This is a genomic window from Sporosarcina sp. YIM B06819, assembly GCF_033485175.1.
Classification (GTDB): domain Bacteria; phylum Bacillota; class Bacilli; order Bacillales_A; family Planococcaceae; genus Sporosarcina.
Map to the genome: position 1 here is coordinate 57,672 of NZ_JAWLIQ010000009.1, position 57,671 is coordinate 115,342.

General features: G+C 40.8%; 54 protein-coding genes (2 of these 54 cut by a window edge). 10 read left to right on the forward strand and 44 right to left on the reverse strand.

Features of this window, described 5'->3' with window-relative positions; all coding sequences use genetic code 11:
• From R2B72_RS07325 to R2B72_RS07390, 14 genes are all read right to left on the reverse strand, one after another.
• Window positions 1–304, reverse strand: partial view of a hypothetical protein gene (locus tag R2B72_RS07325; protein WP_318615791.1) — the 5' end (the start) only. Its footprint begins 446 nt before the window's first position; the window shows 304 of its 750 coding nt (coding positions 1–304); the start codon lies at window positions 302–304; the stop codon falls past the left edge of the window.
• A gap of 466 nt (window positions 305–770) precedes the next feature.
• A complete protein-coding gene (locus tag R2B72_RS07330; protein ID WP_412177805.1) occupies window positions 771–884 on the reverse strand; it encodes a flagellin in 114 nt (37 codons plus the stop codon).
• Window positions 885–1,228: 344 nt separating this feature from the next.
• On the reverse strand, window positions 1,229–3,880 hold the full coding sequence (locus tag R2B72_RS07335; RefSeq protein WP_318615792.1) for a flagellin: 2,652 nt from the start codon (window positions 3,878–3,880) through the stop codon (window positions 1,229–1,231).
• A 221-nt stretch (window positions 3,881–4,101) separates the two neighbouring features.
• Window positions 4,102–4,323, reverse strand: coding sequence for a carbon storage regulator CsrA (csrA, locus tag R2B72_RS07340; RefSeq protein ID WP_318615793.1), 222 nt, complete (start codon window positions 4,321–4,323; stop codon window positions 4,102–4,104).
• A gap of 4 nt (window positions 4,324–4,327) precedes the next feature.
• The gene (gene fliW, locus R2B72_RS07345) at window positions 4,328–4,771 is read right to left on the reverse strand and encodes a flagellar assembly protein FliW (RefSeq protein WP_318615794.1); all 444 of its coding nucleotides are present in this window, start codon (window positions 4,769–4,771) and stop codon (window positions 4,328–4,330) included.
• 27 nt (window positions 4,772–4,798) lie between these two features.
• Complete coding sequence (locus tag R2B72_RS07350) at window positions 4,799–5,353, reverse strand: DUF6470 family protein (RefSeq protein WP_318615795.1); 555 nt, start codon at window positions 5,351–5,353, stop codon at window positions 4,799–4,801.
• Between the two features lie 67 nt (window positions 5,354–5,420).
• Entirely contained in the window at window positions 5,421–6,275 is an 855-nt protein-coding gene (gene flgL / locus R2B72_RS07355) for a flagellar hook-associated protein FlgL (protein ID WP_318615796.1), read from the reverse strand.
• 15 nt (window positions 6,276–6,290) lie between these two features.
• Entirely contained in the window at window positions 6,291–7,883 is a 1,593-nt protein-coding gene (flgK, locus tag R2B72_RS07360; protein ID WP_318615797.1) for a flagellar hook-associated protein FlgK, read from the reverse strand.
• A gap of 16 nt (window positions 7,884–7,899) precedes the next feature.
• Window positions 7,900–8,397, reverse strand: a complete 498-nt coding sequence (locus R2B72_RS07365; protein WP_318615798.1) for a flagellar protein FlgN — start codon at window positions 8,395–8,397, stop codon at window positions 7,900–7,902.
• A gap of 25 nt (window positions 8,398–8,422) precedes the next feature.
• Window positions 8,423–8,686, reverse strand: coding sequence for a flagellar biosynthesis anti-sigma factor FlgM (flgM, locus tag R2B72_RS07370; RefSeq protein WP_318615799.1), 264 nt, complete (start codon window positions 8,684–8,686; stop codon window positions 8,423–8,425).
• 142 nt (window positions 8,687–8,828) lie between these two features.
• The gene (locus R2B72_RS07375) at window positions 8,829–9,245 is read right to left on the reverse strand and encodes a TIGR03826 family flagellar region protein (protein ID WP_318615800.1); all 417 of its coding nucleotides are present in this window, start codon (window positions 9,243–9,245) and stop codon (window positions 8,829–8,831) included.
• Between the two features lie 21 nt (window positions 9,246–9,266).
• A complete protein-coding gene (locus R2B72_RS07380; protein WP_318615801.1) occupies window positions 9,267–9,875 on the reverse strand; it encodes a ComF family protein in 609 nt (202 codons plus the stop codon).
• Window positions 9,872–11,236: a DEAD/DEAH box helicase gene (locus R2B72_RS07385; protein ID WP_318615802.1), complete on the reverse strand. Its 1,365-nt coding sequence runs from the start codon at window positions 11,234–11,236 to the stop codon at window positions 9,872–9,874. The genes R2B72_RS07380 and R2B72_RS07385 overlap by 4 nt, the downstream gene beginning before the upstream one ends.
• 20 nt (window positions 11,237–11,256) lie before the next feature.
• Window positions 11,257–12,102 carry a DegV family protein gene (locus tag R2B72_RS07390; protein ID WP_318615803.1) on the reverse strand — a complete coding sequence of 282 codons (846 nt, stop codon included), beginning with the start codon at window positions 12,100–12,102 and terminating at the stop codon, window positions 11,257–11,259.
• Between the two features lie 197 nt (window positions 12,103–12,299).
• Here R2B72_RS07390 and R2B72_RS07395 point away from each other — a divergent pair, with 197 nt between their 5' ends.
• Window positions 12,300–13,280, forward strand: coding sequence for a nuclease-related domain-containing protein (locus tag R2B72_RS07395; RefSeq protein WP_318615805.1), 981 nt, complete (start codon window positions 12,300–12,302; stop codon window positions 13,278–13,280).
• Between the two features lie 730 nt (window positions 13,281–14,010).
• Here the strand turns inward: R2B72_RS07395 and R2B72_RS07400 are convergent.
• Window positions 14,011–15,246 (reverse strand): EAL and HDOD domain-containing protein, encoded by a 1,236-nt coding sequence (locus R2B72_RS07400; protein WP_318615806.1) that lies wholly within the window; start codon window positions 15,244–15,246, stop codon window positions 14,011–14,013.
• Window positions 15,247–15,391: 145 nt separating this feature from the next.
• Here R2B72_RS07400 and R2B72_RS07405 point away from each other — a divergent pair, with 145 nt between their 5' ends.
• Window positions 15,392–16,168, forward strand: a complete 777-nt coding sequence (locus R2B72_RS07405) for an enoyl-CoA hydratase-related protein (protein ID WP_318615807.1) — start codon at window positions 15,392–15,394, stop codon at window positions 16,166–16,168.
• A gap of 53 nt (window positions 16,169–16,221) precedes the next feature.
• Here the strand turns inward: R2B72_RS07405 and R2B72_RS07410 are convergent, their stop codons facing one another.
• The 4 genes from R2B72_RS07410 to R2B72_RS07425 form a co-directional block, all read right to left on the reverse strand.
• A complete protein-coding gene (locus R2B72_RS07410) occupies window positions 16,222–16,509 on the reverse strand; it encodes a late competence development ComFB family protein (protein ID WP_318615808.1) in 288 nt (95 codons plus the stop codon).
• A gap of 64 nt (window positions 16,510–16,573) precedes the next feature.
• Window positions 16,574–16,894, reverse strand: a complete 321-nt coding sequence (locus tag R2B72_RS07415; RefSeq protein WP_318615809.1) for a hypothetical protein — start codon at window positions 16,892–16,894, stop codon at window positions 16,574–16,576.
• A 311-nt stretch (window positions 16,895–17,205) separates the two neighbouring features.
• Window positions 17,206–18,195: an ABC transporter substrate-binding protein gene (locus tag R2B72_RS07420; protein ID WP_318615810.1), complete on the reverse strand. Its 990-nt coding sequence runs from the start codon at window positions 18,193–18,195 to the stop codon at window positions 17,206–17,208.
• Between the two features lie 83 nt (window positions 18,196–18,278).
• A complete protein-coding gene (locus R2B72_RS07425; RefSeq protein WP_318615811.1) occupies window positions 18,279–19,337 on the reverse strand; it encodes an NAD(P)/FAD-dependent oxidoreductase in 1,059 nt (352 codons plus the stop codon).
• Between the two features lie 635 nt (window positions 19,338–19,972).
• Here R2B72_RS07425 and R2B72_RS07430 point away from each other — a divergent pair.
• Window positions 19,973–20,962: a YpdA family putative bacillithiol disulfide reductase gene (locus R2B72_RS07430; protein ID WP_318615812.1), complete on the forward strand. Its 990-nt coding sequence runs from the start codon at window positions 19,973–19,975 to the stop codon at window positions 20,960–20,962.
• A gap of 73 nt (window positions 20,963–21,035) precedes the next feature.
• Here the strand turns inward: R2B72_RS07430 and R2B72_RS07435 are convergent, their stop codons facing one another.
• The 9 genes from R2B72_RS07435 to ahpC form a co-directional block, all read right to left on the reverse strand.
• Window positions 21,036–21,812, reverse strand: a complete 777-nt coding sequence (locus tag R2B72_RS07435; protein ID WP_318615813.1) for a sulfite exporter TauE/SafE family protein — start codon at window positions 21,810–21,812, stop codon at window positions 21,036–21,038.
• 62 nt (window positions 21,813–21,874) lie between these two features.
• On the reverse strand, window positions 21,875–22,102 hold the full coding sequence (locus R2B72_RS07440; protein ID WP_318615814.1) for a sulfurtransferase TusA family protein: 228 nt from the start codon (window positions 22,100–22,102) through the stop codon (window positions 21,875–21,877).
• Between the two features lie 43 nt (window positions 22,103–22,145).
• The gene (locus R2B72_RS07445; RefSeq protein ID WP_318615815.1) at window positions 22,146–23,273 is read right to left on the reverse strand and encodes an MBL fold metallo-hydrolase; all 1,128 of its coding nucleotides are present in this window, start codon (window positions 23,271–23,273) and stop codon (window positions 22,146–22,148) included.
• An 83-nt stretch (window positions 23,274–23,356) separates the two neighbouring features.
• On the reverse strand, window positions 23,357–23,920 hold the full coding sequence (locus R2B72_RS07450; RefSeq protein ID WP_318615816.1) for a sulfurtransferase TusA family protein: 564 nt from the start codon (window positions 23,918–23,920) through the stop codon (window positions 23,357–23,359).
• Between the two features lie 25 nt (window positions 23,921–23,945).
• Window positions 23,946–24,248 (reverse strand): rhodanese-like domain-containing protein, encoded by a 303-nt coding sequence (locus R2B72_RS07455; protein ID WP_318615817.1) that lies wholly within the window; start codon window positions 24,246–24,248, stop codon window positions 23,946–23,948.
• 161 nt (window positions 24,249–24,409) lie between these two features.
• A complete protein-coding gene (locus R2B72_RS07460) occupies window positions 24,410–24,886 on the reverse strand; it encodes a DsrE/DsrF/DrsH-like family protein (RefSeq protein ID WP_318615818.1) in 477 nt (158 codons plus the stop codon).
• Between the two features lie 73 nt (window positions 24,887–24,959).
• The gene (locus R2B72_RS07465; protein ID WP_318615889.1) at window positions 24,960–25,220 is read right to left on the reverse strand and encodes a metal-sensitive transcriptional regulator; all 261 of its coding nucleotides are present in this window, start codon (window positions 25,218–25,220) and stop codon (window positions 24,960–24,962) included.
• 594 nt (window positions 25,221–25,814) lie between these two features.
• Window positions 25,815–27,344 carry an alkyl hydroperoxide reductase subunit F gene (ahpF, locus tag R2B72_RS07470; RefSeq protein ID WP_318615819.1) on the reverse strand — a complete coding sequence of 510 codons (1,530 nt, stop codon included), beginning with the start codon at window positions 27,342–27,344 and terminating at the stop codon, window positions 25,815–25,817.
• Window positions 27,345–27,356: 12 nt separating this feature from the next.
• Window positions 27,357–27,926: an alkyl hydroperoxide reductase subunit C gene (gene ahpC, locus R2B72_RS07475; protein ID WP_318615820.1), complete on the reverse strand. Its 570-nt coding sequence runs from the start codon at window positions 27,924–27,926 to the stop codon at window positions 27,357–27,359.
• 523 nt (window positions 27,927–28,449) lie between these two features.
• Between ahpC and chrA the strand changes: the two genes are divergently transcribed.
• Window positions 28,450–29,637 carry a chromate efflux transporter gene (gene chrA / locus R2B72_RS07480; RefSeq protein WP_318615821.1) on the forward strand — a complete coding sequence of 396 codons (1,188 nt, stop codon included), beginning with the start codon at window positions 28,450–28,452 and terminating at the stop codon, window positions 29,635–29,637.
• Window positions 29,638–29,694: 57 nt separating this feature from the next.
• On the opposite strand, the gene R2B72_RS07485 is transcribed toward chrA, so the two are convergent.
• The 6 genes from R2B72_RS07485 to R2B72_RS07510 form a co-directional block, all read right to left on the reverse strand.
• Window positions 29,695–30,618, reverse strand: a complete 924-nt coding sequence (locus R2B72_RS07485; protein WP_318615822.1) for a plastocyanin/azurin family copper-binding protein — start codon at window positions 30,616–30,618, stop codon at window positions 29,695–29,697.
• A gap of 236 nt (window positions 30,619–30,854) precedes the next feature.
• Window positions 30,855–31,664 carry a stage II sporulation protein P gene (gene spoIIP / locus R2B72_RS07490; protein ID WP_318615823.1) on the reverse strand — a complete coding sequence of 270 codons (810 nt, stop codon included), beginning with the start codon at window positions 31,662–31,664 and terminating at the stop codon, window positions 30,855–30,857.
• A gap of 62 nt (window positions 31,665–31,726) precedes the next feature.
• Window positions 31,727–32,281 (reverse strand): TVP38/TMEM64 family protein, encoded by a 555-nt coding sequence (locus R2B72_RS07495; RefSeq protein WP_318615824.1) that lies wholly within the window; start codon window positions 32,279–32,281, stop codon window positions 31,727–31,729.
• A 229-nt stretch (window positions 32,282–32,510) separates the two neighbouring features.
• Complete coding sequence (locus R2B72_RS07500; RefSeq protein WP_318615825.1) at window positions 32,511–32,669, reverse strand: hypothetical protein; 159 nt, start codon at window positions 32,667–32,669, stop codon at window positions 32,511–32,513.
• A gap of 154 nt (window positions 32,670–32,823) precedes the next feature.
• Window positions 32,824–33,642 carry an MBL fold metallo-hydrolase gene (locus tag R2B72_RS07505; RefSeq protein WP_318615826.1) on the reverse strand — a complete coding sequence of 273 codons (819 nt, stop codon included), beginning with the start codon at window positions 33,640–33,642 and terminating at the stop codon, window positions 32,824–32,826.
• Between the two features lie 251 nt (window positions 33,643–33,893).
• Window positions 33,894–34,706 (reverse strand): EcsC family protein, encoded by an 813-nt coding sequence (locus R2B72_RS07510; protein WP_318615827.1) that lies wholly within the window; start codon window positions 34,704–34,706, stop codon window positions 33,894–33,896.
• Window positions 34,707–34,909: 203 nt separating this feature from the next.
• Between R2B72_RS07510 and R2B72_RS07515 the strand changes: the two genes are divergently transcribed.
• Both R2B72_RS07515 and R2B72_RS07520 read left to right on the forward strand, forming a co-directional pair.
• The gene (locus tag R2B72_RS07515) at window positions 34,910–35,077 is read left to right on the forward strand and encodes a hypothetical protein (RefSeq protein ID WP_318615828.1); all 168 of its coding nucleotides are present in this window, start codon (window positions 34,910–34,912) and stop codon (window positions 35,075–35,077) included.
• Window positions 35,078–35,258: 181 nt separating this feature from the next.
• The gene (locus tag R2B72_RS07520; protein ID WP_318615829.1) at window positions 35,259–36,668 is read left to right on the forward strand and encodes a SulP family inorganic anion transporter; all 1,410 of its coding nucleotides are present in this window, start codon (window positions 35,259–35,261) and stop codon (window positions 36,666–36,668) included.
• Between the two features lie 266 nt (window positions 36,669–36,934).
• On the opposite strand, the gene sstT is transcribed toward R2B72_RS07520, so the two are convergent.
• Window positions 36,935–38,164 (reverse strand): serine/threonine transporter SstT, encoded by a 1,230-nt coding sequence (gene sstT, locus R2B72_RS07525; RefSeq protein WP_318615830.1) that lies wholly within the window; start codon window positions 38,162–38,164, stop codon window positions 36,935–36,937.
• Window positions 38,165–38,606: 442 nt separating this feature from the next.
• Here sstT and R2B72_RS07530 point away from each other — a divergent pair, with 442 nt between their 5' ends.
• Window positions 38,607–39,446, forward strand: a complete 840-nt coding sequence (locus R2B72_RS07530) for a YitT family protein (protein ID WP_318615890.1) — start codon at window positions 38,607–38,609, stop codon at window positions 39,444–39,446.
• 143 nt (window positions 39,447–39,589) lie between these two features.
• On the opposite strand, the gene rlmD is transcribed toward R2B72_RS07530, so the two are convergent.
• Complete coding sequence (gene rlmD, locus R2B72_RS07535) at window positions 39,590–40,987, reverse strand: 23S rRNA (uracil(1939)-C(5))-methyltransferase RlmD (protein WP_318615831.1); 1,398 nt, start codon at window positions 40,985–40,987, stop codon at window positions 39,590–39,592.
• A 253-nt stretch (window positions 40,988–41,240) separates the two neighbouring features.
• Here rlmD and R2B72_RS07540 point away from each other — a divergent pair, with 253 nt between their 5' ends.
• On the forward strand, window positions 41,241–42,218 hold the full coding sequence (locus R2B72_RS07540) for a tRNA-dihydrouridine synthase (RefSeq protein WP_318615832.1): 978 nt from the start codon (window positions 41,241–41,243) through the stop codon (window positions 42,216–42,218).
• Window positions 42,219–42,420: 202 nt separating this feature from the next.
• Here R2B72_RS07540 and R2B72_RS07545 read toward each other — a convergent pair whose 3' ends face one another.
• The 6 genes from R2B72_RS07545 to R2B72_RS07570 form a co-directional block, all read right to left on the reverse strand.
• Complete coding sequence (locus R2B72_RS07545) at window positions 42,421–43,221, reverse strand: hypothetical protein (protein WP_318615833.1); 801 nt, start codon at window positions 43,219–43,221, stop codon at window positions 42,421–42,423.
• Window positions 43,222–43,287: 66 nt separating this feature from the next.
• Window positions 43,288–44,598 carry a Na+/H+ antiporter family protein gene (locus R2B72_RS07550; RefSeq protein WP_318615834.1) on the reverse strand — a complete coding sequence of 437 codons (1,311 nt, stop codon included), beginning with the start codon at window positions 44,596–44,598 and terminating at the stop codon, window positions 43,288–43,290.
• Window positions 44,599–44,776: 178 nt separating this feature from the next.
• Window positions 44,777–46,267 (reverse strand): histidine ammonia-lyase, encoded by a 1,491-nt coding sequence (hutH, locus tag R2B72_RS07555; RefSeq protein WP_318615836.1) that lies wholly within the window; start codon window positions 46,265–46,267, stop codon window positions 44,777–44,779.
• 156 nt (window positions 46,268–46,423) lie between these two features.
• On the reverse strand, window positions 46,424–47,695 hold the full coding sequence (hutI, locus tag R2B72_RS07560; protein WP_318615837.1) for an imidazolonepropionase: 1,272 nt from the start codon (window positions 47,693–47,695) through the stop codon (window positions 46,424–46,426).
• Window positions 47,692–49,371: a urocanate hydratase gene (hutU, locus tag R2B72_RS07565; RefSeq protein WP_318615838.1), complete on the reverse strand. Its 1,680-nt coding sequence runs from the start codon at window positions 49,369–49,371 to the stop codon at window positions 47,692–47,694. The genes hutI and hutU overlap by 4 nt, the downstream gene beginning before the upstream one ends.
• Before the next feature lie 213 nt (window positions 49,372–49,584).
• Window positions 49,585–51,060, reverse strand: a complete 1,476-nt coding sequence (locus R2B72_RS07570; protein ID WP_318615839.1) for a helix-turn-helix domain-containing protein — start codon at window positions 51,058–51,060, stop codon at window positions 49,585–49,587.
• A 223-nt stretch (window positions 51,061–51,283) separates the two neighbouring features.
• Here R2B72_RS07570 and R2B72_RS07575 point away from each other — a divergent pair, with 223 nt between their 5' ends.
• Window positions 51,284–51,649: an SLAP domain-containing protein gene (locus R2B72_RS07575; RefSeq protein WP_318615840.1), complete on the forward strand. Its 366-nt coding sequence runs from the start codon at window positions 51,284–51,286 to the stop codon at window positions 51,647–51,649.
• A 677-nt stretch (window positions 51,650–52,326) separates the two neighbouring features.
• On the opposite strand, the gene R2B72_RS07580 is transcribed toward R2B72_RS07575, so the two are convergent.
• Both R2B72_RS07580 and R2B72_RS07585 read right to left on the reverse strand, forming a co-directional pair.
• Window positions 52,327–52,779: an SRPBCC family protein gene (locus R2B72_RS07580; RefSeq protein ID WP_318615841.1), complete on the reverse strand. Its 453-nt coding sequence runs from the start codon at window positions 52,777–52,779 to the stop codon at window positions 52,327–52,329.
• A gap of 299 nt (window positions 52,780–53,078) precedes the next feature.
• Complete coding sequence (locus R2B72_RS07585; protein ID WP_318615842.1) at window positions 53,079–56,852, reverse strand: polysaccharide lyase family 8 super-sandwich domain-containing protein; 3,774 nt, start codon at window positions 56,850–56,852, stop codon at window positions 53,079–53,081.
• Window positions 56,853–57,580: 728 nt separating this feature from the next.
• Between R2B72_RS07585 and R2B72_RS07590 the strand changes: the two genes are divergently transcribed.
• Window positions 57,581–57,671: the 5' end (the start) of a cell wall hydrolase gene (locus R2B72_RS07590; RefSeq protein WP_318615843.1), read on the forward strand. It continues 350 nt past the right edge of the window; only the first 91 of its 441 coding nucleotides appear in the window; its start codon is at window positions 57,581–57,583; its stop codon lies beyond the right edge, outside the window.

The following is a 57,671-nucleotide window of genomic DNA, read 5'->3' on the forward strand; positions in this document are numbered from 1 at the left end:
TAGTCATCTTATTCCACTTCCTTTTTCCATTGGGATCCTCATATAAGATAAAAGGCTCTCTTGAATCAAAAGGGACAGCCCCATCCTTGTAATCCAATTTTAATTTTTTATGAATGATAACGATTAGAGATTTTAAATAAAGCTCAATAGAATGTCTGTATAAGTAGAGGTTAGGTAATAAGCCAATTGTATTTCTGTCAGGATTATTTTCCCACAAGTAATTAGCTGTACTATGAAAGTTCGACGCATTCAATCCGAAACCAAAATCTATATGAGTATTTGGATCAGTAAACATATATTTCATTGAACAATCCCCCATCTTTTTTTGTATTATCTACAATTAAATAGAAAGGGACCCTAGCAAAACTAGAGTCCCTTTCAAATAATTTAATATTAACGAAGAAGTTGTAGAACCCCTTGTGGTTGTTGGTTGGCTTGCTATGCCTCCATGTCTTTCAATCATGGTATAGACTATATCTTCACCCACAGCATGATCTGTTTGGGGCTGGGCGCTTCGGACGGCGTTGCTTGTCCTACGGATTTCATCGTCATAGCAGTTGCCTTAGACGGTATATCCTAGTCGTTGAACCTTCTCCAGGGTTTCCCCACAGGAGCTTGGCTGCTGATTGTCCATTGTTTCATCCTCATCATTTTCAGACCATCACGCTGACCGTTTCCAGTTACGTTGTGGTTGATGGGGCTTTAGGAAGTTCCAGCAATTCACCCAGTTGTACTCTTATCCGTTACCCGATAAGACGCCCTTCGAATCATTATCTCAAGAGTTGTAAGACACCTTGAGGTATTTGATTGGATTGAGCCAACATTGCTTGTGCTGCTTGAGAAAGAATTGAATTCTTCGTTTGCTCCATCATTTCTTTCGCCATCGTGCGAACATTAGCTTTCACTAATGACTAGACTATATCTTCACCCTTCGATTTCTCGATAGGGGTCGGGCGCTTTGGATTCACAATGCTGATGGACATTGTTTCACCTATGGATTTCATCATCATAGCAATAGCCTTAGATGGTCTATCCTAGTCGTTGGACGTTCTCCACTCTTTCAAGACAGGAGCTTCGCTGCTGATTGCCCAATCTTTTCTTTTTTCGAACCGTCACGCCTGTCGTTTCCAACTACGTTGTGGCAAGAAAAGCTCTAAGGGTTTTCCAGCAATTCACCCGATCATACTCTCTAGCCGTTACCAGCTAGGACGACTGTGCTTGTTACTGCTTAGGCAGCTAAAGCATAATCAACGTCACGGATACGTGATTCCGCGGCTGTTAGGTTTTCTGAAGATGTACCTAGGTTATTGATTGTGTGATCTAATCTATTTTGGAAAGCACCTAATTTAGATCTTTCACCTGATACTGCAGCGATTGCATCATCTAAAACACTTAGTGCTGCTGTTGCCTTTTCGTGTGTAGAAATGTCTAATGCATATTCACTATTATTATTTTCAGTTCCATTTGTAACACTTGCAGTGCTAACATATGATGCAACTTTTCCGTCTTTTGCAGTTACATTTGCTCCTGACTCATTTGCATCACCACTGATTTTAAGTGCCGCACTTCTCATGTCATTAACATCAATGTTTATACTTTGGCCTGCATTTGCCCCAATTTGTAATTTTAACCCTTCATCAACAGCGTCTGAACCTACAACATTTTGTGCGCCTTGATCAGTTGTTAATTTAAGCGTCTTTGCCAAATCATCGGCAGTAATTGACACAGTTCCGTTTGAACCTTCAGAACCAGAGGATATTTCAAATTTCCCATCAACATAGCTAACACTAGCATTTGCAAGATCTGTATGCGACGCTCTGATTTGAGTTTGAAGATCAGACGCTAAGCCACCCGGCGTATAAGAACCCGCCGTTATATTGATGTTTACATTATGACCATCTATACTAATTGTCCCCGTATTATTTGCATTTTGTCCTTGTTCTAATGTTGCAGAACTCACACCTAATGATCCAGAAGCAGTTCCAGTAATTGCTCCCATAGTACTCTGATCACCTGTTAGACTATTTTTAATGACAAGCTTATCATTCTCAATAGTTGCAAGTACATTTCCCGTTCCGAATGCAGAATCTAGCTTTCCATTAAGATCTGTAAGGAACGTTGTTTTATCACCAGCATTCGTTAAATCATAGTCACCATTTGCTAAAGTAACTGACTTAGTTACACCACCAATGGTAAGCGTTAATTCATTATTTCCTGCACCTTCTGTTCCTGCAGTGAAGTTTGTACCTACCAATGCAGCAGCCCCACCGCCATCAATAGTGAACGTATCGGTATCATTTGCAGTGCTAAATTGAATCTTGTTATCGGCATCAAACTTAACATCTACTGTTGCAAAATCTCCACCTAGGGCCTGAATTTTAGCTTTGATATCGGCTAAAAAATCATCGGCTGAATCGTCGCCACCTGCACTATAATTTTTAACATCAAGGGACACTGTTTTTGTACTACCATTCAATGTAACCGTCAATTGATTATTCTCCGTACCTTGTGAATGTGTTGCGTTTCCTCCATCAAGCCCAAGAGCCGCAGCCGCGCTACCAGAAATGTCAGTAATCGTACTTGAAGTACCTTTAGAAGCATTCGTTAGCACTAACTTATCGTCTGCATCAAAACTTGCCGTCACATTCCCCGGTCCAAAAGCAGCATCAAGTTTAGTGTTAAGGTCCGTTAAGAATTCATCCTGATCATCCCCTGCACCCCCAGATTGCGTAAGATCATATGTGGCATTAGCTAATGTAATTGTTTTAGTTGTACCGCCAATATTTAATGTTAACTCGTTATTTGCTGTCTTTGTTGCATTTTGTAATGTATCGGTTGGGGCTGCAAGCAAATGTTCACTAACCAATCCTCCACCGTTAATCGCTAATGTACTACTATTTGCATCAGTAGCATTAATAGATATTTTACCATCTGAACCAAACGCTACAGTGATATCAGATGCATTTCCATCTGCAGCAGCTGCCGTTTGCATAGCAGTTTGTAAGTCCGCTGCAAATTTAGCAGCACCATTAGCTGCAGTACCATCATAATCATGTGCAGCAAGTGTTGCAGTATAAGTACTTCCGTTAAATGTAAATTGAATTTCATTATTACCAGCTGCTACATCGGGACCTTCAAACTCTCCAGGTGCACCTGCAGTCGTATAAGCTTTAGTTCCTGTGATGGAAGTACCCGAGAAAGAAGAAATTTCAGCAGCTGAATCTGTACGTTTAGCACCCGTTACGGTTGCAGCTGTCAACTCAATTTTAGGTCCTTTATCGGCTGTTGAATGATCAGCATAAGTAACATCCCCGGTTACAGTCTTACCACCTACCTCTGAAATGCTGACATTTGATAAAGCTGAACCTGTTGCCTTTGCATTCTTAGCTGTATCAATAATTTCGACATTACCAGCAACTGATCCACCACTAACTTTAGCTGTTGTAGAGTTTTTAACATTTAGCTCTCCACTAAGTAAGTTTTTAGTGTTAAATTGTGTAGTATTACCAATACGATTAATTTCAGACGTTAATTGGTTGACCTCTTTTTGAATTTCTCCACGATCTGAATCTGTATTCGTGTCGTTAGCTGCCTGGTTAGCAAGCTCACGCATACGTTGAAGAATATCATGTGTCTCGCTTAACGCGCCTTCAGCTGTTTGAATCATTGAGATACCATCCTGCGCATTCTTAGATGCCTGATCCAACCCACGAATTTGTCCACGCATTTTCTCGGAAATTGCAAGACCGGCTGCATCGTCACCCGCACGGTTAATACGAAGACCCGAAGCTAGTTTTTCCATTGACTTACCTTGTGCACTTGTTGCTGAGCCTAGTTGACGGTGCGTGTTAAGCGCCGCGATGTTGTGATTAATTCTCATTTTAATTTCCTCCTTGAATGTGTTGCTCACGTCCTTGTGAGCACATTTTTTATACCGAGGAGACCGGGCCGGCCGGACCCCGTTTTCCTCGCTACAATACTATTATCGGATTGTCTTTTAGAATGTTTAATAGAAATGTTTATTTTTTAAAATGGGTGCCAGTTGCTGCCACAATTCGAAGTTCGTGAATTGTGGCGGTAACTGGCACCCGGGATTGAAGTTTATTTTTTTTCGTGTTTGAGAAAATCTATGAAATTGTCTATTTTTACGGCTTCTGTGTTGGACTCTGATATTTCTTTTCTTAGTTCGCCACGTAAAATGGTGATGTTTTTGGGTGCTTTGATGGCAATTCTGACTTGGTCGCCTTTTATTTCACTAATGGTAATTTCAGTTTGATCATCAAGCCAAATGGATTCACCTTTTTTTCGAGATAGTACGAGCATTCCGTCACCCCTTGGCTTTCTGCAAGTTGGTTTCGATGGAATATCTGATTGGATAGTCCGCGTTTTCCAAAATGCATTGTTTTGCTTTTCTGGATTTTGTGTTGATGATGATAGGTGCTTTTAAATTTACGGTTGAAGTATTGAAGGGTTCTTTGACGGTAACGATTGTTAAGACGATTATATCTTTTTCGGATTCTATGTTGAGGGCTTCAACTGTTGATTCATCCAAATTGAAATTATATTCATCTGTGAATAAATAGGGATTGGCAGTTATAAAACCTACTTCTTTCGAATTTATGGACTGAAGGATCTGATAAACTTCATTTCCTTCTATTGGAAGTAAAATGAAGTTTTTTTCGTTTTCGAAGCCTGGCATTCCATTGTCGAATGTTAGGATTTCGGATTCGGATGCTTCTGTTTCTCCTAGGATTATGGATTGGATTTTCATGGTTTTTTCTCCTTTAGCGGGATGCAGTTAAATTTTCCAGTCTATTTGAGTGGATGGTTTTTGGAGTAACTCGATTGATACTTTTCCTGGTGTGTATGTATGCATCGTCTTGTTCGCTGAGCTTTTATTAATTACTTGTTGTGGCTCAACTCGGATATCCACATTACCTGGCTCAAAGGAAACTTTAACACTGCCATAGGATGGGATGAATTTGACGTTTAAGCTGCTATAGGGTTGCCTAAATGCTCTGTCAGCAAATGAATGCATTGGATTTCCGCCATTTTCAATCTTCATAAGTTCATTGCCGTCTTCTGCACGGCGCGCGATTCCATTGGAGGCTTCTGAACGGGCATACTGGGCAACTTCTTCTGTACGGCGGGCAGAACTCATTAAGTCCATATCTACTCGGGCTTCTGTTGTATCTATTGATAATCTTGATTTTGTTGTATTGATTGTCATGTCAGCTTGTGGTTGTTGGAGATCTAGTGTTGCTGTTGGTTGTTCGATTTGTTGTTTCGGTTGTTGTGTCGTCAATCCTAGAAGTGCTTTTGTTGTTGTTACTTGGAGTTGCGGGATGTTCATTATGGGTCACCTTCTAAAGAAAGCGTTTGGAGGTTGTCCAAACGCTTTCAGAGTTTTGTATTGGTGCTTATCGTAAGAAGTCTACTAAAGACGGCTGGATAATACGTGAACCAACGGAAAGTGCGGCACGATGGATTGATTCTTGTGTGATCATTTCAGTGATTACTTTTTCGTAATCGATATCTTCGTTTTCACTCATTTGTTTTTTTGCAGCGGCTTCTTGGGATTCTAGGCGGTTGCCCATCATTTCAACGCGGTTTTGACGTGCACCGATGTTGGCTCTTGTTGTTAGTACTTCGTCCATATTGGCATCGATTTTTGCAATTGCGGCGCTGAAGTCTGTGTCGGGGCCAAACTCGTTAAATACTTCATCAATGTCTTTAAAAAGCTTCGTTACATCCGTATTGACTATCATCATGACTCCATCAAACACTTCAATTTCTACTTTCTCCGAAAATGCAGCATCCGGTTCATAATCAGTGCCATTATGGAAAGGTTTTGCCGTTTTGGTACCGCTGAAAATATACTTATCCCCTACTTTTGTATTTGCCAAGTTTTGAATATGCTCGCGTAATTGATCGAGTTCACTTTGAACCTTTTTTTTATCTTCAGGTGTCATTGTTCCATTCGCCGCACTTGTAACAAGTTCTCTGGCACGATGCATCGCCTGTCCGACTTTGTCGAGCGCATCGTCTGAGCTATCAAGCCAGTTGTTTACCTCACCTAGATTTTCTTGGTACTGGGCAACTTTGTCGACAGTCATCCGATAGCCCATGCCTTTCATAGCGACAACGGGGTTATCGGATGGACGATTTACTTTTTTACCAGTTGTAATTTGATCTTGTAGCTTCCCCATTTTATTGTAGCTCGTAGAAACATTCCGGAGCATATTGTTAGAAAGCATCGATTGTGTAACGCGCATTTAAGTTCCTCCTTCTTACCTTCCGACAACTCCCATGCCGTTGATAATCTTCTCTAGTGTTTCATCGACAACGGTAATCATACGTGCCGATGCATTATAGGCTTGCTGGAATCGAATCATATCCGTCATTTCTTCGTCGAGTGAGACGGAGCTAATAGATGCACGGCGTTGTTCAACTGCTCCTAGTAATGTTGCTGTGTTGAAAGCAAGTCGCTCGGCTTGTTGGCCATCTACACCTAATTTTCCGACAAGACCTTGGAAGTGACTTTGGATTGTTGCGCCACCTGATAATATTTTAGAAAATTGCATATTTGAAAGATTTAATGCATTTTTACCATTCCCCTCTTCACCATCACCACTACCTATTCCGCCAAGTGGAGGGGTAACTGGCGTTGAGTCTGACGCTGCAATCAATCCCGGATTATCAATGATGTCCTTACTGACATAGATATTACTGGCATCAATAACAGTTCCGTCATTTGTTTTGATAACAAAGAATTCTTTCCCCAGATTCCCATCAAGATCTGTACCACCTGGATATTTAGTAGGATTTGCGGGATCACCAGCATGAATTCTATTGAACTCTGCTGCAAATTCTCTTGCCATCTCATTCAATTTTTCAATCATATCTGGATAGAGACCTTTTTCCCCTGCCCCCATTCCTTCGTCATAGCCATATGAATCAACAAGCGACCTCATCGTTCCGCTTCCTAACATATCTTTTATGTCGAGTGTTACTCCGCCAAATTTAAAACCAGTAACTGCACCGTCTGGGTTGCCGTCAGCATCTGGTGTTTTGACCGATGCAACAGACATTTTAGAAACACTAGTGCCATTGACAACTTCTACCGCTGTACCTTTTGTTTTAATCTTCACGATAACTGCACCTTCAGCAATGGCTAGTGCACGTCCGCCTGATTTTACATATTCCGTTTCGATTGGAACAATGGCTGATAGCTGATCCAATAATGCATCGCGCGCATCATACAAATCATTCGGCAAATAGCCGTTTGGTTCAACCTTTGTGATTTGCTCATTTAAGTTCGCAATTTGTTGTAGGATTGAATTGACATCTTTTGTTGTGATAGCAATTTCTTTGCCCAAGTTTGTTTGGATTTCCGTCAATGATTTATGCATATAGTTGAAGGAATCCGCTACTGCTATCCCACGCTGGACAGCAACTCCACGTGCACCACTGTTTTCTGGGTTGGCAGATAAAGTTTGTAGTGACGACCAGAATTCACTTAGTGATTTTTGCAAGCCATACTGGGAAGGTTCGTTTAAAACGTCTTCCATTTGCGTAATTGCCTTGGATGTTGTATCCCAATAACCCAGTTTCGTAGATTCTTGTCTATATTGGTGGTCGACGAAAGAGTCTCGGACTCGCTGGACAGAGTTAGCTTGGACACCTGTTCCGAGGAATCCGGGCATTGTGCCAGTGTTTAGCCCGACGCCGGGGAATCCCGCCGTTGCTTCCATATTAACGCGTTGGCGTGAGTAGCCGAGTGTGTTAGCGTTACTGATGTTATGTCCTGTTGTATAGAGTGCGGATTGTTGTGTGAACAGGCCGCGTTTACTTGTTTCTAATCCCATAAATGATGAGCGCATGGTAGGGTGTTCCTCCTTAAGCTTGTGAGTCGAAAGAGACTTGTTCTTTCGATACTTTTTGTCCGCTGATTTCTGTTTTTGAGTAGTTAGTCGAGTCTGGGCGCGGGCGGACCATGTCCAGCGATAGATTCACGAACTGAAGAGACTGGTAGGTCAGCTTCTGGTTCAAATCGTTTTGCCATTTCAAGTCATGAATCGCATGCAGGAGACGGTCCCTCGCCTCCACAAGGCTTTGCTTGTCCGCTTCTGGTGTGGTTTTCAGCAAATCAGCGATAGTTGGATTCGCTGGTACTGATCGTCCTTGATCAGTTAAATAGTGCGCTACTTCCCGCTGCCTCAGACCTTCCATTTGCAGGATGGCAGCCAAATGGGATTGCTCTTCTTTCAGCAATTGGTCGAGTCCTTCCATGTCCCCGCTTTTGATGACCGCTGTCTTGTCATGAGCAATCCGCAACAAGCTTCTATGCAGTTTTCCCAGATTGTCGAGTGACGTCAAGATCGTTGTAATGGACATGTTTTTGGCCTGCTTTCATTCTTTTTTACGGTTTATAATACTTCGCTAGTTTGGAAGCGAGCTGTTCGGCATCTACTTTGTATGTGCCTGATTCGACTGCTGCTTTTAGTTGCTCTACACGCTCTTTGCGTTCGATGGTAAAGGGTGAAACTTCGGATAGTTGTTTCGCTTCGGATGAAATTTCGAGTTTGTCCGTTAGCATCTTTGATTTTTTTTCTAGCTGTTCAGCTTTTACCTGATTTGTTTTGTATGGATTAATGGCAGGGATAGTAAACTTTTGGATTTTCATTTGATCTCGCTCCTTTCGTTGACACTTTATTGTATAGCTTATGCGGTTTGTATTACCTTATTCTTTATTTCGGCATAAGTTCGTGAAGGTTTAGGGTCTTTCGTATGAAAAACCGGTTAGTCCGAAAACTACCGGTTCATTATCATCTTGATCTGCGATCTGAAAAGTATGTTGCCCTGTCTTTTTCTACGATGGCTTCCCTGAATTCTGTCACAGCTTCAAATATTTTCAAATCGTTCTGGATATTCGTCGCACAGCTTTCACATAGCTTTCCTTTGCTCGTCAGTTTCCCACAGCCATCACATGGATAGCCAAGGTTAGGGAACATTGCAGGTTGCAGTCTTCCTTTACGCACCCATTTGTATAGCAATGATTCGATGACACCTGTTGCTTCGACAATCCGTTCGATTGTTGCCGCTCGATTTTCACGTTTTCTAAGGAAGCGATAAACTTCTTCATAGATTTTTTCTTCGCTCATTGCGCACTTCGAACATACATCACGCACACCTGTATAGTTAAAAAACTCGCCACATGTTGGGCAATTTCGTAGTTCTGCCATTATTTCCATCTCCTCATTAAGTTATCGTTCGGCACGGATTAGTGTAATTGCTTCGACGCGCGTTGCACCTGCTTCCTTTAAGACAGTTGCTGCATGGCAGAGCGTTGTGCCGGTTGTATAAATATCGTCTACTAGTATGTACGTACTTGGTAGAATGGTGGTTCCCTTTTTTACTGCAAATAAAGGTTTCATCGCAAGACGTTGTGCTTTCGATTTTTCGCCCATTGCCACTGTATCTAGTTTTTCGAGTAGATGCATATAGGGAATGCGCGCGCTTGTTAGCAGTTCATCTACATGGGCAAAGGTCCGTTGAATCTTTTTTTCGGGATGCATGGGAATCGGGACGATGATGGCATCTCCTATTAAAGAGGTGCGCAATTCATCGGCAAAGACTTCTGCCAATCGAATGTCTTGGAGAAATTTGAATTGGTGTAAGTACTCGCGCATCGCTTCGTTATAGCTGTATAGCGATGTAATTCGGTCGAGTATGTCACTCTCTTCTTTATTATCGGCACGCTGAAACTTTTTTGAACAATCTGGGCAAATGTTAGTTTGTTTTTCGAGTCCAAGCAGTGCTTGCCATGATGGTGTGGAGGCGATGGCTTGTTGACAGAGAAGGCATTCGTTCATATGCGGATTTCTCCTTTATTGAGCTGAATAATATCGTTTTTTGCTGCGTCCATGGCGTAGGTGATGCCGTGATGGAAGAGGACAAAGTCACCCGTTGGATAGTGCACTGAACGCCCAACACGACCGCCGATTTGGATGAGTGCGCCTTTGTTGAAAATTAGTTGCTCCGCCCCAACGACGGCGACTTGAACGTTAGGGATGGTGATGCCGCGTTCTAGAATTGTTGTGGTGAGCAGGCCTGGAATTTTATGATCGCGCAGCGCTTGGACATGTTCTTTACGGTCGGGATGCGCGGCATGGACTGCGTGAATGCGCGTATCGAGCTGTTGAAATAAAGGCTCAGCCGCCTCCATGAGTGCGATAGTATGGAAGAAAATTAGAAACGGTTTTTGTTGGGTTAGGCATTGGGTTGTCCAAGTGATGAGTTTTTTAGGTAGTATTCCTTTTTGAATATGCTTGGTGTAATTCCATAAGGTGCTATACCGAGGGACGGGTAGTGGATGGCCATGGTAGCGTCTGTTGATGGTAGAAACTTGGCCGCTACGTTTGATGTCTGCAAGTAGTTTGTCCGATGGTGTAGCTGTGACAAAATGAATGGGTGCACTGGGTTTTGCCGCTTTACGGACGGCCCTTTGCAGCGTTTCATCCGCTGTGTAAGGAAAGGCATCGGCTTCATCGACAAAAATGGCGTCGAATGCGTGCCGGAATCGATAGAGTTGGTGTGTTGTTGCGAGAATGAGTTGGGGGGCTGCTGTTGTAGACTCTGCGCCTCCGTATAATGCTTCGATTGCGGTTTGCGGGAATGCTGCGCGCAGGCGTGGTTCGAGTTCTAGGATGACATCGACGCGCGGAGCTGCCAGGCAAACGCGTTTGCCTTCTAGTAAGAGTTTGTGGATAGGTTGAAATAGAATTTCTGTTTTTCCAGATCCGCAGACTGCGTAAATGAGGTGTGGAGTGCCTTTGGCGGTACTATTCGTCAGTTCGTCGGATGCCTGCTGTTGGCGCGGGGTTAGTGTGCCTTGCCAGGCGAGTGAATGGTCTGTTGCGTATGTTGGCGGTTCCCCGTTCCAGCTGATGAGTTCGGTGCAAGATGAAACACGACCCATTTTGAGGCAATGTCTGCAATAGGTGCAGGGGCCTTGGCATTTGGCGCAGTTGAATGTTGTGAAGCGCGACGGGTTGTCATTTTCACAGCGATTGCAGAAATGACGCGCTTTGGTGGATGTAATGCCAGGGATAGTCTTAATGTGCTTGGATGAGATGTGGGCATCGATTGTTTCGGTTGGGAATGGTGTGTGCAGCCGGAGCCAAATACGGCCCGTCAGGAAATCCCTGACTGCCGGGTCGAATGTATGGGTCAACTGCAACACCTCCGTTGTATTTATGCTTGTCTTTTCACCCAGCCGAGTCCCATTGCGCCATCGCCTAAATGTGTACCGATGACAGGTCCGAAATGGCTAATGGTGAATTGAACGTCTGGTAATTGTTCGGTTAGTTCCGAAAGCAATGCTTCGGCTCCTTCGGGTTGATTTCCATGGATGATGACCGCTTCTAGCGGCATTTTTGCTGCGTCTTCTGCGAGTAAATCCACGATGCGCTTCATGGCCTTTTTGCGTGTCCGAATCTTTTCGAAGGGGACAATGACTTTTTCGCGGAAATGAAGTAGCGGCTTAACTTGGAGTAGTCCACCAATGAGTGCCTGTGCGCTGGATAATCTGCCGCCCCGCTGGAGGTGCGCAAGATCGTCTACCATGAAATAAGCGCGCAATGTTTGTTTCATTTCAGCGAGTTCCGCCATGATAGCATCTGGCGTTACACCTTGTTGTGCCAGTTGTGCCGCGCGTAGCACGTAAAAACCTTGTGGATAACATGAGATTTCCGAATCGAATGCGTACACATCGATGCCTTCCACCATCTCGCCCGCTTGTCCTGCACCCGCGTACGTACCGCTGATGCCGCTTGATAAATGGATGGAAATGATTGCATCATGCGTTTCTCTTAATGACTCATACAGTTCAACAAATTTGCCAACAGGCGGCTGCGACGTCTTCGGTAACGGACCGTCCCCCCGCACTTTATCATAAAAATCGGTGGTCGTTAGATCGATTTCTTCGTCATACGCTTCCCCATTAAGTGTGACTGTCAGTGGGATCATATGGATATCTAGTTCTTCTCGTAAATGCGTAGGTAAATAAGCCGTGCTATCTGTAACAATTGCTGTTTTCAATGTGGTATCAACTCCTGACTTCTATTCTACCCAAAATGAGGGGAAATGGGAATTGGGAAGTGTGGGATGCGGTGCGTAAACTGGACGACGAATCTTGGAAACTGGGCTACCTAAAGAAATTAAGTTGTAAAACTATTGTCAATTAATATCCTTTCCAGTATAATAAAATAGAATTATCAGTTTTATTAAGAAAGGAGATGGGTCACATAAGTACTACTATTCAACGTAATAAACCTATTCTACTTAAAGGAATACCCCGCCTGATTGCCCGACTTCATCCTGAACATCCAAAATTACCGGTGTTACAAAAACAACTTTATCGAATTGGTGCTGGTTATTCGGGCGAGTGCAACGTGGATTCCTATATTGAGCGTACTCAATTCCCCCAGACAGTGAAAATTTTTACTGATGTACATTTGTGTATTTCCCCAAAATGCACATTTCAGATTGATACTTTGGTTATCGCCGAGCGATATGTTTTGATTGTCGAGGTGAAAAACCTTAAGAATACGGTCCGATTTGTACCAAATCCTCCCCATCTTGAACAAGTACTCGAAACCGGTGACGAAGTGGTTCTCGATTGTCCGGTTTACCAGATTGAAGCGAATAGGTTGAATCTTGATGAATGGTTCCGTCAGCGTGGGATCCATTTGAATACGCTTGGTCTACTTGTTCTCGCAAACCCGAATACAAAGGTTGTGGATGCCCCTGACAACTTCCCTATCATTTACAAAAAGCAAATTCCTTTTTATCTCCAAAAGTTGAAGCCTGCCGAAAAAATTCTTACACCCCATCAAATCAGAGATATAACAAAGCAGATTTATGCCGAACAACAGCAATTTAATCCATTTCCACTTTGCTCCTTTTATCATATAAATCCGGATGATTTGCGAAAGGGGTTATTATGCCGTAATTGTCATGGGCGTCTTCAGCGGAAAAATCGGGAGACTTGGCACTGCCCACGTTGCATAAAAGATGCAGAAGATCCTTATAATGATGCTATTCAAGATTGGTTTATTCTTGTAAAAAATTCGATGACAAATAGCGATTGTCGTATTTTTTTAAGTTTAAAGGACGGAAATGCAGCCCGTTATGTAATATCAAGATCTAGCCTTGTAAAAAAAGGTAAGTCTACGGCAACATTTTATATTTCAGGGGATAAAATCATCCGTCTTTAAAGAAGAGCCGGGAGTCTTTCGAAATAGAAAGGCTCTTTTTACTGTCGAATTAAAAATTGGCATGTGAATTTTGATAACTGTAAGGGCAATCGGGAGAACTGTCATGGCGAATGGGCTAACTGTAAGGGCGACCGGAAACTGCCATGGCAAGTGGACTAACTATAAGGGCGACCGGAAACTGTCATGGCAAGTGGACTAACTGTAAGGGCGACCGGAAACTGTCATGGCAAGTTTTCGAACTGTAAGGGCGATCGGGAGAACTCTCATGGCAAGTGGACTAACTGTAAGGACACTCGGAGACTGTCATGGCGAATGGGCTAACTGTAAGGACGAACTGGAGAACTCTCATGGCAAGTAGATTAACTGTAAGGACGACGGGAGACTGTCATGGCGAATTCGCGAACTGTAAGGGCGAACTAGAGAACTCTCATGGCAAGGGGACTAACTGTAAGGACAACGGGAAACTGTCATGGCAAGTTTGCGAACTGTAAGGGCGAACTAGAGAATTCTCATGGCAAGTGGACTAACTGTAAGGACAACGGGAGACTGTCATGGCGAATTAGCGAACTGTAAGGGCGATCTGGAGAACTCTCATGGCAAGGGGACTAACTGTAAGGACACTTGGAGACTGTCATGGCGAAGTCGCGAACTGTCACGGCAACTCCCTAAACCCTAAGGACAAACTCAAACAACCGCCCACCATAAAAAAATCCAGGTGAGCGGTTTACTTTTATTCTGCAATTTGTGCCCAGCGATAGGCTTCTAAAGAATAAGCACTGAGTTTGGAGTTGGTGATGCCGATTTCCTCGGCAAGTTGCTCGAATTGTTTCCAGTCTAACTGTTCGATCGCCTTTGAAAGTTCGAGTGATAAAGTGATTTCGGTCTGCTCGCCCTTTAATGTTCGTGCGACTACATCGGATAACGGAATCTGTTCCAAAATATCGTCCCAGTCTCGTTTCATGATGACGTTGAGAAATGAAAACATGCCCGCAAGAAAGTATTCGTCTGGATTTTTCTTATCGGCATGTTTTGCCAGTAGTTCGCACATTTTTGCTCGTGTTAAGGAGAAATTGACAAGGGCTTTGATGCGTCCTTTTCCTTGGCCCTCTCCCATTTCGTGCAGCGCAATAATAAGCATCCACTTTTTCGTTTCTTGCAATCCAATGACAACAATCGCCTGTTTGATAGAGCTAATACGTTTCGGCACTTGGAATGCCATCGTGTTGATAAAGCGCAGCAATTTATAGGCCAGCGACATATCACGCATAATAAGGCTTGCAATCTCGTCAATATTCGGTGACTCTTTATTGAATAACTCAATAATTTGAAAGTGGAGACTAACATTTGATGGGATTTCAATTCCCGTGATGATCTCAGGCTTGGCAAAGAAATAGCCTTGAAACAATTGATAGCCTACTGTTTTGGCATGTAAAAATTGTTCTTCTGTTTCAATTTTTTCCGCCAGTAATTGAATGTTGGGATACCTTTTTATAAATCTTTCAATTTCTATCCGTTCATCCTCAGTTGTATGTAGATAATCTACTTTAACAATGTCGACAATTTCAAACAGTACTCTATGTATGAGGTATTGTTCCTGAAGGATAAAGTCATCTAAAGCTATCTTGAAGCCCGCTTCTTTCAATAGCCTCATTTTCGTAAGCAGTGAAGGTGTAATTTCGACATCCTCCAAAACTTCAATGATTATCCGATCGGGATTCAAGCCCGAGAAGATATCCTGCGCAAGTAGTTCGCCTGAAAAATTGATAAATGCAACACTTTTCCCCGCAACCTTTTCAACGCCGATTGATAGGAATGTATTCACAAGCAAGCCGATTGTTGCTATGTCTGAATCAACCCCTGGGAAAAAATTATCATTACTGTTTCTATACAGTAATTCATAGGCAAAGATATCTCCTTGCTGATCCAATATCGGTTGCCTACCTACGAATATATCTATTCCTTTCATGTAACCCACCTCACTTCCAAAATTATATCAAATTTCTTCCACTTCACAACTATTATCACTAGAAAGACATGATTCGAATAGCATCCAATCTTATAAAGTGGTATGTTCTAATTAAGTACATCTATTAAATAGGAGAGATTGGCCTATGGAAAACATTCACTATAAACAAACAGGTCATATTGCTGTTGTAACACTTAACCGACCTGCAGCAATGAATGCGTTTAATTACGATATGTTGGTCGAACTTGGACAGATTACAGAATCCATCCGCATCAATCCCGATATTCGTGTCGTTATTTTTACCAGTTCTGGCGAGCGAGCATTTAGTGTTGGCGCCGATTTGAAGGAACGTAAAATGTTAACGGACTGGCAAGTGAAACGTAATATTTATAAAATTGGTGATGTCTTTACGGCGATTGAAAACTTGCCTCAACCGACAATCGCAATGATAAATGGCTTTGCATTTGGCGGAGGGATGGAGCTGGCACTAGCATGTGATTTCCGTATTGCCGCTGAAACTGCGTTGATGGGACTCACTGAAACTGGGTTGGCAATTATTCCAGGAGCTGGTGGAACGCAGCGATTACCGCGGTTAATTGGCGAAGCGAAGGCGCTTGAACTGATTTTAACGGCTCGGAAATTAACAGCCAGTGAGGCAATTGACTATGGTGTCGTGACGAAAATTGCACCACCAGACAATTTACTTCAAACAACAACAGACTTTGCCGATGCAATCCTTGCAAACGGTCCAATTGCTGTGCAGCAGGCAAAGTTTGCGATTAAACACGGCATGAATGTGGATTTGCAGACTGGCCTCGCCATCGAGCGTAAAGCGTATGAAATGACCATTCCGACAGAAGATCGAATTGAAGCATTGACGGCATTTGCAGAAAAACGGAAACCTATATTTAAAGGGAAATGACAGTGAGGAGAAGGCCATGTGCCCTCTCCTTTTATTTTATATAAAAATCAATACTACTTCGTAGAAGCATGTTCTCCACAACGGGGATTCGACGAGACAATTCCGGCCGCCTTTGTCACAACTAACATGATATTGGTCACACCTTGCCGATCCGCAGTATACGGTGCGCGTACGTAAGGACTGTGCTTCATTTGGACAATATAGTGCGGCGGCAAATTATTCAACGCAATGGCCCTAATATCATCCAGACAACGCTCACATTCACAAGTTAACTGCAATTTCTCTTGATATTTCACAAGAACCTCTGACACAATTTCTTCCATAACATTATGTATAGACATCATTCTGCCTCCAACAGTTTTATATATATATCTTTTCTAACACTATCCAAAAGGACGGGGGCCCCTATTGCTGTTCCCTATGAAAATAGTAATCACTAAGTACAACCGCTAACGCTTCGGTCGTCCGCTGAATGTCATCTAACGTATTATCGACGCCGCCAATTTCAACAATTGCTTCATCTAATGAAGAAGGTAACTCCCCTACCAAATTCACTTTAAAATCGGCGAATGGCTGATCTTTCGTTTCATCCTGTGCAAAAAAGAAAGGGGATAGTAAAACGAATAACAACCAACTTGTGAATAAAGCAGTTGCAACGTAGAGGACAAGTAATAATAATGTCTTTCTCTTCTTTTCCTCCTTGTTCTTCTTTGTTGCTGGCGACATCTGGTCACCTACCTTTGCTATTTTGCTAATTCACCGCTAGCAGCGAGAAATCTGCAGATTTACTGATTTTCTTCATCATACTCTCTCCTCTAGTGCTTCCTCAACTTTTGTTTATTAATATAGGATGGAAATGTGGAAAAGCTTTGCAAAGACAATAAAATACAGTTACCCATAGGTAAAAACCCATGAATAACTGTATTGACTAACAATACTGTGGCGACAGCAATTTCCAACACTTCCAATACTTGCTTCCTGCTTGATACAATGGTTAACCAAACTGAATCATAAGCTACCTAATAAACCATGCATCATTATTGGGAAATCGTCTTTGGCATTTCATCTAATAACCAGTCCAATGTCAACGGGTCATTAAACGCCCATTTACTTTCAACAACATAGGCTTTCCCGTTTTTCACAGCCGGAATTCCCTTCCAAATTGGGCCATTGATGACTTCTTCAATCATTTGCTTCGACTCTTCACTATCGTCTGAAGCAACAAGAAATATTCGATCTCCGGAAAATTCAGGAAGTACCTCGAGTGATATCATTTCCCACAAAGAATCTTTCTTATCTGCGAACATTTCTTCAACCTTCGGAGGCATTGTAAATCCAAGTGCATCATACATAATTGGTCCTAACCGCTGTGGTCCGTATACATAAAGTTGCTTACCTTCATAGATAATGAAAGCGGAAGCCGTTTCACCAGGGGGAATCACAGGCTTGACTTCATTCCGTTTTGCTTCGGCTTTTGCCGTATAATTCGCAATCCATTTTTCTGCATTTTCAGGTTTTCCAATGAGTTCACCTAATGTCTTTAGACGGGAAAACACATCACTGCTATAATCCATTGTCACAGTCGGAGCAATTTTAGACAACGCTTCAAGATCGGAGGATTCCAAAAAATTAGGTACAATAATTAAATCTGGAGAAAGCGCTAAGGTTTTCTCCAAATTCGGAGCTGCACCGTCCCCTCCGATATCTTCAATTCCTTTTAATTGTTCTTCCGTAAGCACTTCACTCGCGTTAATAAAATTCGTACCGATAATTGGTTGATCGATAGCAATCATTTCAGATGCATAATAATGGGCAATAATGCGTTCAGGATTATTAGGCACCTGGACTTCACGTCCCATTGCATCCGTAAACAAACGGGTGGCGGCTTCCTCTTGTTCCGCATCAGCGGTAGATGTCGGCTCTTCTTGCTTTGCATTATTTTGACTCGATAGTTTGTTGGTGCAAGCGACCAGCACTAAAGATAGAAGCATAATAATAAATACTGTGTAAGATAGTTGTTTTTTCACAACTAATGTTCCTCCTTATTTTTAAGGTCAAACTCGCTATACCTAGTTTGACCTACAATCTAATATGCCACAATCAAAATCAGTTAGTTTTTCACTGCATACAAATGCTTCACCAATTCACGATTTTTTTCTTTAAAGATGTCATTATGCGAGGACACCATGCCATGTCCATAAGCTTCCGGAGTGATATACTGTTTCGCTTTGTTGACAGCATTCGCCGCATCCTGAAATGCTCCTGCAATTAAATGAAGCTTGCCTTCATGATGCAAAATATCACCAGCCGCATAGAGTCCAGGGACGGATGTTTCACTCATTGAACTACCTGCAATGCTATATTCATCTACCATTTCTATATTCAGCCCGCTGCTTTCTGTCAGCTCTTTATCACGATCGTACCCATGATTGATAATGACTTCATCCACAGCCAGTTGAATCTTATGACCATCCTCCGTGTTGACTAATTCAATTTTATCGATTGTTTCATGATTATCTGCCGCAATAAGTCTTTCAATAGAAGTGTTCAATAAGCATTCCACTGAACTACTGAATAAGCGTGATACTTCCGCTTCATGCCCTTTTAGCATATCTTTGCGATACGTCAAATAGACTTTTTTCGCAATCGGCTCCAATTCATTCGCCCAGTCAATCGCAGCATTGCCGCCTCCAGAAATCAATACCGTCTTCCCTTTGAAGCGTGCAAGTGATTTGACCGTATAATGCAAATTGGATACTTCAAAACGCTCGGCACCTTCAATCTCCAATTTTGTTGGCTTCAAGATACCTCCGCCTACAGCTAAAATAACTGTTTTAGATAGATGTTGTTGATGCGCAGAAGTATGAATAACAAAATGTCCATTGTCATTTTTATTGACGGATACCACTTTTTCACCTAATACAACCTCAGGATCGAAGGTGAGTCCTTGCTGAATCAATTGCTCCATCAGCTTTTCACCTGTAACAGGTGTCAGACCACCTACATCCCAGATCATTTTCTCTGGATAAACATTCACTTTTCCTCCTAAATAAGGCTGGAACTCAATAATCTTAGTTGTCATTTCCCTCAATCCACTATAAAAAGCAGAATACAGTCCGGCAGGGCCGCCACCAATAATCGTTACATCATATAGCTGCTCCGAATTCATCATAATAACCCCTTTTTACTATGTCATATTTTCTAAACGTCTTTTAATCAGCATGTCTACAAATAAGTCAGTTTGCTTATAAATTAAAATCATTGTATAAATAATTATGTTCATCATGAGAATGAGAATCATTTTCACTTATTAATATTATACGATTACGAAGGAAATGTACAATTATTAATTAGTACAGATTAAAAATGATAACAAACTAATTCTATGTAGGTTTAATTTCCTACCATACAAATCCGTTCTTTTTCTAAGTCCTTTTTAGGAACAGAAAAATCCCTCAGGAATTGACACACTTAAATCATCAATAATTAGGGTGTTTGAATAACCAATTGACACTTGATCTACTATAAAAGCTGCCATTCTAGATCTCCTTTCTGATTGATTATTCCTCCATGACAACAACATAAATGACATTTGTGGGAATGATAGAAGTTTTGAAAATAACATAAGGTGACTGATGCTAAAAAAACACCGAGTTGTTTAAATATGTGAAACAAAACTACTATCACTCATGAGTTTATAATTTCACAGTATGTATTTTCATTCATCTGTGCATACTGACGAATAAAAATAAATACGGTTTTTTCTCGTTATTGATGTGCATTTTTAAGGAGGATATTCATTGTATGTATGATGTTGTGATTATTGGCGGTGGCCCATGCGGCTTATCAACAGGCCTTGCTCTTCAAGAAAAAGGGCTCTCTTATGTCATTATTGAAAAAGAGGCGATTGTCAATTCCATTGTCAACTGCCCATTACATATGACTTTCTACAGTACTTCTGACCGCTTAGAAATTGGCAATATTCCATTCCTATCGCAAGATGTACGTCCCACTCGAACAGAGCTGTTAAAATATTATCGCCTTGTGACAGAAAGGCAGGAACTAGCGATTAAGTGCTATCAAAAAGTGAATGCCATTACCAAGAACACAGCATCCTTTACGGTCCACGCAGAAGATCGGAACTACAACTCCATTGCGTATGAAGCGAAAAACATTGTCATTGCAACAGGCATCTTCGATACGCCTAGACAGCTAGGAGTAACTGGTGAAAACTTATTAAAAGTCTCACATTATTATAAAGAAGGTCATCTTTATTATGGACAACATGTTACCGTTGTCGGTGGGAAAAACTCAGCAATTGAAGCTGCAATCGATCTTTACCGTAACGGAGCCCATGTTACACTCGTGCACCGAGGAGAGACTGTATTAGAAGGGATTAAACCTTCCCTGTTATTAGATATGCGTAACCTTCTTAAAAAAGGAAATATTGATTTTTATCCAAATTCCAGTATTGCTGCTATTGATGAAACAACTATCCAAATACATTCTTCTGAAGGAACAGTCACTCTGCCAAATGACTTTGTATTCTCTCTCATCGGATACCAACCAAATATTTCACTGCTTCAAAGTATCGGCATTCAAACGGATTTCTCTTCATTAGTTCCTTCCTTTAATCCAGAAACATATGAATCCAATATTAAAAACGTTTTTCTTTCTGGTGTTGTCACAGGTGGGATCACAAATCGTGTTTATATTGAAGACGGGCGTTTTCACGGCTTGAAAATTGCCGAAGAAATTGCACAGCGACTTTCTGTTGTACCTAGTAAATATTAATTGCAAAAAAGCACTCCCAATCACATGAATTTGGAGTGCTTTTTTTGCAATTAATCCTATAAATAAGTAGCATTTAAATTAAGTCAATCCAAATTTTAATAGCCGTCGCGAAGATTAGCGCTGCTAAAATCGCCTGTAAAATCTTTGTGTTCATCTTTTTCCCGATTTTCGCACCGAGCGGAGCTGCAATGATACTTGCGATAATCATAATGAATGCTGGCCAATAATCGACTTGTCCCGTCATGACCTTACCGATACTTCCCCCAATGGATGAAATAAACGTCACAGCCAGACTCGTTGCGATGGTCATACGGGTTGGAATTTTAAGGACAACAAGCATAATCGGTACAAGCAAAAAGCCGCCTGCCGCCCCGACAATACCTGACCCAACACCAACAATTAACGCCAAAATGGCAGCTAACGGCTTATTAAATGTCACTTCATCTAAGGGTTTGTCATCCACTTGCTTTTTCGGAATAAACATCATAATCGCTGCAATGGTTGCCAGCACGCCATACACAATATTCACACCTTGTTCTGATAAATACGAAGAGCCGAAACTACCAATAAAGCTCCCGATTAAAATTGAAGCACCCATATAAAGGATAAGTAATTTATTTAAATAGCCACCTTTACGGTAAGCCCAGACACCCGCAAGTGAAGCAAATAGTACTTGAACCGCACTAATGCCTGATACTTCATGCGCTGAAAAAGCCGCTAATCCGAATAAGGGTGGGATATAGAGAAGCATTGGATATTTAATAATGGAGCCGCCAACGCCTAGCATACCCGATAGGAAAGAGCCGATAAATCCAATTAAAAATATGACAACTACAAATGTAAAATCCATATTTTTTTCCTTCTTCCTTATAAAGATGGCGGGTTTCGAAAGTCGAAAACCCGCCGATACGATTACGCTTTTTTAATAAAGATTTTTAGTACGCCATCCTCATCTGTTTGCTCCAAAATCTCATGGCCTCCTGCATTTGCCCATGCCGGGAAATCGACTGCAGCACCTTTATCTGTTACATGTACTTCCAACACTTCTCCTGTTGCAATTGCATTGATTGCTTTTTTTGTACGAACGATTGGCATTGGACATGCTAACCCTTTTGCGTCTACTACATTGTTTGAATTCATTTTTACAATCTCCATTTCATTTTTTAATTTTTTAAGCATTTCATTAACGTACTGCACATCGGTTTGGACCGATTTCCATTTCGGTTTGCTCGTCGTTATCTGGCGTAATTTTGCCCATGTTCACTTGACGAATTTCTTGATAGGCATTCGGCTGTGGCGGTAAGTGATCTGTCACCATACTACGGAACGTTGCTTCATCCTCAATGTTTAATCCGTGGTTGTCAGCGAATAGATCACCCAAGCGTTTGGCTACTGTACCATCTGCATTTAACTCGTCAATAATCATGAAGTGCGCTGGCAAAACGATTAAGTCTTCTGCTAATTCTCGGTAACGGCTATACAACGTTTCACGTAGATCGCCTACCCAGTCCTCAGCGAGTCCTGCTAAATCAGGGCGACCAATTGAATCGATGAACAAAATATCACCTGTCAGCAAATAACGTCCATCTACAATAAACGAGGTAGAACCAATGGTGTGACCTGGCGAATAAAGTGCGCCTACATCTATTTTCGAAGCACCAATTTGTACCATTAAACCATCTTCAAGTGCTGTGTAGTCAAACACGACTTCTTCTGCATCTTTCGACGGTAAGTAGTATGTTGCACCTGTTGCTTCGGCGATATGGCGACCGCCTGAAATATGATCTGCATGTAAATGCGTATCAAACACATGCTTGATTGTGACGTTTTTCTCCGCCGCAAAGTTTGTAAATACTTCTGTAAAGCGCACAGCATCAATAACTGCTGCTTCTCCTTCAGAAATCACCATATAGGAAAGACAGCCTTTTCCTAAACGAACGAATTGATAGAGCTCGCCGCCATTCGCTAAATCGCCTACTTTGATTGGCTCAATGTACGTGCTCCAAGACTTCATACCACCCGCTAGGTAACCCACTTCTCGCCCTTCTTCTGCTAGCATGTTAGCTATCATTATTGAAGAACCTTCTTTCGCACAGACAACAAGTACATCTTTATCTATTGGAATTTGAGGAAGAATGTCTTCTACACCATCTAATAGTTCGAAATAAGGAATGTTGACGTAGTCGAATTGATGGCCCTCAATCTTCCAATCTGCGAATGCATCTGCATTACGTACATCCAAAATGAATAATTGTTTGTTATCGATGACTTTGCGTGCAACATCTGCTGCTGTCCATTTACTTACTGTCATTCTTCTGTACCCCCACAGGTATTATTTTTGTGATTTTTTAGTGAAAGAGCTGTTTCACCCTTTCACTCTGTTTTTCATTGTCATTAGACTGTTTTCACTAAATCCCCGGACCAAGACGTCATACCTGGTAGGACATTGTATACGTTTGTAAAACCGTTATTTTCTAATTTCTGTGCAGCTAAATCGCTTCGTTTACCTGTACGACAAATCACATAAATTTCTTGTCCTTTGTCCAACTCACCCAGACGCGCTTCTAATTCCCCCATCGGAATCGATTTTGCCCCTGCGATATGTCCGAATGCGAATTCTGCTTCCTCACGGACATCTAAAATCATGCCACCTTTAGCTGCACGTGCAACGATTTCATCAGTAGCAATCGTGTGTTCAAACGTTTTTTCAATCAATTCATCATCAGAACATTTGCGGATATAGTGCATCATCACATCACCTTGCTCTGTCGTACCGATATATTGATGACCCACTGCTTCAGCCCAAGCCGCTAAGTCTGCCTTTGATCCCTTATCTGTTGCAATGACTTCTAGAATTTGTCCATCTACTAGCGTTGCCATTACCTTTTTTGTTTTAACGATTGGCATTGGACAAGCCAATCCTTTGGCATCTAGTTGCACATCTGCTTTAATTGTCATGTAAAATCCTCCTCATACCTCAATTTTAATTAAGCTCGTCTTCCCTATCCCAAGCTATCATGCCGCCTACCATATTCGTCACGTCAAAGCCTCGGTCTTGTAAAAACGCAGTCGCTTGACCACTTCGTCCACCTGAACGACAAACCATAATGTAAGGCTTATTTTTATCAAGCTCATGCAATCGGAATTCAAGCAGACCTAGTGGAATATTAATAATTCCAGCAATATGCCCTTCTTGTACTTCTGCTACTTCACGCACATCAATTAGATGTAATGGCTCGCCATTCGCCATTTTTACTAGCACTTCTTTAACTGTAATTTCCTTCATTCTACTCATCCTTTTCTTTTATCAAACACGCCGGAGGCTCCATCTGGATTAAGCGGGAGTTTGAACACCCACTGAACAGGGAACAAAACCGTATTCATCCCGCCAACAAGGAGAAATGGAACTTAATTTCTCCCCTATAGGGTGGAAGTCTTCCGCTGAATTCAGATGAACAGATTAATATTACCATTTTCTGCATCCGCTAAATAGGCCGCAACACCTGCATATTGGACGCCATCTAATAGCTCTTCTTGTTGTAAACCTAGCAGATCCATTGTCATCGTACACGATACCATTTTAATGTCTTGCTCCTGTGCCATTTCAATGAGTTGCGTTAATGTCAGTGCATTATGCTTTTTCATAACATGCTTAATCATTTCAGGACCCATTCCCGCCATTTGCATCTTCGACAGACCCAGTTTTTCTGCTCCACGCGGCATCATACGGCCGAACATTTTCTCGAGGAAGCCTTTTTTCACTGGCACATGCTCTTGTTTTCGCAGTGCATTAATGCCCCAAAATGTATGAAAGATTGTCACTTCATGATCATAAGCGGCTGCACCATTCGCGATAATATAGGCCGCCATTGCCTTATCATAATCTCCACTAAATAACACGATGGTTGTTCTTTTCTTTTCCATTCTGTCATCTCCCTTTACCTATACTTATACCTGTACGGGTATTTAATGAATTAAAAAAATATATAATTGAAGATTAACGGCTTTTAACAAGTAAATTGACTGCCTCTTGCACGGACTCATTCATTTTGGAAGGATCGCCTTGTGCATTTCGCACACACTCTATTAAATTGTCACTGACGATGACCCCAATCGCACGATCTACGCCAGAACGTACAGCTGAAAGTTGTGTAATGACTTCCTTGCAATCTCGTCCTTCTTCCATCATCAGCAGAATACCCCGAAGCTGACCTTCTAAACGTTTGATGCGGTTTGTCACCTTGTTATCATAAGCCATTATCCACACACTCCCTTCTTTATCGTGCTTGGCATCTTCTTTACACTTTTTATAATATACCCCCATAGGTATGGTGTCAACAAATAAGTTCAAGTTGATTTTAGAATACCTATTTTTGAGGAACCCAATTAGTAAGAGAGCTGCCTGCTTTATAAAAATCAAATAAAGCAGTCCACTGGCGAGGTTGACCTCGAAAAACAAGCAAAGTGCTTTACCGATTTGATGAACCAAAGGTCCCAAAATGACAATAACTCCGTCCAATTGATCGATAACTCCATGCAATTGATCGATAACTATGCCCAATTGATCGATAACCCTGCGGAATTGATCGATAACCCCGTCCAATTGATCGATAACTCTCCAGTTGTACTTACAGACGGATTGAAAACAGTCTTTTGCTGGTTAATAAAGCTCGAGCTGTCCAAAAAGCTGATTAAAACTTACTTTACTGGACAGCCTCTCGCTTTTATTTAAAATTATATACGGGCACATCTTTTGGTATTTTGTTTAGAGTGACATTCACCAACAACAAAAAAGGAACAGGTTCATCTTTCGACCTGTTCCTCTTAATCCGATATGGACAACAACTTTGAATTAATTTCTGACTAAGTAATCGAATGCACCTAAAGCGGCACTCGCACCCGATCCCATTGAAATAATGATTTGTTTAAACGCACTATCCGTACAGTCCCCTGCAGCGAATACGCCAGGTACGCTCGTTGCCCCACGCTTATCGACAACAATCTCACCAGCTTTGTTGCGTTCAACTGTGTCACCTAGCCAATCCGTATTCGGCACAAGACCGATTTGGATGAATATCCCTGCTAGTTTAACATGCTTTTCAACACCTGTGTCACGCTCAAGATAAGTAATTCCGTTTACGCTATTCGTACCAGTAATTTCCTTCGTTTGAGCATTTTTCAGGACAGTGACATTCGGCAAGCTATACAGACGCTCTTGCAGAACTGAATCGGCTCTCAACTCATCGCCATATTCAAGAACTGTCACGTGGTTGGTAATTCCTGCAAGGTCAATGGCTGCCTCGACACCTGAATTACCGCCGCCAATCACTGCAACATCTTTACCTGCAAACAATGGACCGTCACAGTGCGGGCAGTAAGCGACCCCTTTGTTTCTAAATTCAGCCTCACCAGGTACGCCAACATCACGCCAACGTGCGCCTGTTGAAAGGATAACGGTTTTACTTCTGAGAACAGCACCGTTTTCCAATTCAATTTCAATGAGATCTTTCTTTTCCAAACGTTTTGCACGCTGCAAGTTCATCACATCGACGTTATACTCTTTCACGTGTTCCTCAAGACTTGCAGCAAGTTTAGGACCTTCCGTGCGCTTCACACTAATGAAGTTTTCAATCGCAGCTGTATCTAAAATCTGACCACCGAAACGATCCGCAACAATCCCTGTACGAATCCCTTTACGTGCCGCGTAAATTGCTGCACTTGCACCCGCTGGTCCGCCGCCCACTACGAGCACATCAAATGGTTCTTTATCTGCAAATTCCGATGCATCTGGTCCGCTTCCTAGTTTGGCTAGGATTTCTTCAAGTGACATTCTACCACTAGAGAACGGTTCCCCATTTAGGAGTACTGTCGGAACAGCCATGATATTATTGCTTTCCACTTCATCTTTAAACGCCGCACCATCAATCATCGTATGCGTAATACCAGGGTTTAACACACTCATCAGATTAAGTGCCTGTACAACATCCGGACAGTTTTGACAGCTTAAACTAATATATGATTCAAAGCGGTACTCGCCCTCAATGTTTTTCACTTGCTCGATCACTTTGTCGTCCACTTTAGGAGCCCGACCACTCACTTGCAATAAAGCCAGAACCAATGAAGTGAACTCGTGTCCAAGTGGGATACCTGCAAAAGTGATGCCTGTATCTTCACCGATGCGGTTGACACTAAAACTCGGTGTTCTTGCTAAATCCACCATTTCTACTTTAACATGGGATGACATTGTAGCTAATTCATCCACCAGTGCTGCCATTTCACGCGAAACCTGATCTTCTCCCGCGCTCACTTTAAGTAGCACATCGCCCTCCATCAATTCAAGGTATTGGGCTAATTGTGCTTTTATATCTGAATCTAACAACATTCAATCTACTCCTTAAATTTTCCCTACAAGGTCAAGGCTTGGCTTAAGTGTTGCTTCGCCTTCTTTCCATTTTGCCGGGCAAACTTCACCTGGGTTGTTGCGAACATATTGTGCTGCTTTAATTTTGTTAACAAGAATACTTGCGTCCCGACCGATACCGTCCGCATTGATTTCAGCTGCTTGAACGATGCCGTCTGGATCGATAATGAACGTACCGCGTTGTGCAAGTCCTTCTTCTACGTCCAGCACATCAAAGTTACGCGAAATAGTTTGTGAAGGGTCACCGATCATAATGTATTCAAGTTTGCTGATTACGTCTGAGTGATCATGCCATGCTTTATGTGTAAAGTGTGTGTCCGTTGAAACAGAATAGACTTCAGCGCCAAGTTCTTTCAGTGTTGCATATTGGTCTTGAAGATCTCCAAGTTCAGTTGGACATACAAATGTAAAATCTGCTGGATAGAAGCAAACGACACTCCATTGACCTTTCAGGTTTTCTTGAGTAAGTTCAATGAACTCACCGTTTCCGCTATTGTAAGCTGACGCTTTGAATGGTAGTATTTCTTTTCCTATTAATGACATAATAAATATTCCTCCTAGTATGTGGTTTGCATAGTTAGTTTAGGCCATATTCACACAACCTAAACCGCTGTAATCATTACAACCTCTTAACTATAATAATTCTAATTACATATTAATTATTATATAAGTTTTATTTTTTGTCAACAATATTACTTTCAACCCCTAGATTCTCCATGAATAATAACAGTTTATATAGCAATAGATTACTTAATTTATACTTAGGCAAACAATTTTAAATTCTAATAAACCCTTTTCATTCTCAATTATTAAACAAAATTATCAATTACAGAATTATCAGTAACCAATAAAATAGACCTCCTATAAGTTCAAGGAACTCACAAAAGGTCTTCTTGTTGAATACAGCTTAAGATTTTATAATCAGTAAGCCCCTTACATGCTATATAAGCAACATATTTCTCTTCGAACTATATTAAGATTATGTAAATTTCTATATGTGCTTGGAGGTTACTAGAAAAAATGCTATATTCATGTAGTTCATATCGAAGAAGAAGGAGTTCTTAACATGACTGTAACCAATCGATTCAAATTACTCACAGAAATATTTTTAGTGTCAACACGACTTGGACTAACCTCATTTGGCGGACCTACCGCCCATTTAGGTTATTTCCATGAAGAGTATGTACGTAGTAGAAAGTGGATGGATGAAAAAAGTTATGCAGATTTAGTCGCGTTAGCGCAATTCTTACCGGGTCCCGCTAGTAGCCAGGTTGGCATTGGGATAGGTGTTATGCGCGCTGGGGTTCTAGGTGGAATTGTCTCTTTTATCGGCTTTACAATGCCTTCCATTATCGCACTTATTCTTTTTGCCTTACTCCTTACTGGATTTGACGTAGGAAATGCTGGCTGGCTGCATGGTTTAAAAATCGTAGCGGTAGCAGTTGTGGCTCATGCGATTATCGGCATGGCTAAAGGCTTGACGCCTGATGTAAAGCGCAAAACGATTGCTTTGGTTGCCCTACTTGGAACCCTTCTTTGGCAAACAGCTGGTACCCAAGTAGCTGTCATTTTACTTGCTGCCCTTGCCGGATTTTTATTGTTTAGACAGCATGATGACGTAAAAGAAGTGAGGGCTTCATTTCCAATTTCTAAAAGCGTTTCAGCGATTTGTCTGGCGTTATTTTTCGGTTTGTTATTTATATTGCCAATCATAAGGGAAATGACTGGCTCCTATTGGGTGGCCATGTTCGATAGCTTTTACCGCTCTGGTTCCTTAGTATTCGGTGGCGGGCATGTTGTGTTGCCTTTATTGGAACAGGAATTGGTGCCATCTGGCTGGATTAGTGAGGAAGCATTTTTAGCGGGATATGGTGCTACACAAGCAGTGCCTGGCCCCCTATTTACATTCGCAGCTTATTTAGGAACTGTCATGAAAGGTTGGCAAGGTGGTTTGGTTGCAACGTTCGCAGTATTCCTACCTGCTTTCCTACTCATTCTTGGCGCATTACCATTTTGGGATCAATTACGTAGCAATCCTACCATTAAAGGAGCCATCATGGGCGTCAATGCCGCGGTAATTGGGATACTCATCTCCGCCTTTTATTTCCCGATTTGGACGACTGCAATCTTAGCACCTGCGGATTTTGCTTTAGCTGCTGTGTTGTTTAGTATGTTGACTTATTGGAAATTACCACCTTGGATTGTTGTGGTAGCTGGGGCTGTTGGAGGCTCTTTATTACCATTTTTATCTTAAAAAAATGCCTGATTCTAAAACAGTTCGTTTTAGAATCAGGCATTCTTTCTATTTCATTTAACTTACTATAAATCTACCCACCATACCAAGTTCCTTATGTCCAGGAACTGTGCAATTGAATTCATAGATTCCTGATTCAGTCGGGGTAAATGTGAATGTCCCCGTACTTTTTGGTAAGGCATGGAGATGTATCACATTATTTTCTGTTCCATGATTATGCTGGAAACCACTATCAATTGAAAGGGATAGAAACTTGATTTCAATGCTATGCTCGATCTGATCTAGGTTAGTGAGAATCAAATTGAGCGCCCTGTCTTTTTCAACAATAATTTCATTTGTTGAGTACTTCATATCAGCGGTTTCTAGAACAATCGTCTGGCTTTCACTATCGAGATTGTCAACTGGCTTAGCTGTCGCTGAATGATGGCTTTTAGTCGACTCTAATCCCATTAGATTTCCATACTTTTCGGCAAATGAATTACCCCCTATTATATATACAGCCATGAAACCCGAAAGTAAAATAGGTTTTAAAAACCACTTTTTACTATGTATTCTCGAATTTCGTGGTGTTTTTAAAATGGTCATGATAAAAATTGTACTAAGGGATAAGAATAAAAATAGCTGTATCAAACTAATCGACTGATCTACACGGATCATCTCACCTACCATTGCCCCCATCATGCCACCCATTAACCCAGCCATTACTCCTTCTAATAACGGAAGAATTCCAAAACATAATCCGCATAATGAGCCAGCTAGCACGCCAATAGCCATCGAAAGGATTGTGGAAAGAAATAGGTTACCTTGATAAGTTACACCTAATAGAACGCCAGCAGTCAATCCCACATTCATCCCAAAGAACATTGAAATTATCATGCCTTGCATCATTCGAAATTTTTTTCTCCAGATTGCCGACAATATAACGATTACAATTGCCAACAAGCCAAGTGAACCTAGTACAATAAATTGATAGTTCCCCATTAATCCCCGTCCTCTTTTTAAAACTGAATAAAGCTTATTTTTCCATGCTGCATGTAAAGGTTATATACCTTTTAAGGGTATGAAACCTAATCAGTATTCATGAATTATGCGCGGGAATAATCGTGCGTTTCTTTAGGTTAGTAATACTCATAATTAAAGAGGCAACCCAGAAAGTTGGATAATCCAACTTTTTCGGGTTGCCTCTTACTAAGTTACTAAAGCTTAACCATTCAACATCATTCCTCATCTTTCTGTAACACTTTTGATACAGCCCTTGCAAGAACAGCTGATGTTCTGTTCAGTTCTGCTTCATTATTACCAATCCCACCCATTTCAATAAGTATGAGACGCGGATCAAGATCCTGATTGTACTTTCCGTCTACACCGTGTCCTGCTTTGAAAACAAGAGGCCTAGTTATCCCCGGAACAATTTGTTCTAATTCAGCTGTCAATCTTTCGGCTAATTCCTGATTTAATTTAAAATTATTATGCTCACCGCCAATAACAAAAACAATTTTTGCATACTTTTCCCCTTCATACGTGAGTGTTGTCCTATCTGCTTTAAGTGAATCGCGGTGAATATCGATTACGATGTCATAATCGATTTCTTCCAACGACTTTTGTACATACGGCCTAACCACATCATACGATTTGTTATAAGGTATCCCCTTCTGATTCATTATCGAGGATGTATCAACATCAAGAATTTCAGTTGCTATTCCATTGAATTCCAACTGGGATTTTATAGTTTCATTAAGCTTCATAATATTCGCTTCCGGATGAGAAACCGCAATTTTCCCATCATATTGTTGAGTGATAGGTTCAAACGCTTCATGTGAATGTGTAGCAAATAAAAGTGCACGCATGCCTTGTTGGATTTGTGGTTCCGGTTCGAAAATATTTGTCGCATAAACTAGTTGTCGGTTATTCAAGGGAACGACGACTTCGACTTCTTCTAGGGTTTCACTCGGGATTTGTTCTAAAATAATTGGAAATAGGAAAAGAAAGAAGATAAGTGCACTCCAAACTTTCAACGACTTTTTCAAAGGCATTCCTCCGTTCGCTACTATATGTAGCATAGTGACGGATATAGAAGTCATTTGAATAATTAAAAGTTGTTTATTCGCTTCTTTCTTATCAATAAACCTATAACGACAATAGACAAAAGCCCCAATACTACTCTTATTTTCCAATTCCACTCTAAAATCTGTTGAATAGAGAGTGCTTCTATGACAAGAGCAGGTATTTTTCCAAGCGTACTAGCAATAGAAAAATTCAACATTCCAACTTTGCTTCCCGCACTTGCTAAAGTAACTAAGCCTGATGGCACAAACGGGAAAACCCTAAATGCCAAAACAAGTAAAAAAGCTTCCATTCCTTCGCTTTGTTGTAATCTATTTAAATATCTATTGTTGATTGAGACCTTAGTTCTTACTTTGTATATGCCTTTTCGATACAGATAGAAGCTTATCAATGCTCCAAAAGCTTCACCTAGAATTGAAAGAACTAAGCCCTTCTCAAATCCAAAGAAACTAATATTTGCTACCGTTATAAACACACTTGGTATAAGCCCCAAGACACTAATAATCATATTTAAAATGATACTTATCCAAACAGCGAAAATACCACTGTTTTCAAACCATTGCAGAACTTGTGCTACCAAACCTATCACCAAATTTCATATTTATAACAGAACCAAGATTGACTGTTGATAAAGAATGGCGACAATGTCAGACGCCAGTAGAAAAAAATACGATGTCTGAAATTGCCTGGCCCCCTAAATCAATAAACCAAGCACATCAAATTGAATGATTGCAACAATCACAATGACATTGTAAACGATCTCACCAATGGTTAAAATTGAATGTTTTAGTGTGGAAGAGGATTTCCACTCAAAAAAAAGCACATACACTTGCAGAGATTACATTGAAGCAAAGAAGTACAACCAAATAGAGATACACCGAATACTCCCTATTGAATGCAAGATAAATAGCAATCACCGAAGCTATCATTAAAGTTATCCTAATCGCCCAATCAATTTTTCTATGCAATCCATTTACATGATTATATGAAAAAGATTTCTTCTTCTCTACTTTTAACAGCTTTTTTTAACACCCACCGGATAACAACATTTACACCAATCAACGTGAACAAGAGTAGGCCAATCTTTACCCCTATCATAACCTCCGTCTCCCCTTCCCCCGCTTAAAGCCCTTTCAAAATCGACGTAACGATATGTACAGAATCCCATTCACCACCCGAAAATTTCGTAATGGGATATTTCCTCGGAAATAGCTGATTGCAGATGATTTGAGCAGGATTTCCCTGTCCGTGCAAGGTTAATACTTTTTGTTGAAGAGTTAGCAAATTATTTAATTTCTGCTCAAGCGCAAGGCGCCCGTCCTCTACAAACCCTTTATGATTGCAAAACACCTCTTGAAAATCAAACGCCAGCACTCGCTCCAAGGACTGAATAATGGTAGGAACACTTTCTTCCGCCAAGATGACTCTCGTCTTGTCATTGACATATAAATCTCCCGTAAACAATTGGCCCGTTTGCCGATTCAAAAAGGCCTTATGGTCATGCGCATGACCCGGTGTATCAATGACATCCCATGTCGCATTTCTCGACGAAAATGTTTCTGGCATCGCTTGCGCATGAAACGGCTTTCTTCTTCCCCAAAAAAGCTGCCGATACAAAGGATAATCCGCTCGCTGTGCACAATAATCAATCGTTTTTTCATCTATATAAATCGGTAATTTCTTCGTTTTCTCAACATATGCCGCACAGCCCGTATGATCCTCATGAAAATGCGTAATCATCACTTGATCAAAATCTGCCTGCTTTATAAAGGGCTCAAAATGTGTACGTAAAGATTGCGATCCCGTATCAATTAATACGCCATCCACCACATAGCTATAGACATTCAAAGCGACACCTTGAAATTTCACTTCCCCATTCAAAAAAGAAACGCCGTTTTTCTCGCCCAAGCTCGATGATTTCTTTAACAGCACATCAGTCATCCCCCTTCTCTACACTCTAAAATATACCATAATTATGGTAGTGTAGTATATTATTTCGTCAAAGTAATCAGAATTATTACTTCAAATTGAACTATAAAGTCATTCAATAATATATATCATATCTAGGAACTTCCCCAAAAAAAAATCAAACAAAAACCCTTCACTTGAGTAAAGGGGAGAATATGTAGATAGTATATTTTTATCATTTCAAAGCAAAACAACATGAGTTTTGAAATAGCATATTAGAATTATCATTTTTCTACATCTTCTAATTCCATCGCTAAACGTTCTTTAATTCTCCTCTTGCGATAAAGCATCATCCCAGCCTCTGCTAAGTCACTAACCGCAGAACGATTGATAATAGCTCCAACTAGCAGTCCAACAATAGGAATCATTTGAAAAAGCTTTTTCCAACCGATTTGATCACGATGTGTCATGACAACTTCTCTCCATCCTTGGAGTTCTGAAATCACTTCTCTTTTCATCCCTTCATTAGAAGAATCTATGATCGATAATTGCTTTAGTATCGCCTGTTTCCCAACAACATCTGAAGAAACAAACTGCAAAACCTTCACGATGTACACTCTTTCCTCTTTATCATTCGGATCATAGCCATAACACATCGCAATGTCCTGAAGGGTCTTTAATTGAATACCAAGAAGCAATGGTATATCAATCGATAACGTTAAAATACCTCCGATACCCGTACTTGCACCTTGAATCGTTGCCAATTGCTTTCTATTATTTGCAAGTTTGCTTACAGCTTGATCCATTTCGACAACGGGGACCAATTTTACATCCGCCAACGTATGGACAGTGTTATTAGGATAATAGGATTTTAGTGAGGTTACTGAGCTTAAGTATTTCCCACCTGTTTGAACATATTGACCTAGTTCATCTAAAAGGGTACCAATCTTATTTTGTATAAAGGCGTGCGTCACCTTGTCTAATAGCTTGAAAGGGAGACGACCAATCTTTTCCCAAAACCATAAATCACTTTGATCCTGTTCCCATTCCACACTCTTTTTGAGTTCAATCTGTAATTCTTCCATTGTTTCAACCATTATGCATGAATACCTCCATTATATTTTTCCAATAAAGTCCGTACCTTGCTATAGCAGCACAGACGGATATCGAGGGTTAGGTTCTAACTCAATGCTGAGTTTAATTATATCCTGATAGTTGTTTTAATGTAAAATGCATGAACATATTGCACAGAGTATGCTATTGTAAATTATCTACAACTTATGATGAGAAAATGAAGTCCATGCTAGAAGTAATGGATAGTAAATTAACACAGTACATCGTACATTATGTCAGCGAAACGGTCATTTCCGAAAGTGCTATCGAGAAGATCGATATTCTACTTAAATTTGGTTTTGATGAAGAGACTAATCAAAAGTTTTACAAGATTTATTTTCAGAAGAAAATTTGAAAATTCTTTTGAATACCGCTTTATCGCTAGGGGATGCCTCTCGACATAAGCCTGACGGTTACGCAATCAGTCTTATGGCTTAATTCTGGCACCACACACCAATTGATGGGATTATAGATGTTATAATAGTTACATTAGCATAGTTTTTTTGTGATGTTGAACAATATGAGAGGGGAACAGTATGAATAATTTAAAACAACAATGGTTTGGGAATGTACGTGCCGATATGTTAGCAGGTATTGTTGTAGGACTTGCTCTCATTCCTGAAGCATTGGCTTTTGCATTCATTGTAGGTGTAGACCCACGTGTCGCGTTATATGCTTCATTTACAATTGCGGTCATTATTTCGTTTGTAGGTGGCCGACCTGGTTTAATTTCCGCTGCAACAGGTGCAATGGCTTTAGTGCTCGTCAGCTTAATGGCGAATCACGGCCTACAATATGTACTTGCAGCCACAGTTTTAACAGGAGTTATCCAATTCATCCTTGGAGGATTTGGTGTTGCGAATTTAATGCGCTTCATCCCAAACTCCGTCATGCTCGGATTTGTGAATGCACTAGGGATTATGATTTTTATTACACAAATGCCTTATTTACTTGGGTCAAACAGTATGACATATATATTTGCGATTGTTACATTAATATTAGTGTATGCGATTCCGAGATTTTTCACGTCAATTCCTGCACCTCTTATTGCTATTGTGGTAATGACAAGCATTGCGCTCATAAGTGGGGTGAAGTTACAAACGATTGGCGACCTGGGGACGATGCCTAATTCATTACCGCTTTTTTTCCTTCCAGATATCCCGCTTAACTTTGAGACATTAAAAATTATTTTACCTTATTCTTTGGCTTTATCGATTGTCGGTTTATTAGAATCATTACTTACATCCCAAGTATTGGATGATATGACTGATACGTCGAGTAATAAAAATAAAGAAGCACGTGGACAAGGGATCGCCAACTTTATCACTGGTTTTTTCGGTGGGATGGCAGGTTGCGCTTTGATTGGTCAATCAATCATCAATGTTAAGTCAGGTGGACGAGGACGCTTATCGACTTTTACCGCGGGTGTGTTTCTAATGTTTTTAATTATCGTTTTAGGTGATGTTGTTATCAAAATTCCGATGCCTGTACTTGTTGGGGTTATGATTATGGTTAGTTGTACAACATTTAATTGGGGTTCGTTCAAGTTTTTGAAACAAGCGCCTAAATCGGAATCACTTGTTATGCTCCTGACTGTTGCGATTATTTTATACACACATAATTTAGCGATTGGTGTTGTGATTGGTGTCATATTAAGTTCACTATTTTTCGTTGCAAAAATTTCTCGTGTGACAGTAACATATGATAAGGATGAATATAAGGTAAAAGGTCCTTTGTTTTTTGCATCCACCACAAAGTTTATTCAGTCATTCGATAATGTTACAGAACATAAAATCGTCATTAATTTTGAAAATAGTCAGTTGTGGGATGAATCGGCAGTCGGTGCAATCTATAAAGTGAAACAGAAACTGGAGCAAAAAGGTGTGAAGGTACAGATTCAAGGGTTTAATTCATCAAGTGAACAACTATACAAACGATTAATCTAAAGGAGGAATTGACCAAATTGTCATAGGAAATCGTGGCTTAAATACTTTTTAAGAATGGTACTTAGTAGCGTCTGCATATCTGTTCTTTGTGAGCAATTTTATTTTGGGCTGGATACCCTATTTCACATAATCCTTTTCTAGAATCTGAGATGCAATATACAATCTTAGCTGTCCTGTATACTTCTCCAAATAAAAAACGCTAAAAAGCCACGATCACCGAATCATCTCCGGTAATCATGGCTTTTAAATTTCTTTTATCGCAGTTTTTAAGATTTCGCAGGAACTACTTTACCTTCTTTAAGTTCTTTAGCGTATTCAGCTGTCGCTGTGAACAGTACGTCAGAAGATGAATTCAAAGCAGTTTCACAAGAATCTTGAACAACACCAATGATAAAGCCAACACCAACAACTTGCATAGCAATATCATTTGGCACTCCAAACAAACTACATGCTAGTGGAATAAGTAAAAGTGATCCACCTGCAACACCTGATGCACCTGCTGCCGAGATAGCCGCTACAACAGAAAGCAGAAGTGCTGTGACAAAATCAACTTCAATCCCAAGCGTATTGACCGTTGCAAGAGTTAGTACTGCAATTGTAACGGCTGCACCAGCCATATTAATCGTAGCACCTAGAGGAATTGACACTGCATACGTGTCCTCATCTAAGCCAAGTTCTTCACATAATTTCATATTTACCGGAATATTCGCTGCTGAACTACGTGTAAAGAATGCCGTGAGTCCACTGTCTCTTAAAACCTTGAATACAATTGGATAAGGATTTCTGCGTATATAGACATAGACAATTAACGGATTCACGACAAGTGCGATAAACAACATACATCCAACTAAAATGAGGACTAGTTTACCGTATACAGCTAAAGCAGAAATACCACTTGTGACAATCGCATCAAAAACAAGTCCCATAATACCAATCGGTGCTAAACTGATCACCCATTGTACAACTTTCGTAATAGCATCTGAAAAACTACCTAACACGTCTTTCGTGTTTTGATTGGCATTTTTCAACGCAAGACCAAGAACGATTGCCCACATTAAAATACCTAAATAGTTGGCATTTAGTAATGCATTCATCGGATTGGCAACTAAGTTAAAGAGTAATGTTTTAAGCACTTCAACAATACCTTCTGGAGGAGCAAGACCTTCTGCCCCTTCTGTCAATGTTAATGTAACTGGGAACATAAAGCTCACAGCGACAGCGACAACCCCTGCCAGCAGTGTACCAATCGCATAAAGCCCAAGAATCGTTTTCATATTTGTTTTCTTACCACTTTTATGCACAGCAATCGCGTGCATCACTAAAAATAACACTAAGACTGGTGCAACAGCCTTTAATGAACCAACAAATAAAGAACCAAAAATTGAGATTCCACTTGCAGTAGGAACGATTAAAGCTAAAATAAGACCGACAATAATACCAACAATAATCCTTTTCACTAGACTTATTTGGTTCCATTTAGCAAATAGATTTTTCATGAATACTCCCCCTAAAACTTCTATGATGAAACATACAGTCACTTCTCCCCATTGAGGCAGTTTGCACTTATTCCGCCTCTAAGTTGACTGATAATTTATTTTAACACGCCCGTTCCAAATTGCGCAATGATTTTTTTATATCAGAATATATATGGTTTTTTTATGAAAATAATCCATTTGTTAATTACACATTTCAGGAAAGGTGCATAATGAAAATAACAAAAAGGCTACAATCACTGAATTATATTCAGGTATTGTAGCTTTTTTGCTTTATAAATCCGACATGCAGCATGAAGATCTTTATTATTGAATTGTAATAGGCGTATTTCGCATATTAATGGGTGTATAATGAGGATTAGGACAAGTGTTAGTGAATTATAGAACAGGTGATGATTTCTGAATGAGTTCAGAACTTAGTGCACTTGTAGATTGGTGGGATTTTATGAAAAAAAGAATGATTGACCTGTTATTTCTTGTTGCGGGTTCGTTTATTTTCGCATTAGCTGTAAACCTTTTTGTGATTCCGAATGACCTCGGAGAAGGCGGTGTTACCGGGCTAACCATTATTGCTTATTATTTATTTGAATGGTCTCCAGGACTTGTGAACTTGATTCTCAATAGTCTTTTGTTAATTGTTGGCTATAAATTTTTAAGCAAAAATACAACAATCTATACCATTATCGCCGTGCTGTTCAATTCTTTGTTTTTGCACTTAACGTCGGATTGGCGCATTGCATCAGATGAAATCATTGTGAATACAATCTTTGGCGGCGTATTTGCGGGAATTGGGATTGGCTTGATCATTCGAGTCGGTGGCACGACAGCAGGTTCTACCATCCTTGCGAGTATTACACATAAATATCTTGGCTGGAGCATTAGTTACGGCTTGTTATTTTTCGATATGATTGTCGCTTTTTCTTCTTATTTTATTATCGGCGCCGAAAAACTGATGCTGACGATTTTGATGCTGTACATTGGTACAAAAGTGATGGAATACATTATTGAAGGATTCAACACCAAGAAAGCTGTCACGATTATTTCCAACAAACCAGACGACATTGCGCAACAAGTAAACGAAATTATGAATAGAGGCGTAACGGTCTATTCTGGTCATGGCTATTATTCAAAAGAGAAAAAAGAGATCTTGTACATTGTCATTAGCAGCCCCGAAGTTGTGCGGTTGAAAAAAATCGTCAAAGTTGCAGATCCCGATGCTTTTGTGGCAATTCACGATGTGCGTGACGTTTTCGGAGAAGGGTTTATGGAAATTGCAAAATCATAACAGGCAAAACCCCTTTGAGCAAATTACTCGAAGGGGTTTTGTTTGTTAAAGATGGTAAATCAATCGTATCTCTGTATGAAATTTCTCTTAAACAATCTCAAGAATTATGATAAATTTGCCATGTTTGAGGGGTTATGAACAGCTCAAACATCTTCTAAAACTAGCAATGAAACTAACTCCACATGCGTAGTATGTGGGAATAAGTCAACAGGTTGCACGGTTTTAAGCGTATAGCCGAATGGCAGCAATTCAGTGATATCCGTTGCGAACGTGTCTGGATTGCATGATACATAGACGATCCGTTTTGGTTGGGAGCGTCCAATGCGGCGCATTACTTTCCCGCCAGCTCCACAACGTGGTGGGTCGACCAACAAAATATCAGCAAATCCGAAATGCTCGTGCATCTCATCTAGTCCATGTCGTGCATCTCGAGCAAGGAATGTCGTGTTATGCAAATCATTATCGACGGCATTGCGTTTTGCAGATGCAATCGATGTTTCAACAATCTCGATTCCCGCCAATTCTTTCACTCGTGCAGCGAACGGTAATGAGAACGTGCCGACACCACAAAACAGGTCAATCATTTTCTCGTCTTCCTGTGGTTTCCCCATTTCCAACGCAAGATCCACAAGCTTTTGGGCTTGTTTTGGGTTCGTCTGGAAGAATGTATCGAACCAAAGACGATAGCGATAGCCGGCCATTTCATCATAAATGAAATCACGCCCCGCTAACAGATGCGTATCCTCGGATTGTGTGCGATCCGCCCAGTCTGTGTTCACAAGCCAAAGAAGGCTTTTCACATTTGGGAACTTCTTCGTGATCCGCTCGACAAGATTTTCAACGGCAGACGCTAATTCACCGTCAGGCGTTTTCGTCGCGAACAATGCCAACATCATTTCACCAGTCGCAAACGATTCCCGCACCATCAAATGGCGAAGAAGCCCCTCATGTGCATCTTTGTCATAGCCTTTTAGGCCGAACTCTTTTACCCACTCGCTGACTTCCAACATACCATCGACCATATTTGGACCTGCAATCAGACACGTTTCCAGTGGGATAATCTTTCGGAAATTCCCTTGCTCATGCATTCCAATATGCCCTTCAGGCGAAAACGTGAACTCCATCTTATTACGGTAATGCCAAGGATCTTCCATTCCGATTGTATCTAGAACTAGTTCCGCATCTAATCCTTCGCGTTGCAATGCATTCTTCACTTGCTCGGTCTTATGCTTCAATTGACCTTCATATGTCCAATGTTGCCAGACACAACCTCCACAAAGCTCAAAATGCGGACAAGGCGCATCCGTCCGTTCCGGGCTTGCAGCTACAATCCGCGTCGGCATAACTTTCCACCTCCGCTTATCAGGCCGTTCAACAACAACCTCTACAGACTCCCCTGGAAGTGTCTGCGGAATCGTTAGCTTCAGCTTTCTAGGATTAAACCCTTTATCACTCTCACGCCAAACCGCGGCTTGTCCATTGCCTTTACTATCTAAATGATCAATTTCCGCGACAAACGTTTCTTCTTTTATAGTAGTCAAGGAATGATTCCCCTTTCAACAGTCCATTCATTTATTAATGAATTATTCCCACAATGATTGTGTACCTCTTCAAAACAGACATACCTTTCTATTATAACAAAATAAGGCTGAATGAACATGTACTTCTTATAAGATTAGCAATATGAAGTGTGATGTGTGACAGTCCCTTGCACCATTAATTCTGTGCATCAAACGAAAAGAAATGATATTATATTGTGATGGACAAAAGACCTTGCAATAGGAGGAAATAATAATGAGTAACGAAGATAATTTTTGGCTTGATTTACCGAAGCCGTTTTTTATATTAGCACCAATGGAAGATGTCACTGACGTTGTGTTTCGCCACGTCATTAGTGAAGCAGGAAAACCCGACGTATTTTTCACGGAATTCACAAATTCAGAAAGCTATTGTCACCCTGATGGAAGAGACAGTGTACGTGGTCGGTTAACGTTTACAGAAGATGAGCAACCGATTGTCGCTCATATTTGGGGCAATAAACCAGCATTTTTTGAAGAGATGAGTATTGATATGAAAAAACTCGGGTTTAAAGGGATCGATTTAAACATGGGATGCCCCGTACAAAACGTCGCAGCCAATGGGAAAGGCGCTGGATTAATTCGACATCCAGAAGTTGCAGCAGAAATTATTCAAGCAGCAAAAGCAGGCGGACTACCCGTTAGTGTTAAAACAAGATTGGGTTACACGGATGTCGACGAGTGGTTCGAGTGGTTAGGACATGTATTGAAACAAGATATTGCGAATCTTTCCATTCACCTTCGTACAAAAAAAGAGATGAGTAAAGTAGATGCACACTGGGAACTAATCCCTGAAATCAAAAAATTACGCGATGAAATTGCTCCTAATACGTTGTTAACTATTAATGGAGATATACCTGACCGCGCAACAGGCTTAAAATTAGTAGAACAATACGGCGTTGATGGTGTCATGATTGGCCGCGGCGTTTTCACGAATCCATTTGCTTTTGAAAAAGAACCTAAAGAACATTCTGTGAAAGAGTTTCTCAATTTATTACTTTTACAATTAGATCTTCACGATAAATATTCAAAAGAATTCGGTCCTCGTCCATTTAAGCCACTTCTTCGCTTCTTCAAAATCTATGTTCGAGGATTTAAAGGCGCAGGTGAATTAAGAAACGAATTAATGAATACAAAATCAACAGATGATGTGCGTCGTTTAATACAACAGGTTTTGGAAAATGAATTAGACTGAGGTATCACCATAAACCCCAAAAATTAGCACATACCTTCAGCTAGTTCACTGAATTAGAGTGAAATAACTAGAGCTATGTGCGTGGTTACAGTAGTTTGATGTCTGATTTTCTCCGTAGTATTGACAAAACGGTGCCTGCGCACCACTCACCAATCCCGCCACTTATAGAAAGGGCGGGATTCGGCTACATCAAGCTATATACCTAGCTATCAAGATTGACAAATCCTTCGCAAGTAAATCGAACATCTGTAGAAATAGTATTTTTGACGCCTGTTTCTACATTTATAATCCCGCCTGGCTGATGGACTTTTAATTTGTCCTCTCCATTTTTCATGGACAAATAAATACCCAAAGCTAGAGATCCCGACCCACAAGCTTGCTCGAAAAATCTACTTCCCGTTTCTGTCACATAAACGAATGGCCAAATCTCATATTCTTTTTCCGTTAATTTTCTATAAGGAATTATTCCGATCGCTTTATCTTCAATTCCTTCAGTAACCGCCTCAATCAGAGAATTAAAATCATCATTGCTGCTCGGCCAATAATCCGTAACGAAATGAGTAATCCCATCTAATTTCACAACATTTCCTGAAACACTGCGATCATTGAGACTGACCGAAATTTCATCAGTTGATAGTGGATGAGGCATTTCAGCCCTGGCTTCAAAATGAGAGGGAGACTTTTCTTCCACAACACACTCAAGCGGTACATCGGAACCAGAAGCTTCTAAGTAAAATCGATTACTTTTGGTTAAGCCTTTATAAGAGCAGTATGCGGCAGCGCTTAATACTGCATTGCCGCAAAATTCTCCTCCCGACATTTCTAACCTTAGTACAGATTGTTCGTTTTCCGGTGCAACTAAGAAACCAACTTGTTCTGCATTAAGATATTCATAGGCCATAATCTGATTGGCAATTTCCGCATATTGAGCGGGTGCAACATAGTTCGTTATAAAAGCTGTCATGTTTTTCGAAGGGCTAACCCTTACAAAATCAAGTCTCATTACCTAGTCACCTTCCATATTTTCGTCGATTTGTCTAGCTGAACCATTCCCCATTGAACGATTTGCTTAAAGAACCATTGCTGCAATAATACCAAAGATAAAGAGAGGAATATTATAATGTATAAATGTTGGCACACATGTATCCCAAATATGATGGTGTTTTCCATCTGCATTTAACCCTGCTGTCGGTCCAAGTGTACTATCTGATGCCGGCGATCCTGCATCCCCAAGCGCACCAGCAGTACCGATTAACGCGGCAGTTGCCAATGGTGAAAATCCGACGGCTATACAGATTGGGACGAACAAAGCGGCAATAATTGGAATTGTTCCAAATGACGAACCGATCCCCATTGTGATTAACAAGCCGATCAGAAGCATCACAGATGCAATAACAAGTTTATTATCCCCAAAAATTCCTGTCGCTGCCTCGACCAGCTCATTAACAGCACCAGTCTCTTTCAAAATTGTCGCATAACCAGAAGCGATGAGCATCACGAATGCAATCATACCCATCATACTAATTCCTTCATTGACAACCTTTTCTCCCTCTTTAAACGGCACAATTGTGAATATATACATTAAAGCAATACCAGTAAGTGCTCCTAAAACAAGCGAACCAGAAGCCAGTTGTACAACTAATGCACCAATAATCGCACCAATCGTAAGGTAGTGGCGCGTTGAAAATTTCAGTGCTGTCTCTTCTGGTATATCTATCTTATCGATAACTCCTAGATCACTAGGTGGCAGTTCCCGTGGCTTCCGATAAGTAATGAACACTGCAATTAAAAGTCCTACAATCATACCAATTCCCGGGATTAGCATTGAATAGCTGACTGACAAAAGAGGGATTTCCATACCACTCGCTTTCATTTCATCCGCAATAATTCCATGGAATATGAGTCCGAATCCGGCTGGAATCATAATATACGGCGCCTTTAATCCAAATGTTAATGCAGTAGCGACACCCCTACGGTCAATCTTCATCTTATCAAACAAATGAAGCAAAGGAGGAATTAAAATCGGAATGAACGCAATGTGGATAGGGACAAGGTTTTGGGAGAAGCAAGCAACTCCGGCAATTGTCAACAACAAAATGGAACGTTTTCCTTTTAAAATAGTGACAAGCCTTTTCACTAAAAATCCGGTAATTCCTGAATAACCAATCATAACAGCAAACATTCCAAGCAAAACATAACTTAATGCAGTATTCGCTTGTCCTCCCATTCCAGAAACAAGCATTGACGTTGCTTCCGTCAATGACAGACCTTCCATCAAACCAGCAACACCAGCCGCGACTAAAATCGCAAACATTACGTTAACCCGGAAAAGGCTTAACACAGACATAACGATAACTGAAACTACTACTGTACTTAACATACAACCACCCCTTCTGTTTCAAATGATTAATTTTTATAAAATTCAGTCATATAAAGAAAGAAAGTTACCATTGAAATTAAAATTTAATGGCAACATTCCAACAAAAATTAACTTTCTTTTCCCAATCCCCAGCTTTACTCATCAATACGTGTGGGGAAAATCCCCATTCTAGTACACTTTAAAAATTGGAATTCCCCTCTTTTAACCATACATTCATAGCTTCAATATCCTTAGAAAACACCCGATCCTCCTTAATATAAGGTACGATAGTTCTTCCGTTTTCCAGGAATCCCCTTGTCGCTTTCGCCATTTTTTCTTTTCCGCGAATTTCAACTGCTTGCATACTGCAAATAGCTTCGATTGCTAACACTCGACGTGTGTTTGTGATGACTTGATAAGCGTGTCGCGATCCAATTGTCCCCATACTGACATGATCTTCTTGATTCGCCGATGAAGGAATCGAATCAACGCTTGCTGGATGAGCCAATGTTTTGTTTTCAGAGACAAGTGAAGCTGCAACGTATTGCATGATCATTGCGCCTGACTGTAAGCCTGGTTGTGGACTTAAAAATGGTGGTAAGTCATTTAATTGTGGATTGACTAAACGCTCGATTCGACGTTCTGAGATATTTGCTAATTCCGCTATTGCAATTGCCAGGAAATCCATAGCAAATGCAATCGGCTGTCCATGGAAGTTACCACCAGATAATACCTTTTCACCATTATCGAAAATTAACGGATTATCTGTAGCTGCATTCATCTCTATTAGCAATTTCTCTTTGACATAATTCATCGTTTGCCAAGTTGCACCATGTACTTGAGGGATACACCTGATTGAATAGGCATCTTGAACACGTATTTCTCCTTGCCTTGTAATTAAATCACTGTCAGCCAGAAGAATACGAATGCGTTCAGCCACTTCTACTTGCTCTCTGTAACCACGGGCTAGATGAATATCTTCGTCAAATGCATCAATGATTCCGCGTAAGCCCTCCATCGTCAAAGATGCGATTCCTTCTGCTTGATAAGCCAATTTTTCCGCTTCCAAATAGGCAACCACACCCATAGCGGTCATGGCTTGTGTTCCATTAATAAGAGCCAGCCCTTCTTTTGCTGTCAATATGATTGGCAAAATCCCTTCATTCGTTAACGCTTCAATGGCAGAAGTTCTTTCCCCCTTATAAAAGACCTCTCCTTCCCCAATCAAAACTAGTGCCAAATGTGAAAGTGGCGCTAAATCACCACTTGCTCCAAGTGATCCTTGCTGTGGAATCACAGGATGGATATGTGCATTTACTAAATCTAGCAGTCTTTCGATCACAACGGGACGTACCCCCGAAAACCCTTTCAATAACGCATTTGCGCGAAGAAGAATCATTGCTCGTGAAACAACTTCTGGAAAAGGGTCGCCCACGCCACAAGCATGAGAACGAATTAAATTTAATTGAAGTGCCTCTACATCATCTTTGTCGATGAACACATCACTAAATTTCCCAAAACCAGTAGTAATCCCATATACGACTCTTTCTTCTGCAACAATTTTCTCTACAGCTTTTCGGCTTTCTTGAACTTTTTTCATGCTCTCTTCCGAATAAGTAACTTTGTCACCGTTATACAGTACGCTACTCACCTCTAAAAAATTCAGCGTTTGACCATTTAATACAACCATCTTTGCCGTCCCCCTTCAATTCCGTTATTCTAATAAAATCACTATAAAATAGATTACGTTATAATCTTTGAATACGCTTTCAAAATAGAGCCCTATTGATTTATACAAACAGGGCTTCATTTTTCCACCATTCCTTTAGTAAACAATCATGTCATATTAACACGTTGCTTCGCCAACAACCTGCACACCTTTTTTCCATACAGACTTTACATGATTCACACCGAAAACATATTGGAGTTCTTGATAATTTTTTACGTCCCATAAAACGACATCACCTTGTTTACCAATTTCCAACGAACCAACCTTCTCCTCGCTTTTAATTGCGCAGGCTGCATTATATGTCGCGGCCGTCAAAGCCTCGGCCGGTGTTAAGCGCATCGAAATACAAGCTAAGTTCATAACGAGTGGCATCGAAGTCGTTGGTGATGATCCTGGATTGCAGTCTGTTGAGATGGCCACAGGCACACCTTCGTCAATCATACGTCTTCCCGCAGCCGCTTCTTCTCGTAAATAGAGTGCTGTGGCTGGCAGAAGGCAAGCAATTGTACCCGCTTTAGCCATTGCCTGAATTCCTTCTTCCGATGCTTTTAATAAATGTTCAGCTGAAATGGCACCTACTTTAGCTGCAAGTTCTGCACCGCCATAAGACTCAATCTCATCTGCATGGATTTTCGGAATCAGTCCAACGCGTTTCCCAGCCTCCAACATTCTTTCGGATTGCTCAGGTGTGAAAACACCTTTTTCACAAAATACATCATTAAATATTGCTAGCTTCTCTTCCATCACTACCGGCAATACTTCGTCAATTAAATAATCAATGAACGCATCTTCTTGCCCTTTATACTCCAGAGGAACGGCATGTGCCCCCATGAATGTTGGAACAACATCAATCGGGTGTGTTTCTTGAAGCTTTTTCATCACACGGAGTTGTTTTAGTTCGGTTTCCAGATTCATCCCGTAACCACTTTTCCCCTCCACTGTCGTGACTCCATGCGCAAGAAACGAGTCCAGCCGACGAGTTGCTTGTTCAATTAACTCCGCCTCCGATGCAGCTCTTGTCATACGTGTCGTTGCATGAATGCCGCCTCCCGCATTCATGATGTCCATATAGGTCGCACCTTCCAAACGCATTTCAAATTCACGCTCACGGCTTCCGCCATATACGACATGTGTATGGGGATCCACTAAACCTGGAGTCACAAGATGCCCCGATGCATCCACAATGTCTGCTTCTTCTGTTCTTTCGCCATATGTTATTTCAAGCTCTTTTGTTGTTCCTACAGCTTGTATGATACCGTTTTCAATCCATAGACTACCGTCTTCTATTATACCGAGTTCCGACATGTCTGTTTTTGCCCTTGGGCCTTGCTTCCCAGATGCCAATGTTGCCAGCTGGGAAGCATGTTTAATCCAAATTATTTTTTTCATTCAGATTCATTTCCTTTTTTCAACATCGGAATATTAACGCCTTTTTCCAATGCTGTTTTTTCTGCTATTTCATAACCTGCATCGACGTGACGCGCTACCCCCATACCAGGATCCGTAGTTAACACGCGCTCAATGCGGGCACCCGCTTCCTTTGTTCCATCTGCAACAATTACAATTCCTGAGTGCATGGAATAACCCATTCCGACTCCTCCGCCATGGTGGAGTGATACCCACGTTGCTCCACCGACTGCATTGATCATTGCATTTAGAATAGGCCAATCCGCAACAACATCAGATCCGTCCTTCATCGCTTCTGTTTCACGATTCGGTGAAGCAACAGAACCTGAATCTAGGTGGTCACGCCCGATAACGATTGGCGCGCTTAACTCACCACTCGCTACCATATCATTAATGATTTTTCCAAAGCGTGCGCGTTCACCGTAACCAAACCAGCAAATACGAGCAGGAAGACCTTGGAATTCAATTTTTTCCTGTGCCATACGAATCCAGTTACATAGGTGTTCATTGTAGCTAAATTCACGTAAAATTACTTCATCCAATTTATAAATATCTTCTGGATCCCCCGACAATGCTACCCAACGGAATGGTCCTTTTCCTTCGCAAAATTGTGGACGGATATAAGCAGGAACAAATCCTGGGAAATCGAATGCATTCTCAACGCCTTCGTCTTTTGCAACTTGGCGAATGTTGTTCCCATAATCAAAGGTAATTGCACCTTTATCCATCATGTCAAGCATCGCCCGCACATGTTTAGCCATAGATGCTTTGGATTGTTTCACATATTCTTCTGGATCATTTGTACGAAGTACCGCAGCTTCTTCCAGGGACATTTTAGATGGAATATAACCATTTAACGGATCATGCGCAGACGTTTGGTCTGTCAGTACATCTGGAATGAAGTTGCGTGCAATCATCTCTGGTAAAATATCAGAAGCATTTCCTAGCAATCCGATTGATAATGCTTTGCCTTCTTTTTTCGCTTCTTCCGCTAGACGGATTGCTTCGTCTAATGAATGCGTTTTCAAATCTGTGTAGCGTGTTTCGATACGGCGATCAATGCGCGTCTCATCCACTTCAATCCCGATACAAACGCCGCCAGCCATTGTGACTGCAAGTGGCTGTGCTCCACCCATACCGCCGAGCCCCGCTGTTACCGTAATTGTTCCTTGCAAGTTGCTATTGAAATGCTTTTTCCCAAGCTCTACAAATGTTTCATACGTTCCTTGCACAATTCCTTGTGTCCCGATATAAATCCAACTTCCAGCAGTCATTTGTCCATACATCATTAACCCTTTTTTATCGAGTTCATGGAATGTTTCCCAATTTGCATAGGCAGGAACAATATTTGAATTGGCAATGAGGACACGTGGTGCATCCGCATGTGATTTAAAAATAGCTACTGGCTTGCCCGATTGAACGAGCAATGTTTCATCATTTTCAAGTTCTTTCAGCGACTTAACAATCGCATCGAAACTTGCCCAATTCCGAGCTGCTTTTCCAATCCCGCCATAGACCACAAGATCTTCCGGATGCTCGGCCACTTCTGGATCCAAGTTGTTCATTAACATACGAAGTGCAGCTTCTTGAAGCCATCCTTTCGTATTCAACTTAGAGCCTCTATAACGTATCACTTTTTCTTCAGCAATTTTCGCCATAATTCAACAACCTCCCTTTTTCTATATCTTCATTATACATAGAGGATTCTAATTTTATTTTTATTAATTGTTGTTATTTTTATAATCTATATTTGGAAATCGCTATTTTTCATCCTAACTTTTATAATTTGTTTCACTATTCCTATTTTATCATGCTTAACACACCTGTAATTTTTCGAAAATAAAAAAGAACCTTACACATGTAAAGTTCCCTCAACTATTGGAATGATAGGAGGAAGGGGTTCTTCCTTCCAGTTGTTTAAATTTCATCGAGAAATAACTTTGGTTGGAGTAGCCCGTTAACCCGGAAATCTCCTCCAATGACAAATCAGTCTCCTTCAATAACCGTTTAGCTTCCCGAATCCTAACTTGGTGTAATACATCCCTAAATAATTGTCCCGACTCGGCGGAAAATCGTCGGCTCAGTGTACTTTTATTTAGCCGGAGTGCATCCGCACAAGCAGTTAAATTCCATTGTGCATTCCAATAATTCGACTCAATCAAAGTCTGTACTCTTTCAACAAGTGAACGTTCTTCCGCTTGCAAATGTGCATCCCCATCTCCATATAGAAGAAGTTCGGTGATAAACGCCAGCAACTCTTGAACAATTTCGTGTATGACTGGTTTCCTAATAATCTGTTGAAAAACCGCATGATAGGAATCTTCCCACTCTAGCGTTTGTATGTTATAAGATTTCATATATCGACGCACTTGAGCAAGGACACTTGTCAAACGTATCCGGACCATTTCGGGGTCAGGATAAGGTTCTTCATACGTGAAAAATTGTTGTTCCACCCAATTTCGAATCTCTTTCGCATCTCTTTTCTCAAGCATTTCAATCCATTGCCTTTGCTCTAAAGGTGTCAAAAAAGGATCCAAGGCCGACCTATTTCTATGTTCACTTTTCGACAAAATAATATCATAACCTTCAAAAAAGATTTTTTCTTTTAGTTGCTTTGTTTGTGCGTACATTTCTTTCAACGTATGAAAAGAAGTCGAATCATTGATCACAATGGCAAGCGATTCTCCCGTATCTTCTTTCCACCAAGCAAGAAATGCATGATACTCTTCTTGAAACAATTCGGTTTCTTGCGTATGCTGAACACATAAAACACAATCCGATAACGCAAATAATTGTTGTTCCGTTGTAAATGGGAACTGGTGCAACCCTTCATATAACCGTGGTAATGTGTCTGTATCCGGCGTCAAAATCGCTATCATCGTAATCGATTGGCTAGTCATCCTTTCCGTCAGAAAAAGGTCTGAGTAGTCAATCCTCATTGTTTGATCATCATGATGTGAGTCTTTTAAATGCCGGTGTCGTTCACTTCTTATTTGGTAGCGGATTTGTTGAATATGCTTAATTAAGTCAACTGGCGAAAAAGGACGAAACAAGACATCTTCTGCTCGATATCGAAGTCCACGGTAAGCTGTTTGAAAAATGCGCTCTGATGAAATGCCCAACCAACGGACATTGCTTTTTTTAAGCAGTTCCCCAAATCTTTCATCTTGTTGCATCCATGCGTCCATATCTACTAGAAGTAAATCCGGGACCTCTTCTTTACCGACTGTTATGAACTCCTCGATGGAATCCCATTTGGATAAATCAATTCCAGTCATCTGGGATTCAACAAGCCAACGAATTCCCTCCGCCTCCAAGTTATCCTTAGCCAACAAATGAATCCTCAACACTAGACCCCCTCGTTACCAATACACTCTCCATCCAGATCATACTTCCATGCCTCCCCAAGCTTTATTCATAGTTTAACATGAATCCAGTCTGCTACTATAAATAGATGGGAAGAGTAACTGGAGGTAATGGGATGAAGTATGTAGCGTCTGGAGACAGCGTTCATCACATTGCCAGTGATGGTTTTGGAGCAAAAACGAATTGAACGGGAGTGCTACGACGATGCAAAATCTCTATTTTGAACCTGCCTGGGATAAAACAATTGCCCCTGCGGATCGAGAAAAAATTATTCATCATTTCCACCAACAAACAAAACAGCTACAAAGCGGCGTTCATATGTCATTTTTGCGGAACGCTCGCAATCATAAAGGCGAGCTGCTAATTACCGTACTCATTCACAATTTCGAGGAAATTAATTTCCGCTTAGACAATACAGTCATTTCCTATAATGAACAAGGCAAACAACCGGCCAATGCTACGTTTAGCTTACGTTGTGAAATTGCTGGCAATACTTCCATGCCATGGACGTTTATTTTTTCAGATGCGAATGAAACAACTGCAAAACCTCAGTATACGATTTGGAATTAATGCAAAAAATAAGCACATTACTTCCGCTATTTCACCGGATTGTAGTGAGATAGCTGGAGTAACGTGCATGGTTGTAAAACGTTTTATATTCTACTCTTTTTTTAAGACATGTTAAAAGAAAAAGTATGAGTAGGCATTGTTTGTTGCGAAAAGAATGGGTGCTATTGTCTTTTAAGCAAGTCTTCCCATTGCTCAGGAATACCAAGTTCCTTAAAATCGATATACTCTGAGTACTCCTCTGACAAGACTTGCAAAGAGGTGATAAAGCTTGTACGATTGTCTTTGTGTAAGAGTTTGTACAAAATAAAAACAGCTGCAAACTTTACTTCCCCTTTATATATAAAAAATGACCCACCTTGGTCCGCATTGTAAAGAGGCGTGGTGGGTTCTGTTAATCCTAGTATATCAGTAAACGGTTATCTTGTACAGGGGTATTTATCCAACTTTAAATTTAGGAATGGAAATGTGGAGCAACATGGGTTGCTTCTATATACCTGCGACATGAAATAATCCGTTAATGAACAGTGAAAGCTATTCATTAACGTGTATAACAGTTAATTTAATACTGCATTTTTGTCGCGCCAAACAGTTGTCCACGATGACTTCGAAAATCAGCATAATGTTTGCATAATCACGATTGCACGAGTGTATTGTCACCCCATTAAACAAAACCTTCTTTACCGAACCGGCACCTTTTCCTGTTTAACTTGGCGTGCAATTTTCTCCGTCAAGCGTGTTGTCACTTTCGGCAACACCATTTTAATAACAGGCGTCAACACAGCGCCCGTTAAGCCGCCTGCATTAACTTCAATTGTCCCTGTCATCGTTGTTTCCCCTGCTGTTTCTTCAGCAGTAAACTTGCCACTACCTGTAAAGTTGTCCGTTAGCCCTTTTAACTCAAACCGAATGATCGATGGCTCATGAAATTCAGTGATGTTTAACTCCATTTTCACAGTCTTTGTAAACCCTTTAAAATTCCCTTCGAATGTCCAAACCGACTTTTGTTCATCAATTTGTTCATGCTCTTTATAGGCAGGAACCATTACCGCCCAGTTTTCAACTTGACTAACGTATTCCCATACGTTCTCTACAGATGTTGGAATGATTACAGAATGCGATGCAATTGCCATACGTTTCACTACTTCCTTCTTATGTATTTATAATGTGATTCTACCTTTAACATTTTAGCATTTTAATTGTATGGAATCACATTTAAGACCTTTTCGAAAGAATTTATAATAAGTCGCAGGCATTCAAACATTTAAAGAACCTGTGGTACCTGAAATAAGTTTTGATCATACCGACTATTGAAAAGGGGGCGGCCCTCATAAATCAGATTTCTTCTGACTTATGGGCCCGCCCCTTATTTTTAAACTAATAGTCATTTCCACTTCTTAATGCTATCTAATCTCCTCAATTCGCTTACCTTTTACTTGATTTTCAAACTTCCCTGGAAAGCTTGATCTTCAATTTCTATGACAGGTTCACCCTCTTGCGTTTTACCTTTCCAGATGAGGATAGATAGCCGTGCGGATGATTTAGAGATGTTGTTCATGGTCAAGCGAACGCTGTACACATTACCGTCTTTATCGAGCGCTTTTGCTTCGATTTCAGCATGGTTTTCAGCTACATTCAGCACCACCGCTTCCTTCAATTCCAAACGCAGTCCCTGAGGAGTAACATGAATGCTGGCATTCCCAACTAAGTCGTTAGCCTCTCCCGTTGTCCATTTGCTTTGAATATGCAGTTTCTTTCCAGCCCCAAGGCTCTTTGGAAGATCTACATGACCGTTCGCTTGGACAGTAACGCCTGGCTTAGTTGGATCAGTCAATTGTAGTTTAGCTGTAAATGTTTTACCTCGCGCTTGATTAACGTCTATTTCCAATATTGTAGACTGATTTAATTGTTCTATTTTGATATTTTCATCGGCTTTCAATACATGAAACGTTTTTCCTTCAATTTCAACTTTAATAATGCCCTCGTTTTTCATCGTTGGGTCTGATACAGCAATCTCAAGCACTCCGTCTTTCTCCTGCATCGTAACCGAAGCTTTTTGATATGCCGTTAGCGGTCCGACAGTTTGCTCCTGATCATTCCAGAAATTAGCCCCAATGATATTTTCCTTCACGTTGTGAACAGCTTGAACAGCCGAATCATTACGTAAAACTTTAATATCGGGATTATTCGCGTACGCTTTAGTTTGTTCCTGGCTTCTACCTGGAAGCAGGACGTATGAATACGTGTCATTTTCAGGTTTTATTCCATGGTCAAACCACATAGTTGCGTAGGATCTCTTTATTAGGTCTGCCGGTTCACCATAATTAATATCCTTCCAAGAACCAGTACGTTCTTCTACTTTAACCGTCAGTGTTTTTCCTTCTGGGAAATAATAGCCTATATCGGCACCTTGAACATTCCCTTCAAGAAAAGCCCACTGGGCATTAAACGAATGATTCTGCGGACTACCTAAATCAGGAGTTTCGCCATCAATAATGAGTTTGTTGGATCCATCATTGCGGATCTTTCGATTTTCCACAATCGTTTCTACATTCCGATTTTCACTACTGCTAATCCCAGAGCCCAGTGCAACAATTTCATTATCAAACATAAACCACGACTTTTTGGCAATTAGCGAACTGTTCCAGGCTTTATATGACATACCAGTTGTTCCAAAGCGATTATTCAGTGTGGAACCACCCACCCATGACTCTGGTGAAGTATGCTCTCCACTTCCATCCGCTCTTTTCATCGTATCTACTGTTGTTCCTGGCATCCTGTAAGGGTCTACAGTCGGCCAAAAATGATCACTGTATTGACCTAAATCTGCATTGTACAAATACGTCATGCCTTCGCCTGTATACCAACCTTTGCGGTTTTCATTGTTCATATCTTCATAGTTTTGAATTCGGTTAGAATACATACTGATTCCATATGCATAGCCTTGCTTTCTATGGACAACGCGGTCCATCGCCGCAAAATTTTTATGGAAATCAAGGTCTCCCCGTGGTGTTACTTCTTGATTATCCAATAACTGTTTAGCCAGGACCATATCACGGAAGTTTCCTGTATTTTCAAAGTAATTAAAGAAGGTATCTTCTTGCAGCCAGTATTTAGCCATTTTCTGATACTTTTCCGCATATGGTTCCGGTGCAAATTGTGCCATGCGATTCACACTTTTGATGATTGTATGACCTGCAGTATGATCCTGAAGGAAACTACGAGAAATCGCCCTTCCTCTCACCATATCCATTAAAGCCCCTTTATACATAAATGGCTCATAGGCATTTTCAATCCACTCATATACATTATTTACTTTAGGATCAGTCACATCCCAAGTGGAATCGTTTAATAGTTCTAGTAACTCAGTCAATCCTTCGATTAGTACAATCCCGTAAGATCCGTTGTAGGCAATATTTCCATGCTGCACGAAGGAGCCATCTTGATAAAAACCGTCTCCTTCCGTGACATTTTCAAAGGTTTGACTGAGCGCATCACGTGCAGCTGCAATTTTAGCTGCATCCTTCACAACGACCCCGCGCACTCCTACCACCTTACTAACATCAATACGGTTCGCCCCTAAAGCTTCTCGGTACTTTTCTGGGGTAGTTGCTCCAGATTTCGTTGGATCAGGCTGAAAATGATCCACAACTTTCAAATAGCGATGTACTGTTTCCTTATCCATATAGTCATATAATAACACCATAAGATTGTTCAATTCATTAGGCACACCAATTTCCCAGTGCCACCAATTGCTGTACTGTACAATATTTTCGTTATATTGGTTTTCATATAACCACTCAAGCCCAGCTAAAATATCCTGTAGCAATTGTGGATTCCTATAAAGGGATGAATGTTCATTTGCAAAAGCCTGTGACATTGTGTTTAGATTGCGGTAGTTTTGTCTGATGTCCGCAGAATCATCTTTGCTGGCAGAGTCAGCCCAGAGGAATGTACGGTCCTCATTCTTGACCATACCTCTCCAAATCCTTTCTGCTGCTTGTGTTTTATTCTCGATTACTTGATTCATGCGCTCATTGGACTTATCAAAGTATTCCAGACCTGTAATCTGGTTTTCCCATTTTTTACGGAGCTGATCATATTCGTCCAGTTTTGCAGTTTTAACAGTAATCTGACTTTCACTTTTCAGCATTCCATCTTTTGTCTCAACTGTAATGACGGTTGTTCCCGCAGACTTTGCTTCTATAATGCCTTTTTGAACGGAAGCTACTGCCTCATTGGAAGAACGCCAAATCAAATTTTCGGCATCCGCGTTTTTAGGAGCAATAGTTGTCTTGAGCAAACGAAGTTGACCAGTTTCTAGTTCGAGTTCTTTAGGATTCAAATCCAGCCATTCAATAGCTGGCCCCTCTACATCATCATTCTTAATAACTTTTACGAGAATACTAGCGGATAGTCCATTATCTGTAGAAGCCGTGATGACAGCTTCACCTGTAGAATTTCCCGTCACAGTGCCGTTTTCCACAGTGGCGACTGTTTCATTCGAAGAAAACCATGAGATTTTTGAACTAGCATCAATGGGATCCATGTTCACATTCAATACTGCTGTTTCTTGTTCTTTAAGAATCATGTCACTTTGTCCAATAGAAATCGATTGTGCGGGGTTAATTAATTCCAATGAAACATCGTCAAACATGACTGTACCTGTCCCTGTTTCAAAGAAAAGCTGCACCCGAATACTATCTGCATGAACAGGAACTTTCACATCCATTTTGATTTGCGACCAATCATGAGTGCCTGTCAGCCGATTGGAATATAGCAGGTCAAGTTGCTGATTCCCCTCATACAATACAACCCTCATTCGTGCACCTTGGCCACTAACGATGTTTTCCGTCTTTATCCTAGTGCTTAGCTGATACGTCTTTCCACCTTTCACAGGCACATCCTGCGAAACTGCCGCCCTACCATTTTCCGCAGCAGAAATTTTCAATCCGTAATTTCCTGTATAACTTGCATCTTCTGATATGGATACAACCGGATTTCCCGTTGGTTTCCAGACACTCCAGTTCACAGCTCCTAATTGATGCCAGCCTTCTTTCGCAATTTCAGTCTCTTCAAATCCAGTATTGAGTAATTGCTTCACTTCATTAGCCTGAACAACCGGCATATTTACCGTCATGGCAAGCAATAATGAAAGAATGATAAAAATAGATAGTCCCTTTTTCCCCAACTGCTTCACATTCATTCGTTTCTCTCCCTTATTCCTTGATTTCAATGTAGTGCTTAGAGCTTCAAGAAGTAAACTTGGATGATTGACACGATGGTGGTTGGAACGGCGGTAGCTATTGCTAGGTTGTAGGGATAAATAGTATCTGCACTTTCTTTTTTGTGCAGCCCTAAGAATCTCCCTAATCCTACCAAACTAAAAAAAGTTCACGATTCACAGGCAATTGACGTCACTATCCTCCCTTTTAAAAAAGTTTCATTCCATTATAATTGTAAGCGGTTTCATCCTTTTGATTAAGTTGAAAAGATTATACCCCATAGAACAAATTACTCGAATTTTTATTTATACTATTTAGCCTAATGTGAACGACTTGTATTAGGCTGAATAGTATAGGGTGGCGGGAAATTAACAGTACCAAAGTTTCCATTTTAAAGTATATGTGGTGTATACTTTGATGTCTGCCTCATGTGTAAGTGGGGTTAAAAGCTTTTATAAGTAAGAGGGGTATAAAATGTGCCCCTATCTTTTTTTTGTATTCTTGGTGGAGTATTATTAGGTGCCTGCGCAAGGTGTATTTTTGTTTGCGAAGTGTGGAAATAAATCCGCGGATTTGGGCAAATTGTTTAGCTCCTTCATTTGTACGGAAGTGGCCAGATATTCACCAATTAATTCTAGGCACTGGCACATGTTTTAAAATATGACATCAATTACTGCTTTTTTTCATACTATATTTTTGAGGTGAAAAAATGGCAAGAGTTAAATATCGAGATGCAGATATTGATTTAATGGCAAGGATGATGAGAGCAGAAGCAGAAGGTGAAGGTAATCAAGGGATGT

Coding starts and splice junctions, on each gene's coding strand:
- R2B72_RS07330 (WP_412177805.1), bottom strand. CDS start 884: ATGGCGAAAGAAATGATGGAGCAAACGAAGAATTCAATTCTTTCTCAA.
- R2B72_RS07335 (WP_318615792.1), bottom strand. CDS start 3,880: ATGAGAATTAATCACAACATCGCGGCGCTTAACACGCACCGTCAACTA.
- csrA (WP_318615793.1), bottom strand. CDS start 4,323: ATGCTCGTACTATCTCGAAAAAAAGGTGAATCCATTTGGCTTGATGAT.
- fliW (WP_318615794.1), bottom strand. CDS start 4,771: ATGAAAATCCAATCCATAATCCTAGGAGAAACAGAAGCATCCGAATCC.
- R2B72_RS07350 (WP_318615795.1), bottom strand. CDS start 5,353: ATGAACATCCCGCAACTCCAAGTAACAACAACAAAAGCACTTCTAGGA.
- flgL (WP_318615796.1), bottom strand. CDS start 6,275: ATGCGCGTTACACAATCGATGCTTTCTAACAATATGCTCCGGAATGTT.
- flgK (WP_318615797.1), bottom strand. CDS start 7,883: ATGCGCTCATCATTTATGGGATTAGAAACAAGTAAACGCGGCCTGTTC.
- R2B72_RS07365 (WP_318615798.1), bottom strand. CDS start 8,397: ATGTCCATTACAACGATCTTGACGTCACTCGACAATCTGGGAAAACTG.
- flgM (WP_318615799.1), bottom strand. CDS start 8,686: ATGAAAATCCAAAAGTTTACTATCCCTGCCATTAATCCATACAAAACA.
- R2B72_RS07375 (WP_318615800.1), bottom strand. CDS start 9,245: ATGGCAGAACTACGAAATTGCCCAACATGTGGCGAGTTTTTTAACTAT.
- R2B72_RS07380 (WP_318615801.1), bottom strand. CDS start 9,875: ATGAACGAATGCCTTCTCTGTCAACAAGCCATCGCCTCCACACCATCA.
- R2B72_RS07395 (WP_318615805.1), top strand. CDS start 12,300: ATGGGTCACATAAGTACTACTATTCAACGTAATAAACCTATTCTACTT.
- R2B72_RS07400 (WP_318615806.1), bottom strand. CDS start 15,246: ATGAAAGGAATAGATATATTCGTAGGTAGGCAACCGATATTGGATCAG.
- R2B72_RS07405 (WP_318615807.1), top strand. CDS start 15,392: ATGGAAAACATTCACTATAAACAAACAGGTCATATTGCTGTTGTAACA.
- R2B72_RS07410 (WP_318615808.1), bottom strand. CDS start 16,509: ATGTCTATACATAATGTTATGGAAGAAATTGTGTCAGAGGTTCTTGTG.
- R2B72_RS07415 (WP_318615809.1), bottom strand. CDS start 16,894: ATGTCGCCAGCAACAAAGAAGAACAAGGAGGAAAAGAAGAGAAAGACA.
- R2B72_RS07425 (WP_318615811.1), bottom strand. CDS start 19,337: ATGAATTCGGAGCAGCTATATGATGTAACGATTATTGGTGGCGGCCCT.
- R2B72_RS07430 (WP_318615812.1), top strand. CDS start 19,973: ATGTATGATGTTGTGATTATTGGCGGTGGCCCATGCGGCTTATCAACA.
- R2B72_RS07435 (WP_318615813.1), bottom strand. CDS start 21,812: ATGGATTTTACATTTGTAGTTGTCATATTTTTAATTGGATTTATCGGC.
- R2B72_RS07440 (WP_318615814.1), bottom strand. CDS start 22,102: ATGAATTCAAACAATGTAGTAGACGCAAAAGGGTTAGCATGTCCAATG.
- R2B72_RS07445 (WP_318615815.1), bottom strand. CDS start 23,273: ATGACAGTAAGTAAATGGACAGCAGCAGATGTTGCACGCAAAGTCATC.
- R2B72_RS07450 (WP_318615816.1), bottom strand. CDS start 23,920: ATGACAATTAAAGCAGATGTGCAACTAGATGCCAAAGGATTGGCTTGT.
- R2B72_RS07455 (WP_318615817.1), bottom strand. CDS start 24,248: ATGAAGGAAATTACAGTTAAAGAAGTGCTAGTAAAAATGGCGAATGGC.
- R2B72_RS07460 (WP_318615818.1), bottom strand. CDS start 24,886: ATGGAAAAGAAAAGAACAACCATCGTGTTATTTAGTGGAGATTATGAT.
- R2B72_RS07465 (WP_318615889.1), bottom strand. CDS start 25,220: ATGGCTTATGATAACAAGGTGACAAACCGCATCAAACGTTTAGAAGGT.
- ahpF (WP_318615819.1), bottom strand. CDS start 27,344: ATGTTGTTAGATTCAGATATAAAAGCACAATTAGCCCAATACCTTGAA.
- ahpC (WP_318615820.1), bottom strand. CDS start 27,926: ATGTCATTAATAGGAAAAGAAATACTACCATTCAAAGCGTCAGCTTAC.
- chrA (WP_318615821.1), top strand. CDS start 28,450: ATGACTGTAACCAATCGATTCAAATTACTCACAGAAATATTTTTAGTG.
- R2B72_RS07485 (WP_318615822.1), bottom strand. CDS start 30,618: ATGGGGAACTATCAATTTATTGTACTAGGTTCACTTGGCTTGTTGGCA.
- R2B72_RS07505 (WP_318615826.1), bottom strand. CDS start 33,642: ATGACTGATGTGCTGTTAAAGAAATCATCGAGCTTGGGCGAGAAAAAC.
- R2B72_RS07510 (WP_318615827.1), bottom strand. CDS start 34,706: ATGGTTGAAACAATGGAAGAATTACAGATTGAACTCAAAAAGAGTGTG.
- R2B72_RS07515 (WP_318615828.1), top strand. CDS start 34,910: ATGCTAGAAGTAATGGATAGTAAATTAACACAGTACATCGTACATTAT.
- R2B72_RS07520 (WP_318615829.1), top strand. CDS start 35,259: ATGAATAATTTAAAACAACAATGGTTTGGGAATGTACGTGCCGATATG.
- sstT (WP_318615830.1), bottom strand. CDS start 38,164: ATGAAAAATCTATTTGCTAAATGGAACCAAATAAGTCTAGTGAAAAGG.
- R2B72_RS07530 (WP_318615890.1), top strand. CDS start 38,607: ATGAAAAAAAGAATGATTGACCTGTTATTTCTTGTTGCGGGTTCGTTT.
- R2B72_RS07540 (WP_318615832.1), top strand. CDS start 41,241: ATGAGTAACGAAGATAATTTTTGGCTTGATTTACCGAAGCCGTTTTTT.
- R2B72_RS07545 (WP_318615833.1), bottom strand. CDS start 43,221: ATGAGACTTGATTTTGTAAGGGTTAGCCCTTCGAAAAACATGACAGCT.
- R2B72_RS07550 (WP_318615834.1), bottom strand. CDS start 44,598: ATGTTAAGTACAGTAGTAGTTTCAGTTATCGTTATGTCTGTGTTAAGC.
- hutH (WP_318615836.1), bottom strand. CDS start 46,267: ATGGTTGTATTAAATGGTCAAACGCTGAATTTTTTAGAGGTGAGTAGC.
- hutI (WP_318615837.1), bottom strand. CDS start 47,695: ATGAAAAAAATAATTTGGATTAAACATGCTTCCCAGCTGGCAACATTG.
- hutU (WP_318615838.1), bottom strand. CDS start 49,371: ATGGCGAAAATTGCTGAAGAAAAAGTGATACGTTATAGAGGCTCTAAG.
- R2B72_RS07575 (WP_318615840.1), top strand. CDS start 51,284: ATGCAAAATCTCTATTTTGAACCTGCCTGGGATAAAACAATTGCCCCT.
- R2B72_RS07580 (WP_318615841.1), bottom strand. CDS start 52,779: ATGGCAATTGCATCGCATTCTGTAATCATTCCAACATCTGTAGAGAAC.
- R2B72_RS07585 (WP_318615842.1), bottom strand. CDS start 56,852: ATGAATGTGAAGCAGTTGGGGAAAAAGGGACTATCTATTTTTATCATT.